Source organism: Arthrobacter sp. Soil_N43 (assembly GCF_057655195.1).
In genome coordinates this window covers 1-50,920 of record NZ_JBDGML010000099.1, presented here as the reverse complement: position 1 = coordinate 50,920, position 50,920 = coordinate 1, and the positions used below count along the sequence as shown (strand labels likewise).

The window sequence follows — 50,920 nt, the reverse complement described above, 5'->3', positions numbered from 1 at the left end:
CCGCGAAATCATCCGCGAGAACGAACCGGATCCGGACCGCAGGCCCGGCATCCACGTCGGCTGACCCAAACGCGCACGTGAAAAGGAACCAGTTGAGGTCGCGCAGCGGCAGTCCAGGCCCGGACCAGGGCAACGCCCTTGATCTCAAAGGCATTCCCTGGAACGGCGCACCCAAGGCACGGCGGCCGGAGAGCGCGGTCAGGCGGGCGCTGCTCCACCCGGTCCGCTCGGTGCCGCTGGCATTCTTGGCAGTCATCATGCTCGGCGCCGGGCTGCTGATGCTGCCGGTGTCGCGCACCGGAGCGGATGCCGACGTTCTGTTGCCGGCCCTGTTCACCTCCGTATCGGCTGTGTGCGTCACCGGACTCATCACCGTGGACACGGCCACGTTCTGGACGCCGTTCGGCCAGGCCGTCATTCTGATCCTCATCCAGGCCGGAGGGTTCGGGATCATGACCCTGGCAACCCTCCTGGCGTTGCTGGTCCGCAAGAGCATCGGCCTGCGCGGCCAGCTGGTCGCCCAAACGGAGACCCACACGCTGAACCTGGGCGACGTCCGGGCCGTGCTGTTCCGCGTCGCGAAGATCATGCTCCTGTTCGAAGCGGCCACGGCCGCGGTGCTGACGGGCCGCTTCTGGATCGCCTACGATCAGAACCCCGCCGCTGCGCTGTGGCACGGCACGTTCCACGCGGTCTCGGCGTTCAACAATGCGGGCTTTTCGCTCTACAGCGACAACCTCATCGGCCTTGCCGAGGACGGGTGGATCATCATTCCCATCTGCACCGCGATTATCGCCGGAGGACTGGGATTCCCGGTGATCATCCAGCTGATGCGCGGCGAGATCAGGGTAAAGGACTGGAGCGTGCACCTCCGCCTGACCGTCTACGGCACGCTGCTGCTCCTGGCTGTCGGCATCGGGCTCTTCGGAGCCTTCGAATGGAACAGGGACGAAACCCTCGGACCGATGTCCTTCCAGGGCAAACTGCTGGGCGCCCTCGCCGGCGGCGTCTTCCCGCGCACTGCAGGGTTCAACAGCATCGACTACGGGGCCGCGGCGCCCGAAACCCTCATGGTCACGAATGTCCTGATGTTCATCGGCGGCGGCAGCGCAGGCACGGCCGGCGGCATCAAGGTCACCACGTTCCTGGTGCTGGGCTTTGCCATCTGGAACGAAGTCCGCGGCCGCGACCACGTCACCATCGCCCACCGCTCCATCAGCTCTTCGTCACAGCGCCAAGCACTCTCCGTGGCGCTGCTCGGTGTTGCTGCCGTCATCAGCGGCACCATGCTCCTGCTCATGTTCACGGACTACAGCCTTGAAAAAGTACTCTTCGAGTCCATCTCAGCCTTCGCCACTGTCGGAATGAGCACCGGCATCACCTTCAACATTCCGCCCTCCGCACAGTGGGTCCTCATGGCCCTGATGTTCATCGGCCGTATCGGCACCATCACCGTCGCCTCGGCCCTCGCCCTGTCATCCCGGCCGCGCCTCTTCCAGCTCCCCGAGGAACGGCCCATCATCGGCTAGCCCCCGCCAAGCTTCGGCAGAGGGCGCGGAGCGCTGCGTGCAGCGCGGAAAGGAATGCTTCTTGCTCAACCGATGATGGGTCGTTCGTCGGGGTAGCGGTAGAGCTGATCGCGTTGGCGGAGGGCGAGGGCCGCTGCGAAGGTGATGGGTCCTAGTCGGCCGGCGAACATCAGGGCTGCAAGGATGTATTTGCCTTCCGGAGGCAGCTCCGGGCTGAGCCCGACGCTGAGTCCGCAGGTGGCAAAGCCCGCGATGACTTCAAAGAGGATGCGGTCCATGGGCGCGTCAGTGACGACCATGAGCATGCCAGTTCCGACGAGGACGATGGTCGCTCCGAGGAAGGTGACGCTGATGGCGACGCGCAGGGCGTCCTCGGGGATGGTGCGGGTGAAGACGCTGACGTTCTTCGTTCCCCTGGCTTCGGCCACAATGGCGAGGAACAGTATGGCCAGGGTGGTGACTTTGATTCCCCCCGCCGTGGAGGCTGACCCGCCTCCGGCGAACATCAGAGCATCTGTGCTCAAGAGCGTGACGGTGTTGGATGCAGCGGTGTCAACGAGGTTGAACCCGCCGGAGCGCATCATGACGGAGGCGAAGATGGCATTGAGTATTTTCTCGCCTGGGCTCATGGTCGCGATCGTGTTCTCATTGGACCATTCCATGGCCGCCCAGAGGATGGCGCCCAGGACAAGAAGGATCAGGGACACCGACACGGTAAGGCGGGTGTGCAGGTTCCACTCCCGGATGTTCCATCCAACGGCCCGGAACACCACGAAAACCGGGAAACCGAGACTGCCGATGAAAACCCCTGCCATCAGTGGGATCAGAATCCACAAATCAGTGGTGTAGGCGGCAAGCCCGTCCGCGTGGGACACGAATCCGGCGTTGTTAAAGGCCGATATAGCGTAGAAGACTCCATGCCACAGACCCTCGGTCCACGATTCCTCAACGATGATGAACCGGGGAATGAGGAACACGGCCAGGGCGAGTTCCAGCGTCAGGGTGGTCACGACCACGGTTCGTAGGAGGTTCCCCACTTCGCCAAGCCTCTGAGCGTCCACACCCAGACTCTGTTGAGCCAGAAGTTTGCTGCGCACACCCAGCTGCCGTGTCACCGCCTTCGTCAGCAGGGCAGCCAACGTCACGATGCCCAGCCCGCCGGTCTGGATTGCGGCCAGAATGACGGCCTCACCGAAAAAGGACCAATGTTCCGCAGTATTGACCGTGACCAGGCCTGTCACGGTCACCGCGGACACGGCGACGAACACCGCGTCGTGGAGTGGCGTCGTTTGACCCTGCGCCGTGGAAACCGGCAGCGTCAGAAAAAACGTAAAAAACAGGGTAACCAGAGCGTATGCGGTGAGAGCGAGCCGCGCAGGGGCATACTTTGCCATCCGGTCCAGTGCATTGCTCAACGCAATTCCCGGACGGCGGAGGTTCTTCCTTAGCTCCTCGGTCCATTGGCTGTCCGTGCTCGACATGTCGGTTTCCCTGTCGTGCGGTTTCAGTTCTGGTAAGTGTCAGTCAACCACACGGAAAGTGCTGCCAACACAGGGATTCGCTTGAACCCCTTGCGCGGCCACTACTCAGTGATACTATTTAGCGGTAGTCAGCAACACTAAGTAGTTGAGGGAGGGTTCCATGGGCAAACAGATGACCGAGATGCTCAAGGGCACGCTCGAGGGGATCGTCCTCGCGATCCTGGCCGCGCGGCCGGCATACGGCTACGAGATCACGGCCCGGCTGCGCGAACAGGGCTTCTCCGACATCGTCGAGGGCACCGTCTATGCGCTGCTTGTCAGGATCGAGCAGCGCGGCCTCGTGGACGTGGCGAAGGTCCCATCCGAGAAGGGGCCGCCGCGCAAGGTCTACACGCTGAACGCACTGGGCGGCGAGTACCTCGAAGAATTCTGGAAGACCTGGACGTTCCTCGCAGAACGGATCGAAAAGCTGCACCACCACATCGAAAACCCGCAGGAAGAAGGAGCGTAATCATGGCGGCAAAGTGGATCGAAGCCCTCACCGGGTCGCTCGAGCAGAAGAAGCAGTACAGGCAGTACAAGGCCCGCATCGCGGCCCTCCCCGAGCCCTACGGCACCGCCGCGAAGGCGTTCGAGCGGTACTTTATGTATTACGGCGGCGTCACTGACGGCGACACCCTCGTCAGGATGTTCGGCGACTTCGCCGACCTCTGGGAGCGCGCCGCCGTCGACGGAACGCCGGTGAGCGCGATCGTCGGCGACGACCCCGTCGAGTTCGCCGAGACGTTCACCCAGGCCTACGGCGGTACGCGCTGGATCGACAAGGAGCGCGCACGCCTGGTGAAGGCGATCGAGAATGCCCAGCAGGAGGAAACGAGATGACCGCGGAAGCAGCCATCCGCGTCCAGGGCATCGAGAAGTCGTTCAAGGACCTGCACGTGCTGCGGGGCGTCGACTTCGACGTGAGGGCGGGGAGCATCTTCGCACTGCTCGGCTCGAACGGTGCGGGCAAGACCACGCTGGTGCGGATCCTGTCGACGCTGCTGAAGGCCGACGCCGGCACCGCGACGGTTCGCGGCTTCGACGTCGCCGCACAGCCCGATGACGTGCGCGAGGCGATCAGCCTGACCGGACAGTTCGCCGCCGTCGATGAAGTGCTCACCGGCCGGGAGAACCTCGTGCTCGTCGCCAGGTTGCGCCACCTGGAGAACCCGGGGGCGATCGCCGACGACCTGTTGGCCCGCTTCTCGCTCACCGACGCAGGGAACCGCAAGGCGTCGACGTACTCGGGCGGCATGCGACGCCGGCTCGACATCGCGATGAGCCTGATCGGGAACCCGCCGATCATCTTCCTCGATGAACCGACGACGGGCCTCGACCCCCAGGCGCGCATCGAGGTGTGGCAGACCGTCAAGGACCTCGCCGGCCAGGGAACGACCGTGCTGCTCACGACGCAGTACCTCGACGAGGCCGAACAGCTTGCCGACCGCATCGCGATCCTGCACAAGGGCACGATCATCCAGAACGGGACCCTCAGCGAACTCAAGCGGCTTCTCCCGCCCGCCACGGTCGAATACGTCGAGAAGCAGCCCTCCCTCGAGGACGTCTTCCTCGCCCTCGTCGGTGACACCGGCGGGACCGACAACGACGACGGCGACCGCACCGCCGTCGACGACCGCACCGACGACGGCGGCCGCACCGCCGTCGACGACCGCACCGATGGTGCCGTCCCGGCACGAAAGGAAGCCCGATGACCGCGAACGTCCTCGGCGACACCGGCGTCCTGACGGGCCGCTCGCTGCGCCACATCCTCCGCAGCCCCGACACGATCATCACTACGGCGGTCACCCCGATCGCGCTGATGCTGCTGTTCGTGTATGTGTTCGGCGGCGCGATCAATACCGGATCCGGCGAGTCGTACGTCAACTACATGCTCCCCGGCATCCTGCTCATCACCATCGCGTCCGGCGTCGCGTATACCGCGTACCGGCTGTTCCTCGACATGCAGGGCGGCATCTTCGAACGCTTCCAGTCCATGCCGATCGCGAGGTCGAGTGTGCTCTGGGCGCACGTGCTCACCTCCCTGGCCGCGAATCTGGTCTCGGTCGCGCTCGTCACCGGCGTCGCGCTGATCATGGGGTTCCGCACCGGAGCATCCGGGGCCGCCTGGCTCGCCGTCGCCGGCATCCTGGTCCTGTTCACCCTCGCGCTGACCTGGATCGCCGTGATCGCCGGGCTCTCGGCCAAGACTGTCGACGGCGCGAGCGCGTTCAGCTACCCGCTGATCTTCCTGCCATTCATCAGCTCGGCGTTCGCGCCCACCGACTCGATGCCCGGCCCGGTCGCATGGTTTGCCGAGAACCAGCCCGTGACCTCCATCGTGAACTCCATCCGGGCCCTGTTCGCCCAGGAACCCGTCGGCAGTGACATCTGGATCGCCCTCGCCTGGCTGGTCGGCATTCTCGCCGTCGCCTACGCCTTCGCGAACGCCAGCTACCGCCGCAAGATCAGCTGATCTGATTCGCACCCGGCACAGCAGTCATCGTCTTTCTCAGCATGGCCGTCACCGGTGTGCGGGATGGCGCAGCAGGCCTCGCCCCGCCAGGCGTTGATGCCTTCCCGGACGGCAATACCGGCGATCACTAGGGCTGCACCGGCGTCCGCCCACCACCAGCCCAGGGCGCTGTTCAGAACCAGCCCGACCAGCAGGACAGCGGAGAGGTAGGTGCACAGCAGTGTCTGCTTGGAGTCGGCCACGGCTGTCCGGGAACCGAGTTCGCGCCCAGCCCGGCGCTGCGCCCAGGACAGCACAGGCATGCTCGCCAGGCTCAGCGCCGCGATCACGATGCCCGGGGTTGAATGCTGCGCCTCTTCCCCGCCTGACAGGGCCCGGACGGCGTCCACGGTCACGAACGCGGCGAGGGCGAAAAAGGAGACGGCGATGATCCGCAAAGTCAGGTGCTCACGCCGCTCCGGGTCTTTGGCGGAGAACTGCCAGGACAGCGCCAGGGCGGAAGTCACCTCAATGACCGAGTCCAGCCCGAAGCCGATCAGCGCCGAGGAGTCGGCGACGCCGCCGGCCCATAGCGCCACTACGGCCTCGACGAGGTTGTAGGTGATGGTCGCGGCAGCGAATATCCGGATCCTGAGGCTCAGCACGGCGCGGCGTTCCGGGCTTGGTGCGTGCAGCAGCGCCGTCATGCGAAGCACTCCCCGTCGGGGGCGCAGCAGGCCGGGTCCACCGCGAGGACAACACCAATCAGGTCCCTGATTGCATGGCCCAGCCGGGCGTCCGCGAGTTCATACCGGCTCCGCCGCCCGTCCGGAACGGCGACGACCAGGCCGCAGCCGCGCAGGCACGTCAGGTGGTTGGACATGCTCTGCCGGGACACCCCCAGGGAGTCGGCCAGGTCCGAGGGATAGGACGGGGCGTCGGAGAGTGCCAGCAGGATCCGGGCGCGGGTAGGGTCCGACACCGCGTAGCCGAACCTGGCCAGCACAGGAGCCTGAGTGAGCGTTTCCATGGCCCAAAAGTACATCTCCAGTGTATTCACGCAACGGTGTATCCAAGGCACCGACTTCCGAAGGTTCCCCCGCGGCTCCGACGCGGGGCCGCTGGCGGGTGGCCGCCCGGCCTCCGTGTAGACGTCCTATAGACAAGAGAGTGTCAAAAATTGTTATCAGAGGCCTGAAGGAGAAGATGGCTGAATGGACATTGCCGATCACTTCGCCCTCCAGTCAGGATCCGCACCCTTGGCATCAGGCCGGTTGGGTAAATTGACCGTTACCGATCTAGGCATGGTTCGAATTCCTTCTGGGAATCTAGGCGCAGGCGACCCGTTCGCTTATCTTGAGGATCCGGTCATCGTCCAGATTCCTCCCGGCGATTATCCGGTTTACGTAACTGTGGCTGATGTGTCGGACGAGCAAGATGGCTCCCATATGAGGGAGGCTTACCTTTCGCTGGTTATTTCCGACGCCACGGCAACGCAGGTCGAAGCAGCACCGAGCGTGGACGGCCCGCCTCCGACGGGGGAGTTCTTCGGTGTCACTGTTGACGCTGGAACGGTTGCTTTTGTTGATGCTGATTCGGTCAGTAGGTGCATGCCGGAGGACGGTAGCTCTTGGTACGACGATGTCTTCGATCCGGACGATGATCCGCGTTCCTGGTTTGCGGTCATGGATGCGGACAAACCGCTCCCATCAGGGCTGGCCAATCTGGTGATGCCGCGGGCAACCGCCGGAGAGAACGTCGTGCTCGCCCACTCCGGGTGGGGAGATGGCTTTTACCCGGTGCTTCAAACGAAGGACGCCGAGGGTCGAGTCACAGGCATCCATATCGATTTGGGAGTCGTGGGAAAATTTGAGGAGGAGCCTAGCGTGAAAACTGCTGGGACACCTGTTCCTTCCGGAAATTCCGATCAGTCATCTAGCAAGGGCTGGCTTTCCAAGCTGCTCGGTCGATGAGGCTCCGGCCTAGTGCCAACTGCCAGATCCCGTTTGGGGCTGTAGTAGATCTCGCGGGCTATGAAGCCTTTAAGGCAGCGGATGGCATCTGCTGACGAATGCCCTTGTGCCCTTTCCGGTCCCTCTAGGCCTGGGATCTCGAGTCATATCGGAGACGCCAGATCGCAATGAGGTAGATGACTCTGTTGGCTTGCCGGTTGCCTCCTCGGTGCAGTCTCATGCGATGAGATTTCCCAGACGAGACAGGGAGGGTGCGACGCCGCAGAGTCTGGCGAAAGCGGCTTCGTTCCGGAAACGCTCGAAGTTCTCGCCGGCGGTAATAAGCAGTTGAGCGACGCTGACGGGGCCGACTTGGGGCCGTGCCAGGGTGTTCGGTGCCACGGCTGAGACCAGCTGGATAGGATGCAGATCTCCTCCTAGACAGAAACACACAGCAACTGTGTCGATCGTCGCGATGCGGGTTAGTCAAGACCTGCTCCCCTGCCACCCTCTCATTCTCCTCAGGTGCATGCGGGGGATGTGTCAACGAACGGGGCGTACGGGAAAGTAGGTCATCGCGAAATGATGCCCCCGAAACGTCGGCGCAACATGCGGGCCGCATCCTGAAAGTGCGTCGTTTGGCGATGCACCGGCCGGCGCAGGCGCCGGCCGGTGCACCAAACGCCTGCCTGCATGGGTCACGGCGCCTGGAGCGCCACGGGGGACGGAGCCCGCATTGAAGGAATCACCTGCGCCACGGATCACCAGCTGCCGCGACCTCGCTGCCGGCGACGTCATCGAGGCCCGCTACAACGGCCTCCTGTACTACGCCGGGAAAGTCACCGAGACAGTGCCTGTCCTGGGCATGTTTTGGATCCTCGACTTCCGCACCGGAACCCGGAGACTCGTGGACCCGCTGGCGTTTGAAGTGGTCCGTGTGCCCCAGCCAGCCCCGGACGTACTGCCGTAGCACCCCCCGCCGGAAACGCCCGGGCGCGGTGATTGCCACCGGTCCGTTTGCTCTGTACTTTTAGCTCACAGCGATCTTTCGGGCGGTATCCAGATAACTCTGGGGTCTCGCCGCCTTGCACCGGATGATCAGCAGTATGAGCGTCTCACCTGCTTGGACAGTCCGGTCCCACGGAGGAAACCACAAGGGGCCCGTTCTACCGCGCGCTGAACTCCGTGGGGGCGGTCCCTGCGGCCGCTTCGTTTCAGGAGACGCATAACCTATGACCTCTGTATCAAAATGGGTCGCCGCCGGGTCGTCAGCAGCAGTCTTTGCCGGGGGGCTTCTGATCGCTGCGCCGATGGCCGCTGCGGCCCCGGGTGACGCCGCCTGCCTTGAGGCGTCGGTCCAGTTCGAGGCGGCCCTCGGGGCCGCAGGGATCACCGAGACCAGCGTTGCCGACATTGAGGCAGCCTCCGAAGCCGCTGCGGCCGCCGAAGCAACGTACGTTGCGCTTGTTAGCGCAGCCGGTGCCGGTCCCAGGGCAGCCCTCGAGGACGCCATGGCTGACCTTGCGACCGCCCGCGCCGCCGCGGTGGCAGCGGACGCGGCGAAAGACCAGGCCGAGGCCTCCGGCAACGCGGCGGCGATCGAGGCCGCCAAAGATGCCCACGACGCAGCGGAGGCCGCGGAAGAGGCTGCCGAGGTAGCAGTACGGGACCTCGAGGAGGCGTACACCGCGGCCATCAGCACCCCGGAAATCCTGGAGGCCCAGGGAGCGCTCGACCTCGCCGTCGAGGCTGTCCAAGATGCACTGGCCGCAGTCTCCCTGGACGAAGCCTCGGCCGAGAATCTGATGGGCCTCTTCCAGGCCTTCCTGGCAGCCTGCAATCCGGATGCCATCGGCGTTGACCCGGTAGGCACCCCGGTTGTCACTCCCCCGGTCGGCGCCCCGGTCAACGCTTCGGAAAGCACGACGCCGGCAGTCGCCAACCCGGTCGGCGCACCTCCCGCCGGCACAGGTACCGCCAAGACTGCGGCGGTGGCCACGAACAAGGGCCTGAACATCCAGACGGCCGCGGTGGCCGAGCCCGGCGTCCACCCAGGCCTGGCGTTGCTGGCCGGCCTGCTCGCAGCCGGCATTGCCGTGCCGGCCGCCGTGGCGCTGAGGATGCGCCGCCTGGAGCGCAGCCGCAACTAGTGGAATCGAGAACGGAAACACGTCCGGCCGCCCGCCGCCGCGTCGGCAGGCGCTGGCTTGCCGCGTCCGCAGTGGCCGCCGCGGGGCTGGCGGCTGCCCTGTTCCTGTTCCCGCCCGATGCCGGCGGCAGCTCCGCCGTCGTCCCTTCCGGCGCTGCATCGTCCGCGAGCGCGGCGGCCGCCCCAACCCCTCGCGCTTCTGCTGCCCCGCCCGCGGCGAAAGTGGCCGTGCCGGCCGCCGCGGCGCCAACCGGGCTCTCGATCAAAGCGGCGGGCATCGACGTCAAGATTCTTCCCCTGACGCCCAGCACCGACGAACTGTCCTCGCAGTCCCTCGTTCCGCCGCTGACGCTGGACGCCTACTGGCTGACCGGCTACGGCACGCCGGGCGCCGGCTCAACGAACACGACGTACATCGCAGGGCACAGCTGGGACGGCAAGGATGCGCCGTTCAACCGGCTCAGCGAGGAGTCCCTCGTGGGCAAGGCCGTCACGGTAACCACGGCAAAGGGGACGCTGGACTACACGGTGGATTCGGTGGCCACGTACGGCAAGAACACGCTCAAGGACAGCGACATCTGGAACGTGGTGCCCAACAGGATTGTCCTGATCAGCTGCTACACCGAGGACCCCTGGGGCAAGAACGTGGTGGTCACGGCCTCCCCAGCGCCCCGCTGAGCACCAAGCCCCGACGCTCCCTCACATCCCGCCGCCCAAACCCCAACCCTCCCTCACATCCCGCCACCCAAACCCCAACCCTCCCTCACATCCCGCCACCCAAAACCCGACCCTCCCTCACATCCCGCCGGCCTAACCGGCCAGTTCAGCTCTTCTGAACCGCAGTTCACGCTGGCTGCCGCGCAGGACGGAGCCGCTGAAGGGGAGGACATCGAGGTCAATGGCGGCGGCGGCCGCCAGGGCGATGGCGTTGGCCGACGCGGCGGCGCGAACGGGCAGGCCGATGCTGTCCGCGAACTCGGCCCAGTGCCGCGACCGGAGGTTCTTGGTCTTTCCGGCGAGGGGCAGTGCCATCGTGTCGTCCCCGTACAAAAGGGTGCACGGGACGTCGTAGATTGGGGCGGCTGAAAACCCCTTGGTGCGGCCGCCTAGGACGGCAACATTCTTGGCGTGGAGGTCGCCGTTGCCTGTGAGCCAGGCGAAGAGGAACTGCAGATAGAGATTGCGCACGGCCACGAGCGGCGCCTTGCAGTGTCCCGCTAGGGCCAGGACCACTTCTTCCGAATTGATCGCATACTTGGAGGCCGGCGGCAGGCCCAGAACCTGGGTCCCGTCTTCCAGCGGCAGGCGCAGCCAGGTGCCGTCCGGGGCCTGGGCGCGATCGAATCGCTCCACGAGCAGGCCGGGCAGGCCGTTCCTGTCGGAAATGACAGAGCTTGCTGCCACCGGAATCTTCAGCGCCTTGGCCGCACCCAGGTGGACGGCTTCGTTCTCCACCAGGTGTGGGTGCTCTGGCGGATCAAGCTTCAGCAAGTACCTGCGTCCCCGCATGGTGAGGGGCGTGGTCATCATCGAAGCGCTGGCTTTTGTCTGCACGCCGGGAAGGCTGTGCTGGTCGACGGCGTTGGCCAATGCGGAAAAGTCCAGCTCACCGGGCTGCGAGGGATCGGCCAGCGCAGGGGTATCTTCCGGAAATTGGCCTGCGGGAACCACCTGGACGTCCCCAGGCACGTCCGAGCCGACCGCCAGCAGCAACGTCATTTCATCGCTGAAGCTCGTCTTGATGGCGTTCTTCAGCACAGTCAGCCGGTGGCCTTCAGGGAGCAGGCCAGCGAAAAAGGCCGGGACCGCACCCGCAGGCGTCTCGACGGCGTCCCCGGACAAGGGCAGGGAAAACGCCACCGCAGCGTAGCCGCCTGCCAGGTACTCCGGCGTGTACTGAAAGGCCACACCTCCCCTGTCCGTGCGCGTCAGGTGCCCGGCCAGGACACCGTCCTTGTACACATCCGCTGCCTTGATGAACTTGAGCTGCTGCAGGTCATCGGGCATCAGCGCACCGCCACGTGCAGTCCCAGGACGTTCGCCGCTGCCACCACTGCCTTCAGTGAGGGGTTGCCGGTGCCCGTTTCAATCGCCCGGATAGTGCGCTGGGATGTTCCGGCCAGGTGCGCCAGATCTTCCTGGGATAGTCCTGCGTCTTTTCGGGCACTCCGGATGCCGGCACCTATTAAGGCAAAGTCGTCCACCAGTCTCCTTCCGGCAATATCCTGCCGATACAGGCTCACCTATTCCCAAGGATCCCCGAAAAGAGCACGTTAGGCAATATCTTGCCGCTTTCCGAAGTTTTCCCTTGCCAAGGCAGGGCTGGAGGGCTGGATCGGCAGCATATCGCCGGTTCGGCCTGCGGTGCCGTCGGCTTTACTGTCCGCGAGCGCCGAGGAACGCGTCCAGTGCCGCGAGGTCATCGGTGTTGATGTGGTCCACTCCTGCGTTGTGCAGCTCGGTCCAGACGGCGTCCCGCGCGGATCCTGCCTGGTCCGGGGTTGCCCAGAAGCGCACCCGGTAGCCCTTGGCGTGGGCCGCCTCGACGTAGGCATGCAGCTTGGCCCGCTCTGTTTCCGGCATCGGACCCACGCCCTGCCACGTGAACAGCTTGGTCCAGTTGTCGCTGACCAGCGGCATCAGTTCGGCGGCCGGGCCGGAGGCGAGGTCTGCGGAGCGGCCGTCGTAGAATCCGAAACGCTTCTCCGCCGCCTGCATCGTGGCCAGCGGACGGTTCCCGCTGATGACGGCGGTGACCGGACCTTCCGTGACATTGCCCTTGGCGAACCGGGTCATGAGCCGAGGGTGTTCGGCCAGTTCCTTCTCGATGGCCGCGTAGGTGGACTCGCCGTCGCTCTTGATGTCGATCAGCAGCTGGAGGCTCCCATCCCATCCGGGGTAAATGCTGTTGCCTTGCTGGCGGACCAGTTCGTCCAGCGGATCCAGGTAGAGGCTTTCGAGCGTGACGCCGGCACGCGTGTCCACCAGGTCGTGGGCCACACGGAGCTCGCCGTCCACGAGCCAGACGTCGGCCTCCACGCTGGTGAAGCCGTGTTTCAGCGCGTCGAGCAGCGGGCGGTCGTGCTCGTAGTCGTTGTGCGCGTGGGCCGCGGCGTGCGGTTCCCCAAGGACAACCTCGGGCGCCGAGGTTGCCGACGACGGGGCGGCGGCTCCGGTCAGTGCCGTGAGGGCGATGAGTGCGGTGACGGTGCTTTTGAACAGCACAGGGTTCTCCTTCAGTGCGGGATGGGGACGCCGTCCCGGTGCTCCCGGATAGGAAGGCACGACGGCGCGCCCACCACAGTGCCCGTCGGCAGCTAACGTCTGCCGAGCGGAGACTAACGCCCCGGTGAACGCCAGATGTCATGCCACCCCAACCCGCACCCTCCCTCACCTCCCGCCACCCCAACCCACACCCTCCCTCACATCCCGCCACCCCAATAAGAAATAAGGTGAGCGTCTAGTTGGAAGCGACCAAATCTGCAGGAGCGTCCGGCAACACGCGGCAGGACCTGCAGCAGCGTCCGGCACCAGGCAGCAGGAACTGCAGGAGCGTCCGGGAAGCAGCGGCAGGAACTGCGGGAGCGTCCGGGAAGCAGCGGCAGGAAGTGCGGGAGGGTTAGGAAAAAAGGTAGCGAAAAGTGCGGGGGCGTTGGGATTCACCGGTGGTAGCGTGACGCGTATGCAGGACGTTCCCGGCCGCAACGCCCGGCCCGCCGCCTCCGGCGGAGCCGGCGGAGCCGGGAACGCCCGCGTAGTGGTCGGGCGCAGGCGCCGGGGGAAGAGCTCGAAAGTCTTCCCCCGCATCCTCAATGTCTTCGCACCGCAGCACCCGGCCCAGATCATCGTCCTCGGTTTCGCGGCCGTGATTGCCGTGGGGACCGGGCTGCTGATGCTGCCGGTCTCCCGGAACGGTCCCGGGTCCGCGCCGTTCGTGGATGCCCTGTTCACGTCGACGTCGTCGGTCTGCGTCGCGGGGCTCGTCACCGTTGACACGCCGGTGTACTGGAGCGGCTTCGGGAAGGTGGTGATCCTGGCCCTGATCCAGATCGGCGGGTTCGGGATCATGTCCTTCGGCACCCTGCTGGGTGTGCTGCTGGCCCGCAGGCTGGGCCTCCGTTCCCGGCTCGCGGCGGCCGCCGAGTCGCAGGCGACCGGCCTGGGTGCCGTCCGCCAGGTCATCCTGGGCGTCCTTGCCATCAGCCTCACCGTGGAGGTGATCCTCGCCGGGTTGCTGGCCGCGAGGTACGTCGCCGGCTACGGCTACTCCCCCGACCGCGCCCTCTGGCACGGCATCTTCCACTCGGTGTCCGCCTTCAACAACGCCGGGTTCGCCCTGCATTCGGACAGCCTGATGGGCTTCGCGGGCGACCCCTGGATCTGCCTGCCGATCGCCGCTGCGGCGATCATCGGCGGCCTCGGTTTTCCGGTGCTGTTCGAACTGCACCGGCAGTACCACCGGCCCATCCACTGGAGCATGAACACCAAGCTGGTCCTGCTCGGCACCGCCGCGCTCCTGGTGGGAGGCGCCGGGTTCCTGACCGCCGTCGAATGGTCCAACCCGGCCACGCTGGGAGGGCTCAGGCCCGGCGAACGCGTCCTGGCCGGCTTCTTCCAGTCGGTCACCGCCCGCACGGCAGGCTTCAACAGCATCGACATCGGACAGATGCATCCGGTGTCCTGGCTCGGGATGGACATCCTGATGTTCATCGGCGGCGGCCCCGCAGGCACAGCCGGCGGCCTGAAAATCACCACCTTCGGGGTGCTGTTCTTTATCCTCCTCACCGAGCTGCGGGGCGGAACGGGTGTGAACATCTTCGGCAAGCAGCTGCCCCGCGCCGTGCAGCGCCAGGCCATCACCGTGGTGCTGCTGTCCATCGCCCTGGTGGTCGGATCCACCGTTTTCCTGATGCTCATTACGGACTTCGGCCAGGAACGGATCCTGTTTGAGGTGGTGTCGGCCTTTGCGACGACGGGACTATCCACCGGGATCACCGCGGCTTTGCCGCCGGCCGGGCAGCTGGTCCTGGTCCTGCTGATGTTCGTCGGGCGCCTCGGCCCGGCGACCCTGGGCGCAGCCCTGGCACTGCGGGAGCGCCCGGTTCTGTATGACTACCCGAAGGAAAGGCCCCTCATTGGCTAAGAACGTCTTCTCCCGCAACGGATACCGGCCCGCGTTGGCGGACTCCGTCGTCGTCATCGGCCTGGGCCGCTTCGGCGGCGCCCTCGCGCTGGAACTCGAGGCCCAGGGCACCGAGGTGCTCGGCATCGACGCCAGCGAGGAAATCGTGCAGTCCTACAACGGCCGGCTCACCCATGTGGTGCGGGCGGACTCCACACGGGAGGAGGTGCTGCGCCAGCTCTCCGTGCACGAGTTCGACCGGGCCGTGGTGGGCATCGGCAGCGACATCGAGGCGAGCATCCTGACCACCTCGCGCCTCCTCACGTTCCGCAAACCGCAGATCTGGGCCAAGGCCATCAGCGATCCCCATGCCGAGATCCTGGAGCAGCTCGGCGTGAACCACGTGATCCGCCCGGAGCACGACATGGGCAAGCGCGTCGCCCACCTGGTCCGGGGCTCCCTGCTCGACTACGTGGAGTTCGAGGACGACTTCGTGATGATCCGCACCAGCCCTCCCGCCGAGGCGCAGGACCGCCCCCTCGGCGTGCTGGGCATGCGGGACAAGTACGGCATCACGATCGTCGCGGTCAAGCGCCCCGGCGGCACGTGGGGCCACACCACTGCCCAGACGGTGCTGTATGAGGAGGACCAGATCATCGTCCAGGGCAGCAAGACCCAAGCCGAATTCTTCAGCAACCTCCCCTGACGGTCACCCCGCCTCGACGAAGGTCACCTGCCGCCACGCGCCGGGGCCCGGCTTCGGCGCGGGCTGCTTCCGCGCGGGCTGCTTGGGCACGGGCTGCTTGGGTACTACGGGATTCAGCACCGCCGGGTCGAGCACCGACGCGGCCGGCACGGCGGGTGCCGGTTTCTGCACGACGTCAGGACCGGATTTCCCGACGGCGGGATTCCCGACGGCGGCGGCTGGCCTTCCGGCCGGCACCCGCCGGACGCTGAGCTGCTCAAGGTCCAGGAGCCTGCGAGCGCCGGTCCGGGCGTCGATGATCCAGAACAGGTCAATGTCCGGCAACGTGCTGACCACCCTTCCCTGGTGGGCGAGGCGCCCACGGTGCCACGCCTCGATCTCGTCCCCTGCGGCAAGCTCCGCCAATGACCGCACTTGGAGGTCCCCATCCTCGCCCATCACCGGGCTCCTTTCACGAAACCGTTTCAACAAGGCCAGCCTGCACCATGAAGTTTTCTGCAGCGTTTCGGGGTGGTGTGTTCCAGGTGTCTACGCTGTTTCCGGTTCCGCAGAAAACAGCACCGCCGGCGCGTCCGTCGCAGCGCTAGTTCCCAAGGCGCGGTCGAGTCCGCGGCGAAAATGCTGGGCCTTCCGAAGCGTGGTTGCTGGGGGCCGGCGGGTAGAGGACGTCTTCACGGCTGTAGTGCCCCACAACATCGAAAATTCGCTTCGCGGTCATGGAGCGCCCCAGGTCGACGTCTGCGGCAACGATCCCTTCCTGATCATAGAGAGGACCTGCTATGGCACTGCCGTTAAGTGGCTCGAAGATCGCCGCTCCACCTCGTCCGAGCGCCCTGCCACCGTCTGGCAACTGCACCGGGAAGTCATCCGGAAAAGCAGAGCGGGGAATATATTGAGGAGCCGAGACCACGAACGCACCGGATTCGATCGCGATGTGACTCACCGTGGAGATCCAACCGTCAGAGTCATCGGCCGTCGGGGCCGCCCAGATCTGCACGCCCTGACGATACATCTCATATCGGGCGAGAGGCATGCGGTTCTCCCAACAAATGAGGCCGCCAACCCTCCCGACTGGAGTCTCGGTAACATTCAGGTCCTGTCCGTGACCGACGCCGTGGAAAAGGCGTTCGTGCATCGTGGGCATCAACTTGCGATGTTTCCAGAGCAAACCCTCAGGACCCAGCAAGAGCATGGTGTTGTAGAGACTTCCCGGCCTGGCGGATTCCCGTTCGTTCACTCCAAGCACGCAGTAGATGCCATGCTCGGCACATGCCTTGATGAAACGGTCGATGTGGGGGCCGGGGACGTCGACAGAGTTGTCCCAGAGACGGATCCACATCTCATCGAATCCGTCGAACCGGGCCGCTTGGTAGGCCCATGCCCCTGACGGGTAGAGCGGGATAAACGTTTCAGGAAAAACCGCGAGTTTCACGCCCTGGCCTGCTGCCTCGCCCAGGAGATGGAGCGCCATTGACACCGAGGCCTCCGCATCGAGGATTACCGGGGTGGCCTGAATTGCAGCGATGCGCACAGTTCCTGTGGACATGACGAAACGTTGGCATGCATGCAGCGCTTCGTCAAGACTTCAGATTTCATTGGTCAGCAAGCCCATTAGGGGCTCTTGCTCACCTCCAGGCCGTTGGCGCGTAAAAGCTCATCCTGAAGGAGCTCGCAGGCTAGCTGGGGTTGGACCAGCTTTGCAGCTCGACGAGGTTGCCCTCCGGATCGCTCACGTAGCACCACGTGACCCGCCGTCCGTCGGCCGTCTGCAGCGTCACAATGTCGCCGGCGTCCGCCCCGCCGTTGTCACGGACGGATTCCCGGGCAGCGGTGACGTCGTCGACCACGAAGGCGATGTGGCCCCAGCCGGTGCGATTGGCAGCCGGCGTACCGCCCGCCACGTTCTCGCCGTACGTGTAGATCTCGAGCGTCGGGCCGGTGTCACCGTGGCCGGGCAGTCGCATGTGGACGCCGCGCAGGGTCGCCCCGGGCACGGCCGTTCCCCGCTCCAGATCGGAACCGCCGTAATCGCGCTCGGGCGGGACGACCACGCAGCCGAAGACACGCCCGTAGAAGTCGGCGAGTCGTCGCCAATCGGTGGCAATCACGTTGACGTGGCCGAACCGGGCGCCGTGGGGAACCTGTGTCATGACCTCGATGCTAGTACCTTGGGCAGCGCCGGTAGTTCATATGTCTATCGCGTTGCCCAATGCAATCAAATGAGTGTTCATAGCAGACCATCTCGCAAAGAGCTCGGCCAAGGGCCTGTCATGCTGCTGCTCGACGCGAATGTGTCGACCTGGTTCCAGAAGGAGTGGGAGCACCAGACGAACTGCACCTACAGGAAGGCGGAGCGAAGCTGCCAAGGAGTAAGCAGTCCACACCTGGTCGGGATCGGCACGGCAACCGGCATCGCGGAGGCCGCTAAGATACCCAGCCAAGACGGCTGACTCCAACTCCCGGATTTGCTCCACTGGGACGTCCCCGAACGCGATGGTGGCGCTGACCAGCGTCGCCAGGTCCTCTCCCACAGCGGCAGTGCCTACGAACGCCCAATCAATCAGGACCGTCTGCTGGTTGGCGTCTCGGCCCCTGGAGAACATGTTTCGCCGGTGGACGTCCAGGTGGCAAAGAGTTTGCGGGAGGCTTTCAAGCAACTCGAGTTTTTGCTCTCGCTCACTCCAGAACCGAAGGATGGCGTCCACATCCTGATAAACCGGCTTGATAACGGGATCGTTCTGAAGCAAGCCCAACCGGGCAACGGCTGAACCGGCTTCCTCCAGCCAACCCCTTAGCCAGCGGCGACTCAACCAGAACTTTGACGGATCTGCCCCTGCTTCTACGAAGCGTCCGTTGAACCTCCCCAGATGGTAGGCCGCCAGACGGTAGCGGGACAATGGCCAGACCTCGTGGTCCACGATGTCTTCCAACCACAGCCACGCCGTGCCATCCGGGCGTCGCATCCGGCCAAGGCAGCGAGGCATAGTAAGAGACTCGGTCGTCGGGAGCAGTCCCGAACCATACGCATGGTATTCGCGCTGGGTGTAGTTCCAGAAAGTGGCGTCGTGTGAATCAGGCGGGAGAATCTTCAGGATATCGGACCAAGGAATGTCACCTTCTGGACCGTGCATCGTGCCGTTCAAGCGATACACCCCATACGCTTCACCCCCTCCCGCATGGAAAGGGGTGATTTTCCACGACGCCACTTCTGCTTTGGTTGCTCCAGGGCCGCGTACCACCCAAGACAGCATTTCCCCGTCTATGGCAGGCAAATGCTCAAGCTCATTCACTGCAGGACCATCCCAGGAACTAGCGGTCGTCCACTCGCGGGGACTTCCCCTGATTCTGCGCTTGGAGCAACCAGTTTTGCAATGAAATCGCTGCCCATCTGGCGGGCTCTGCGCACTAGTCAGCCTCGCAGTTTCCCGATGAGATTCGCTCAGGATGTAAAGGGTCTTGAGGGTCTGCGGCAGTTCCCCGACGAATTTCTTCAGAGAGTGACGGCGATCTTCCCGCGGGCATTGCCGGCGTCGAAGTAGCGCATGGCGTCCGGAACCTGGTGCAGCGGGTAGGTGCGGTCGATGGCGGGGGTGAGGGTTCCGGCGTCGAGGAGTCCGGACAGGTACTCCAGGTCCTCGCTGCCCTCGCGAACGGCGAGCATGGTGAGCCGCTGGCGGATGACCAGGGACAGGGCCAGTGCCCGGAACTGCCGGCCGATGCCGCCGGTCCAGGGGCCGCCCTCCTCCCCTCCGGCGACGACGGCCGTGCCGGAGGGCGTGAGGGCGCGGCGCAGGCGTGCGAGCGTGGGGTTTCCGGCGAGATCCAGGATGACGTCGTACTTCCGGGTGCCGTCGGCGAAGTCCTCGCGGGTGTAGTCGATGACATGGTCGGCGCCGAGGGCGCGCACCAGGTCCATCTTCGACGTGCTGCACACGCCCGTGACCTCCATCCCGGAGGCCTTGGCGAGCTGCACCGCATAGCTGCCGACGCCGCCGGAGGCCCCCAGGATGAGCACCTTCTGCCCGGCCGTGATCCCACCGGCGCGGAGCCCCTGCAGGGCGGTGCTGGCGGACACCGGGACCACTGCCGCCTGCTCGAAGGAGAGGTTTCCGGGCTTGAGGGCGAGCTTGTCCTCAAGCGCCACGGTGTACTGCGCGTACGAACCATGGCCGAAGCCGAACACCTCGTCACCGGGACGGAACCGGGTGACGGCCGATCCCACGGCCACGACGGTCCCGGACACGTCCAGCCCCGGAACCGGATTCGTCGGTTTCCGGAGGCCGAACACGAGGCGGAGCAGGTACGGCTTCCCCGTGGTCAGGTGCCAGGTGCCGCGGTCCATTCCTGCAGCGTGGACCCGGATTAGCGCTTCGTTGGCCTTCGGCTCGGGCTTCGGGATGCTCGCCAAACGCAGAACGTCGGCCGAGCCGTAGGCGTCCTGCACGATGGCCCGCATTGACCCGCCCCCGGATTGCGCATCCTCCATCGAGGGTGCCTCTGTGACGCGCTGGCCGTCAGAATCCATGACCGTTTCCTTTTCGAGTAGGGCGAACTTTTTCGTACGCTGTACGAAAAAGATTAGCGTACAGTGTACGAAAGAGCTAGAGCCCGGGAGGACCAATGTCGACAGCAGCCCAGGAGCGTACGACGAAGCGCGTTTCGCTCAGCCGGGAAAGGGTGCTCCGCTGCGCGGTGGAGCTGGCGGACGAGTCGGGACTTGCCGCGCTGACCATCCGCTCGCTCGCGCAAAGCATGGGAACAAAGGCCATGTCGCTGTACCACTACGTCGCCAACAAGGAGGAGATCCTGGACGGCATCGTGGACCTGGTCTTCAGCGAAATCGGCCCCCCGTCGGCGGAAGGCGACTGGCGCGATGAGATGCACCGCCGGGCACATGACGTGCGGGGCGCGCTGCAGCGCCACCCCTGGGCCGTGGGTCTGCTGGAATCCCGGAGCTCCCCCGGCCCGGCAACGCTGCACCACCACGAGGCGACCCTGGCCACGCTGCGTGCCGCGGGGTTCTCCGTGCGGATGACGGCGCACGCGTACGCCCTGCTGGACAGCTACATCTACGGCTTCGCGCTGCAGGAAGCCGCCCTGCCGTTCAAAGGCCGGGACACCGCCGCCGAGGTCACGGCGCCGATTGTGGAGATGTTCTCCACCGGCCAGTACCCGCGCATGGTGGAGATCGCCACCGAGCACGTCCTCAAGCCGGGCTATGACTTCGGTGACGAATTCGACTTCGGGCTGAACCTCATCCTGGACGGCCTGGGCCGCCTGCTCGACGCGCCCCAGTTTTAACCGGTTGACACTGCCACTCTGCACCCAGATAATGCGAATCAGGCCCCATTGTGAGTGCCTATTCGATATTATTCAGAATTTCACTGGCGTCGTTTGACGCGCTGCTGCACAGATCGCTCAACGTCTGCTGATCGTCGCCTCCGAGACGGCTATGGCTGGGACGGCCGATTCACCCTCAACGCGGGCCTCCACCACTACGGCCCCCTCAGGAATGCGCCATGCCCACTCATTTCCGCCTTTTCCTAGCGCCCTTGCTCGCCTTGGCGACAATAGGCGCTTTCGCTTTGCCCAGCGACGCGCCCAAAACGGCCCTCGCCGCCCCCACGACAGTCACCCTCAACCCCGTGGCGGACACCTATGTTTCCACCGCCTCGCCAAACAGCAACTTTGGCCGGGCGACTTCCTTGGCGGTGTCCCAGAACACCTACCGCGTATTGCTAAGGTTCGATGTTTCACTGCCAGCGGGCAGCAGCATCACCAATGTGAGCTTCAGGATCTATTCGAGAACCTCGGTAAACGCGAGCCTGATCGTGCACCCCGCCAGTAACGCCTGGGAAGAAACGACCGTGACTTCCGCCAACCAGCCTGCCTGGCAAACGGCGGAACTTGCCCGGACGGGAGTGCTGCGCTCGAGCCAATACGCGAGTGCAGCTTTGCCAACGAGTGCCGTCGCGCCATCCGGCAGCGTTAGTTTCGGGCTCAATACGTCCGGGTCGCAGGGCAGCCTGGCTTCCCGCGAGGCCTCGCAGCGGCCCCAACTCGTCATTACCTACGATCCAACCCCGCCGCCAGCCATCCCCATTGTGCTACCAGTGGTCGAGACCGTTGGCTTTTCAGGCTCGGGAGACATTTCAGATGACTCTGCCATTTGGGTCGATCAAGCAAACCCGTCCAATAGCGTGGTGATCGCCGACAAGAAGGCGACCTCCGGCGGTGGAATCGGAGTGTTCGGCATGGACGGCAAGCTGATCCAGTTCCGCGGCGACGGGATGATCGGCAACGTCGACGTGAGGACCAGTTTCCCCCTGGCGGGGCAATCGGTAGTGCTGGTCGGGGCCAATAACCGGACGAACAACACGCTGGCCCTATATTCCTTGGACACTGTGACCAGAACCCTTTCGCCCATCGCCGCCCGTAGCATCGCAACTTTTGCGCCCAACTACGGTTTCTGCCTGTATCGCAGCAGTGCTAGCGGTAAGTTTTATGCCTTTGTCACACCGTACGTTTCGGGTAGCATCCAGCAATTCGAACTGTTCGACAACGGTGCCGGCAAGGTCGACGCAACCCTTGTTAGGACGCTGCCAATCAACAGCATCTCTGAGGGCTGTGTCGCTGATGACGGCCTGGGCCATCTTTATGTTGGCCAGGAAGACGTGGCCCTCTGGAAATACGGGGCCGAACCCGACGCCGGTGACAGCCGCGTGGCAGTCGACACCGCCGGCGGAGGCCGGCTGGTGGCCGACATCGAGGGGATGAGCATCGAATACGGTCCGAACGGTACGGGGCGGCTCTTCGTCTCCAGTCAAGGCGATTCCACAATCGCGGTCTATGACCGTGCCGGCGGCAATGCCTTCCTCACGAAGTTCAGCATCGGCGCCAGCGGGACCATTGACGCCGTGACGGGCACCGACGGCGTCGACGTCACCCCACTGAACGCGGGGCCTCAATTCGAACAAGGGCTCCTCGTGGTCCACGACGACACCAACACCGGAGGGACTTCGTCCAACCTGAAGTACGTCCCGCTGAGCGCGATTATTGGGTGACGTCGGCATCCCCCATCGAAGGGACAGCACTAGTTCCAGCCACCGCCCATCCGGATCCGGCCCGGCACGCCCGCGGCGCCGTTGCCGGTGTACAGCCAGAGGACACCGGACGTGTCGACGGCCAGGAGGTCGTTGCGGACGTCGCCATTGAAGTCGCCGCGGCCGGCCATGGCGGACATGTAGTTCCACCCGCCGCCCATCCGCACTCTGGCAAGCCAGCCCGCGCGCCCGTTTCCGGGGTAGAGCCACAGCGTGCCGGCGGTGTCACGCGCCATCAGGTCGGCGCGGCGGTCGCCGTTCATGTCGCCGGCACCGACGAGGGCGGTCATCACGTTCCAGCCGCCGCCCACGCGGACGCGCGGCAGCCAGCCGCCACGCCCGTTGCCCGGGTACAACCACATTGTTCCGGCGGTGTCCCGCGCCAGCAGGTCCGATTTGCCGTCGGAGTTCATGTCGCCAAGGCCCACCATGGCCGTCATGATGTTCCAGCCGCCGCCCACGCGGACGCGCGGCAGCCAGCCGCCACGCCCGTTGCCCGGGTAGAGCCACAGTGTTCCGCCGGTGTCACGGGCGAGCACATCCGGCCGGCCGCCACCGTTCATGTCGCCGGTCCCGACGACGGCGGACATCACGTTCCAGCCGCCGCCCACGCGGATGCGGGGCAGCCAGCCGCCGCGTCCGTTGCCCGGGTACAGCCACAGAGTTCCGCCTGAGTCACGCGCCAGGACATCGGCCTTCCGGTCCGAGTTCAGGTCTCCGGCGGCAACGATCATGGTGATGTGAACACGGTCCGGCAGTACCGCGGCCGCGGCGTCCACCAGGCCGGCGCCGCAGCCCAGCGGGCATCCTGCGGGCATGGGCCGTGCGGTGGCTTTGAGCCGTTCCTCCACAGCGGCGGGGGTTGCGCCCGCGCCGAGCCTGGCCATCAGCAGTGCGGCCGCACCGGCAACATGCGGAGCGGCCGACGACGTTCCCTGGGACGGGTGGTACGAGTCCGCTGCTTCCGTTGTATCGCCGTCGTTCGACGCCGAAAAGATGCCGTCATAACCGCTGACGGTCATATCTCCCCCCGGCGCGGTGACGTCCACGGCAGGTCCGAAGTTGGAGTAATAGGCCCGGGCGCCGGTGCGGCCGCTGGCCGCGACGGCAATGACGTTCTGGCAGTTGGCGGGTTCAGACTCGGAAGCGGGGATGTTCTCGTTTCCGGCCGCTACCACGACGACCGCTCCCTTCCGGTGAGCGGTGTTGATCGCCTCCTGAAAGGTTACGGAACATGGAAAACGGCCACCCAAACTCAGATTGATGACGCGGGCGGGATTAGGGTTGAGAGGCAGATCGTCTACTTGCTCCCCGACTGCCCAGAGAACGCCTGCGACAATGTCCGTGAGTTGCCCCTCACCGCACGCGCCGAGCGCACGTACCGGAAGGATTTTGGCATGGGGAGCTACCCCTGCGACGCCTACCCCGTTCCCGGCAAACGCAGCGATGATCCCTGCCACATGGGTGCCGTGCCAGGACGACGGCGAGTCCAGACTGCAGAGCGCAGGTTCCCCCCAGTCGCCTTCGTCGGTGGGATCTGGATCGCGGCCGTCCTCATCACGGGCAAACTCCGGCTTCAAGATCATGTCATAGCCCGGCAGCACGTTCGCTTCCAGGTCGGGGTGATTGATGATGCCGGTGTCCACCACGGCCACGACCTCGCCCGCGCCGCGGGTGACATCCCAGGCTCCGGCGGCACGAACACCTGCGGGTTCCTGGAACAGGTTCCACTGATAAGGCACACCGGGATCATTCGGCAAGGCAGCCTTCGCCTGCAGGATGGTGTCCGGTTCGGCATAGGCGACGGCGGGATCGGCCCGCAGCGTTGACAGGAGCGTCTCTGCTTCAGCGGCGCCGAGCTTCTTGCCGGTGCGCAGAACGCGTGCGCCGCCAACTGTGGCCCGGACATCCTTGGCCTGTGTGCCGAGCTTGGCCGCCGCGTGGCCGAACACCTTAGCCCGGTCCGCGGGAGCTGCTGCTGCGCCGTTCTTGTACTTGACGATGAACTGGTCGGTCGGGACGGCACCGCGGGCCGGGGCAAGTTCGGCCGGAGCCGTCTTCGGCGCGGCACGGAACGGTGCGGGCTCATCCTCAGCCGCTGACGCGGGCGGCGCGATCAGGACCGCGGCTACCAGCGCGGCGACGCCTGACAGTGTCAGGGATGCACGGAAGAGAGATTGGCGCTGGTGGGGCATTAAGACCATCCTGTGCGGCGTATGTCCTGCCCTGAAGGCTCGGACATGATTGAGGCGCGACCCCCCGCCGCGTCCGGGACCAGTCTACCGGCGGGTGTGACATCCGTCGCTCGGCAGGTGCAGGGCCGATATTCAGTTGATCCAATCTTGAGCAAGTGCTGATCGAGGATTGATTGGAAGCAGACGTTTTCCTGAGCGGCGCCGTGCATCGTAGCGGTGTCAGAAGAAAAAGGTCTCTAGAAACGGATCAGTCCCCATGGACACGTCAGCCAGTTCAGATACAGCCTCCGGCTCAGTGGCAGGAATACCTCTTGCCGCCGCCCGGCGCATTCTGGGCATGGTCGTCGGCACCGTCATCACGGTCGTTTTCCTGGCTGTCTGTGTGGCGGCACCCCTGCTCCACATCGGCTTCTCACCGGTACTGACCGGCAGTATGCGTCCGGCTTTCGCCCCCGGCGACCTGCTGATCACCGCGCCGCAGGCTGTGGCCGGCCTGCAAACCGGCCAAGTGGCCGTCTTTACCCCGCCGGGCGAAACCGTCCCCTATGCCCACCGCATCACGGCCCTGGGCGGCAACAACCCGGACCGCCCGGTGCTCACCACCAAGGGCGACGCCAACCCGGCTCCGGACCACTGGCGGGCCACGCTGAACCAGGACCAGGTACCCGTGGTGGTCGCCACCGTCCCGATGGTTGGCAACGCGCTGCTCTGGGCACAGAACCCAGTCCAGCGGGCCATCTTTACCGCGTTGTTCGGGCTGTCTGTAACGGCCGCCAGCGTGGTCTGGATCCTCCGCGCACCCCCCACAGTTTCCGGGCAGCCCAGCCCGGCTCCCGCCCTCTAACTCAATACCCAACACCGAAGTAAGGATCTCCAATGTCCGGTCTCTCAGCCCGCCCTGCCCGTCGTCCAAACCCCCGCCTGCTGGCTGCCTTCGCAGTCGGCGCCGCCGGGCTTGCCATCACCGGCGGTGGCGTCTACGCCGCACTGAACGCCACGGCGTCCAGCAGTGCCCAGGCCGCCACCAGCGGCGTCCTGAGCCTGACCATGGCCGACAACGGCACCGGCTTTAGCCAGGGTGTCTCCAACCTCGCCCCCGGCGATGTCGTGAACCGCTACGTCACGCTGACCCAGGGCGCCGGCCTCGCCGGCAAGGACCTGACGCTGGCTGTCGCTGACGCCACTCCGACCGTGCTCACAACGCACGAAACCAAGGGACTCCGCGTCACGGTCACCGAGTGCTCCGGCGCCTGGACCCCAGGAGCGGGTACCTGCAGCGGAACCCCAACGGTCCTCCTCACCAGCGCGGCACTGAGCGCCCTCGGCGCACCGGTCTCGGTCAAGACCGGCAACATCGCGGCCAACAGCACAATGAACCTGCAGATTGCCCTGACGCTACCCGACCAGGATGAAACCACCGTCAACGGCACAGCACCCGTCGGCACGGTCCAGGGCCTGTCCTCTGCCCTGACCTGGACCTTCGGCGAAACCCAGCGCACCGCCAGCACCACCGGAAGCTAAGTGAAGTGAGTGTGCACTCCCTAAGCGGCAGAGCGGGGGCCGCTGCAGCGGCCACCGCTTTGCTGCTGTGCACCTCACTGGCAACGGCGGACGCTGCTGGCAGCGCGCAGGCCCGGTCGGTTCCGGCGGCAGTGACCAGCGCCAGTTGGGGGGCCATCGCCGCCATAAGGGAAACCGCGCCGTACGCCCTCGCGCCGCTCGTGATCAGCTTCCCGCACGGCGGGACCGCGGGGCAAGGAAACGTGAAAAGCCAATCGGAACTGTTCGCCGTCGTGAACGTTGGAAACCTCAGCCTGACGGCCGCCGAATATACGGTGACCGCGTCCAACGCCGCGCCGTTCAGCGTTGAGGCCTGCAGCGGCGCATGGGTCCAGAGAGATCACAGCTGTTCCGGGCAGCTGACAGTGCTGACGACTGCATCGACCGCCACGATGTCGTCGATCGTCCCCTCCGCGCCAGGCGCAGCCATTTCGCTGCGTGCACGCCTCACCGGCCAGGCTCCCAACCACACCACTGTGACAATCAACGTGAGGGTCACCCGCGCCCAAGTCCGGCCGGGCACCATGTCCGGAAGCTGATCATGTCCCAGGGTGACCAACCCACACCCACCGCTGCACGAGGAAAGGAGCCGCCATGGCCCCGGAAGGCACTGACGCCGTCTTCTCCTCCACGCCCTTGCTTCGCCTCGCCGAGGACATCCAAAGCAGCACGGCCGCGGCAAGCTACGCGGGCGATTTTCTGCACCTGTTGCCGGCCAGGGTGAAACGCATCCGCAACGCCCTGCGGGACCAGGACACTGCGGCGGCTTTGGATGCCGTCCTCAGCCTGAAAGTGAATGCCCACATGGTCGGCGGGCTGGCGGTGGAACGGGACTGCTGCGCGCTGGAACAGTGCCTGCACGACGGCGACGCCTCCGCCGCGGTCGGCGTCGCCGAAAATGTTGCCAGGGACAGCCTCGCGCTCCAGTTGGCCCTGAAGGAGTTCCTCCGGAAGGCCGGGGACAAAAACCTGGGTCAGTAGTGCCCCGCCGAGATCGCTGCGAGTGACACATGCCGCTGATACGTTCGACGCATGACGCAACTGCCCCCTGACCCGTTGCCGCTGATGGCAAACGATCTTTCAAAGCGTGACGGCTTTGACCACGAGTTCCTGGGACAGCAGGTACCCCTACCCTCGTTGAAGGGCATGGACACTGTCCTGCTGCCGTACACACATTTTTCGGTCCTCATGCGCACCGACAGGCGCCTGGCCGCCATCACGGGCCTCGGCATCGATGGTGAGAAATTGATGGACCTCAGCCGCTCCGGAATCACCTGGAAGTTGGATCCACGGCTGCCCGCGGACCAGCAAACAGGCGAACGGGTCTACGCGAACAACGACATCGACCGGGGCCACCTCGTGCGGCGCGCCTCAGCCGTTTGGGGGGATACACGCGCCGAAGCAGCCCAAGCCAACGAAGACACCTTCCACTACACGAACGCAGCACCGCAGGCGGCCCGGTTCAACCAGAGCATGGAGCTCTGGCTGGGTCTGGAAACGTACCTGTTGGACAACGCAGCCGATTTCCGTCGCCGGCTCATCGTCTTCACCGGCCCCGTCTTCAGCGACCACGACCCCATGTACCGGGCTGTGCAGATCCCGCTGCGGTTCTTCAAGGTCGCTGCGTTCATTCACAACACCGCCCTAGCAGCAACCGGGTACGTCGTAGACCAGACACCGGAGCTGCCTGACCTGTCACGGCCCGGAGTTCAGGGAGGGCCTCCCCCGCTTGGCCCGTTCCGGACCTTTCAAGTGCCGATCCGGGACATCGCCGCCCTCACCGGACTGGACCTCACACAGCTGATAGCGGCCGACCGCATGCCAATCGCTGCCGCACAGCCAACGGCCCCGCCAACCTCCACCTGGCGGCGCCTCCGCACACCGGAGGACCTCAAGCTGAACCTTTGAATTGGACGAAGTGCGTGGGGATCGATTCAGCTGGGGATCGATTCAGTAGAAGGAGATGAGTTCGACGAGCTCACCGACCCTGTCCTCGGGGTAGTTCCGGGCGATGTCTGCCTGGCTGAGGATGCCAACCAGGTCATGGCCGTCGATGACCGGCAGCCGGCGGACCTGGTGCTCCGCCATGACCCTGATCGCCTCTTCGATGGAATCGTCCGCACCGACGGTCACCGGCTTGCCCTGGCCAAAATCCCCGGCTTTTGCCTTCCGCGGGTCACCGCCCTCCGCGAAGCACTTGATGACAATGTCGCGGTCCGTGATCATGCCCTTGAGCCGGTTGTCCTCCCCGCAAATCGGCAGGGCGCCGACGTCCAGCTCTTTCATCTTCCGAGCGGCTGCTTCCAGCGTTTCGTTCTCACCGATGCATTCAACGCCGCCGGTCATGATTTCGCGTGCTGTTGTCATGGCATTCTCCTCAGATGATCTGAATGGGGCTTCTGGAGCTGCCCGGTCGGGCCGCTGCCCTCGGTTTCACCGAGCCCGGCGCCGGTTTCGGTACCGCATGATTCGATGAAGTTCGTTGAATTTTGCACTCATCGCCTTGCCATTAGCCGCGGCGTGCTCGTTGTTCTCCGTCATCCGGGATCCTTCCTGGAAGCAGTGCGCCCGAGTAGCGTGTGTGGAATTTTATCCATGATCATGGTCTGGCGACAGTGCTCTTTGGTTGGGGATGGAGGCGCCTGGAGCGGTTCAGTTCGGGTCGTCCGCAGTGTTCCACCTCCGGTTCCGTACGGTGGCCCTGGAAAGTCCGACGGCGGCGGATGCAGTCCCGCCCGAACGGGACCACCGATGAGGGAACCGGAGTGGAGGCAACAGGGAACGACCCCCGATTACCGGTTCTCGCTCGCCAACGAGCGAACGTTCCTCGCCTGGATCCGGACGTCTCTCTGATGAAGCCGGCCTCCGGAGTCCTGCTCGTACTGGCCGCCGCAGTCATCGGAGCAATAGTCTTCTCGGCGTTGCCCGCCGTCGGCTGATCTTCGCGTTCCAGGCGTCGCCCCACGCCGCGCCGCGACACGCCCGGTACTCTTCCCCCGGAGCCCGTCATGCCCCACACTATGGTCAGGAGTCGTTCCCATCGCGGAAGGCAGGTCAACCATGGTCCCTCTCATCTCCCTTGCAGCTCTCATCAGCCCGCAGGAACACAGGCCCGGAGCAAGCCTCCCCGGCCCGTGGAATCCACCGATCTGACAGAGCTGACGGACCTGTATCTCAGGTCCTACCATCCCGAAGCGGACCGTCTGGACGCCGAAAAGGCAGCCAGCAGGATCAGCAGGATCTTCGCCGGCGCGCACGGAACCCCCATCCCCCAGGCGTCCCTGGCGATAGTCAATGCGGTCGGCCAGATCACCGCAGCCATCCTGGTCACCGACCGCCATGTCGGCGCGTCCAACCCGGGAACGCCCTACATCGCCGAGCTTTTCACCCACCCTGACCACCGCAGGCAGGGGCTGGCCGAAGACCTCCTGCGCCGTGCCATGGATGTCCTGCACACGCTGGGACACAGGACCGTTGCCGTCACCGTGCACAGCAGCAACGCCCCCGCCATGGCCCTGTACCTCTCCAGAGATTTCCGCCGCCTCACGCGGCGGGGCGGGGACGACTAACCAGTTCCTGCAGCGTCAGCCGGTGGCGGCCGCACCGAGCGCGATGGCCGCTGTCTGTTCCTGCCCGCCCCGCTCGAGGGTGATCTTGACGGTGGCCCCGGCGGTGAACTCGGAGGACGTTCCGGACATCTTGTCCTGTACCGATAGGCCCAGCTGGCCGTGCGTCGCCGAGCCCGTGGTGATGATCTCTCGCGCCACCCGCTTGGCTGCGTTGATCGGGATGGAGATACCCAAGCCGATGTTGTCGGCTTGGGCGGAGGATGAATCGGCGGAGGCGATGGCAACGTTTACGCCGATGATCTCGCCCTGTGTGTTGGTCAGCTCACCGCCTGAATTTCCGGGTTGATGGCCGCGTCCGTTTGGATGACTTTAATGCTGGTGGAGGCCTGCCCCGCGCTCGAGGAGTCGTTCTGTGAGCCAGGAACGGCCGATGCCTTCCATCTAGTGGTGCACTGAAGCTTCCCGTCTTAGCGTGGCATTGGCAGAGGGTCGCGAGGGAATTGCTCACGATTAGGGCACGGCGCGACAAACCGGTTAAGTGCCCTTACCCTCAGACGAGGCTGCGGCGATTTGTAGCGGTAAAGGAATCCGCGGGAGTCCCTTCTTGGGGCGGGGCCTCCACCCGGCTTTCTTGGACGCGCGACGCATTCGTCGCGGGAGGCGTGTGGCTGAGTCCGTCTTTGGGAAACGAGTCCGCGTAACGTTCGTCCTTCCCCAAGTGAGGCGATGACGGCCTAATCCATGGCGGCGTGGACGAACATTGGCGGCCATTGCATCGTTAACTGACTGACGTCATCACATTCCAGCCGGCGCCGATCCTCGTCCTGGGGCCAAAGTCCCCTCGGCCGTCTCCGGGGTAGAACCACAACACGCCGCTGCTGTCCCTGGCCACCATGTCCGCAGTGCCGTCGCCAACCCAACCGCTGTTTTGCCGCCTTTGGCTGTTGAGATCCCCTGTGCCGACAATCGCCGTCATGTCATTCCAGCCCGCGCCAACCCGCAACGGGTGACGCAACCCGCCTGTGCCGTCCCCCGGGTAAAACCACAGAACGCCGTTCCGGTCGCGGGCGAGCAGGTCACCTCTGCCGTCCCGCATCCGATCCTCCGCCGGCGTGATCGCCGTCATGGGGTTCCAGCCGCTGCTAACCATCGCCCGAGTGGGAAAGGCCCCCTTGCCGTTGCCCCGGTATGACCACAGCACACCGCCCTTGTCCCGTGCCAGCAGGTCGGCTTTGCCGTCGTCGTCAAAGTCTTCTGTGGCGGCGAGGGCGGTCATGACATTCCAGCCGCCGCCGACCCTCGTACGCGTCAGGAAGGCGCCATTGCCATTGCCATTGCCATTGCCCGGATAGAACCACAACACGCCGCTGCTGTCCCTCGCCAAGGCATCAGCCTTGCCGTCGGTGTTAAGGTCGGCGGCGCCGGCGATTGCCGTCATAACATTCCAGCCGCCGCCCACCCTCGTACGCGTCAGGAAGGCGCCCTGGCCGTTTCCCGGGTAGAGCCAGAGCACACCGCCGCGGTCCCTAGCCAAGACATCAGTCCGGCCGTCGCCGTTGAAGTCGTTCCGCTGCGCGGGGTATCCGAATGCCGGTCCTCGGCCCAGGTCATAACGGGTCCAGCCGTATGGTCCTGACGGCTCTGGCTTGAGCGGGTCCATGCCGAACGAATTGATCCAGCCGGTCGCAACCAGGTCCCCATCTGGTGCCAGCGCCGCGTCAGCCATGTATGCGTCTCCCTGCGGGAAGCCTGACATCACCGCGCCCTCCGTGCCGAAGGTACCGTCTACTGTCCTGTCAGCACGCAGTCGGAAAATTGCGAAAGCGGTGGCTCCCTGCAGCGTCCTATTTCCTGCTGCCAGGAGTCTGTTGGTGCCGTCAATCTGGAGACTGACTATGTGCAGGTCTCCTGGTGATGCCAGATCTGCCAGGAACGTCCCATCGGCGTCATAGGCGCTCAGCCGTTGATGGAATACAGCGACAGTCCCGTCCGAGTACGCGGCAACCTCTAGGCCCGTGGAGGGAAGGTGAACTGAACCGCCCACTCCGAAAGAGGTGTCTAAGCCGCCCTCCGGCAGGAAACGAAGCAGACGTCCCCCGCCTCTTGTCGATCCCGCAATGATTACCCTGCCCGCGCCATCTATGGTCACGCTTTGCGCTGCCCAGCCGTCGTAGGGGTCTTCAGGATTCATCGGCACCTGGTCGAAACTGGACACCAACGATCCGTCGGCGGTATACCGCCATGCCGTTGCCTTGCGCCAAAAGATGGACCCGTTCCAGGTCAGCGCAGTCCCGGCCGCCACTATGGTTCCGTCGACAGCCACGTCAAAACAACTGAAAATGTTGTCGCTGCTGCCTCCGGGAACGGCAGTTCCTGCCGTTCCGAAGGCCTCGTCCACAGCACCGCGCTCGTCCAATCGCATCAGTTGCGTGCTGCTGAGCACGAGTATTCTGCCGTCATCTTGGACTTCCACGTCCGAGACGTCCGGGACTGAAGGAAACGTCGCCACTCCGCCTTCACCGAATGCTGGATCAAGTTCCCCGGCAGGAAGAAGGCGGATCACCCGCAGGACAGAAAGCGTGCTCGGATTGTGGAGCAGTCCAACGGTCACAGTGCGCCCCTGCAGATCAACGTCGACAGCAACTGCCCCCATGCCCTGCCCACCGCCAAGATCGACCACAGCTCTCCCGCGCACACCAAAGGAATCATCCAGGTATGGCGTATCTGCGGCTACAGCCACGGGCGGAGCAATAAGGCCCGCCACCGCAAGCGCTCCCGCGCACAGCAGGGCGAGAATGCCTTTCCTCAGCGTCTGAACCGACGTCGGTGAGTTAGTAGCGAACATGCTGTCCCCCCAAAGCATCCGCGGGTTGTTTCTCTACCGATACCCGTCCACGATCGCCGCAGCAATCTCTTTATACGCCCGCCGGGTCTCCGGCTTCAACACATCCAGGATCACCAGATCCCCGTCGGCGACTCCCCTGTCGTGCGGCACAGCGATCAGCTCGCGGCACATCCCGGCGAGGTGCTCCTCGATGGCGTCCTTGTCCACACGGGACGAGACTTCATCCTTGTCCGTGATCACCACGATCGCATTGCGGGCCAGCTCCTCGTAGCCGTGGCTCGCGAGCCACTGCAGCGTGCTACGGGCGCGCTTGGCGCCGCTCACCGCGTAGCCAGCGGCGATGATCAGGTTGTCCGCCGACTGCAGGATGCCGCTCATCGCATTGTGGGTCACACCGGTGCCGCAGTCGGTCAGCGCCACCGAGTAGTAGCTGGCGATGACCTTCCGGATCCGCAGGTACTCTTCCGCGGTGAGGGAGTCGGAGACCTCCGGGTCCTGTTCCCCTGCGATGAGATGCAGACGGCCGGAGTGGTGCATGTAGCGGGACAGCCCGGTCAGCGAATCGATGGAGTCGATGTTCTTGAGCAGGTCCGTGATGGTCCGCGGCGTGGTCTGCTGGTAGATGCCCTCGCCCAGGGCGCGCTCCACGAGGTCGCCGGAGTCCGAATTCGCGTCGATGAACGCCCATCCCGCAGGCGTCCCTGGCGATAGTCAATGCGGTCGGCCAGATCACCGCAGCAATTCTGGTAACAGGCCGCCATGTCGGCAGCGCCAACCCGGGAACGCCCACCATGGCCCTGTACCTCTCCAGAGATTTCCGCCGCCTCACGCAGCGCGGCGGGGACGACTGACTTACCGGAGATCCAACGACATGGCGGCGGTTCACCACCGCCGCGCAGTCATTCGGGGCCGGCGCCTGTTCCACTTTCACGGGAGAGGGGGAGGTCCATGAACTCGTACAGCTCACGCCACGCGTTATCCAGCCGCAGTTCCGCTAAGACGAGCTCCTCTTTGCCCTGGTTACCTCCACCTTTGGCGCCCTCCCGCAGCGCAACGACTTCGTGATACAGCGCATCAACGCGGTTTAACATCGTCTTGAATTGGTCGTCAGCCGTGGCAAGAGACTACGCCGGCAGGCGGGCATATACACACGGTTGGTGGCGATCGACCAGCTCACGCCGAAGATCACGCCGGCGCCGATGCGCTGCAGCTCAGAACGTCGGTCCGGGCACCGCCCGCCATCCTCATGAAGGCCGCCTCCGGAGCCCTGCTTGCACTCGCCGCCGTGGGCATCGGGGCCATCATTCTCGTGGGGGTGCCGGAATAGAATAAATACCGTCTAAGTTCAAAAGCTCCGCGTATTTATCAAAACTGCGCTAATCTTGATCTTTCCTTGCGGCATTCTTGACCCGATAGGCATATAGGCCAAATCGAGTGCAAATTGAAGGGCTAAGGGTTCGCCAGCGCATCAGCACGCTGCATTGCAGCAAAAGCTTCCTGACTATTGCCCAAGCGCTGGTGAATATTGGCCAAAACCCGCCATGGCGTATCCAGCGAGGGGTCCAACGATGCGGCATGCTCAAGATCAGTAATTGCCTCCGCTGGATACCCCAGGCCGAACTGCGCCACGCCGCGGTGGACGTAGAGAGCCGTCGAGTAGGGGAAGTCGGTCACCAGCGCATCCAATAAATCCTTCGCTTTCGGAACGTCACCGCTGTAGAGGTACCCAAGAGCCAGGGCCGTTCCTGCCTCCTGGGAGTGCGGTGTCCGTTCCCGTGCGAGAGTCCCCCACTCGACGGCGTAACGCGCCGCCTGCTGCTCCCCCTCTGTGGCCGGGCCGGCGAAGGCCTGCGCTGCAAGCAGTGCCGTGTCGCTATCCCAGGCCCTGAGGTGCCAGGCCTGCTTGAACGCCTGCTCGGCCAGGTCATGATTTCCTGCAGCGGCGGACCGGGCTCCGGCCGCCATCGGCCACTCGGCCAAGGCAGCAGGAACAGTAACCCCCAGTCCGGCGATGACCAGCAGCGTCCCCACGAGACGGGGAACTGACCGCAGTTTCCCGGTGGCGAACTTCCGGACGGCGCCGTTCCTGATGGGAGCGGCCCTGCTGGCCTCGCTTCCCAGCAGCCCGCCGCACAGGAAGGCCACGAGCCCCGTGGTGCCGATGGACGTGAAGTGCGTGAGCAGTGCCAGTGAATACGCCGCCACAGTGACCAGCACCACGGCCAGGTACTTGCGGTCGGCAGCTGACCGGGACTTCCTCATCCGACGGATCACCGCTGCCACGGACACCGCAATCAGCACCACCACAAGCAGCAACAGGGGAAAGCCGCCTGCGGCCAGCGTCTGCAGCGGCCAGCTATGGGGCGAATCCGCCGGGAAGCTGTCTCCCACTGTCCGCGCCCATTCGGCCCCGAGATACCCCGGCAGCGCATCAACGAAGCCGTTCGGGCCGACGCCAAACAGCGGATGGTCGGCGAGCAGCCCAAGGGTCTGGTCCCACAACAGCCACCGCCCGTCAACAGTCGCCGTCGACAGCAGCCGTTCGCGGGATGCGGGGGCCAGCAGGACCCCGACGGCGATGCCCGCCGCTGTGAGCCCGGCGCCGGCGGCGATCTTCGGCCCTGTCCAGGACCGGCTTCTCATCCACGTGTAGGCACCGAATACGGCCACGGCCAGCAGCGCGGCCAGGGCCGCACGGGAGCCGGATAGGACGGCCATCCCGGCGCCGGCAATCAGTCCGGCGCGGCGCAGCCACACCTGCCAGGGCCGGTCCGGCTCGCCTTGGGCGGCCAGGACGCCGGTGATGATGACGCCGATGAGCCCCTGGTCGGTGGCGTTGCCCAGCGTCGCCCCGGGGCGCACATCGGCAGCCCCGCCCAGCGGCCGCAGGCCAGCGCTTTCCAGCACCGCGAGGGCGAACACCACCGTGCCTGCACCTGCCAGGGACATGCCAAGAAGGGTGCGCCGGTGGCCGCCGGGGGCGCCGCCCAGGACCTTGGCGCCCACCGCGAAGACGGCCACGTAGACGCCGAGCATCAGCACGCCCTCATACCGCGGCCAGCGTCCGGCCATGCTGGCCCAGGGTGTGTCGGAGAGCAGCATCGCGACGGCGATCCACGATGCGCAGGCGGCAAGCGCAGCCTTGACTGCCGGCGGAAGCCGGGAGCCTGGCGGCGAGAACAGGCCGGCGAGGACGGCAATCAGCACCACCAGGACCTTGATCCAGACAAACCGGAACAGCCCGCCGGGCTGCACGGCCAGGAGGGAACCCGCCATCAGGATGATGCAGAGCCCCGGTAGCCGGGACATAGCTCGTTCCATGCGCATGCTGCAGCCCTCTCCCCCAACGTACTTCGACCAACAATAGCCGCTGGCTGGCAGGTGGCTTTCAACCGAGGCAATAAAGCGCTCTATGCATGTCCAGTAACTTTACAAAATCATTTGGGAAATTCGAATTCGCAGTTAGACTGAGGCGTTCTTTGACAATTTAAAGTGGCGGCCGGTCCGTTTGCTGACCCATGGGGGGTAAAAATGCTCGCTAAGAGCAGGAGATTCCATTTAAGGATCGCGTTATTGTTTTCGGTTCTTTCGGCGCTCATAGTTTCGGGTCTGGCGCCTGCCAACGCCGCAGACCTGTCGGACGCGTCAATCAGCGGCAAGCTCACTGCGCCAGCGGGCGTTAACCTCGCCTCTACGCAGGTGTACGCGTACACCGCCGACAGCTACTCCTGGGCCGGCTCTGGCCAGGTCACCGATGACGGCACGTACTCCGTGAGCGGCCTGCCGGCAGGGGCTTACAAGATCCAGTTCAGCGGAAGCAACGGATCTGGCGGCATTGACCAGTGGTATTCGGGGGCAACATCGCACGAAACAGCTACCCCTGTGACACTCGCGGCAGGCCAGAGCCTGACCGGAATCAACGCCACGCTCGTCAAGGGGGCCTCGATCGGCGGCCTCGTCACCGCACCCGAAGGCGTTGACCTCACCCGCGTGTACGTCTCCGTGGAGAGCGCCGGGACCGACTGGTATTCAGCATCCGGGTCTGTCAACCCGGATGGCAGCTACGCGCTCCGCGGCCTGCCGTCAGGGAGCTACAGGGTTCAGTTCAACGGCGGAGGCTCCGGCGCCGTCACCCAATGGCATGCGGGAGCAGCATCGCGCGACACAGCCACGCCGGTGACGGTCACGGCGGGCCAGGACCTCACGGGCATCAACGCAACACTCGTGCGCGGAGCCTCCATCAGCGGCACCGTTTCCGTGCCGGCCGGGTTCGATCCCAGCACCATTCAGGTCGAGGCTGCCCCGGACGGCGGCAGCACCATAAATTACGGCTATGTCGGTGCAGGGGGTGCTTACACGGTCAGCGGCCTTCCTGCGGGCAGCTACAAGCTCAAGTATTCCGGCTACAACAGCGGACTGCTGCAGCAGTGGTACTCCGGAGCGGCAACCGCCGAGAACGCCACGCCCGTGGCCGTCACGGCAGGCCAGGACCGCACCGGGATCAATGTCACCCTCGCCGCGGGCGGTTCGATCAGCGGAACAGTCACAGTGCCCGCCGGAACCGATGTCTCGACCCTGCAGGCCACCGTGTACGAGGCCGCCGGAACACGTCCGAACTACGTAACGTCCGCCTCGGTGAACGCCGATGGAACGTACAAGGTGAACGGTCTCCGGTCAGGCAGTTACAAAATTCAGTTCCTCGGACCTGACAGCGGGCTGCTGGAACAGTGGTACAGCACCGCTTCCTCCTATGAAGCCGCCACACCGGTTGCCGTTACGGAGGGCCAGGACCAGGGCGGCGTGAACGCTTCGCTCGTCAAGGGGGCGTCCATCGGCGGCAAGGTCACTTCCGCCGCCGGAGTGGACCTGAGCAGGGTGCAGGCCAGCCTCTACCGCGCAGACGCCGTCTCCTACGTAACCTCCCGCCAAGTCGGCGCAGACGGTTCATTCTCGTTTGGCGGACTGCCCGCCGGCTCGTACAAGATCCAGTTCAGCGCCGGCAGTTCAGGGGCCCTGAGCCAGTGGTACGGGGGCACCGCGTCGTCGGTTGAGGCCACTGCTGTTGTCGTGACAAGCAGCCAGGAACTGGCCCTGACCGACACCGTGCTCGTCAAAGGCGGGTCCATCGGCGGTACGGTGACCGCGCCCGCGGGCGTGACGCTTACCGGTGTCCGGGTCTACGCGTACAACGTAGATAACTTCAGGGCCTATCCTGCCTCCGCGACCGTTCAGGCGGACGGAACCTACAAGCTCGCCGGACTCGCTCCGGGCAACTACGTCGTCCAGTTCTCCGGGTACGGCACCGGAGCACTGGAGCAATGGCATGCGAACGGTACGTCCCGGGAAACGGCAACCGTTCTGGCGCTCACTGCCGGCCGGGACGTGTTGGACATCAACGCCACGCTGGTCAAGGGTGCAAGCATCAGCGGGAAGGTGACTGTACCGGCAGGAGTGGATGTATCCAGCGTGTACGTATCCGCCACCGGTGAGGGTAGCCAGTACGGCACGTCTGCCAACGTCAACACTGACGGCACGTACAAGGTCATCGGCCTCGTGGCGGGTAGCTACAAGGTCAAGTTCGGCAACTACAACTCCGGCGCGCTGGACGAGTGGTACAACAACGTCCAGACGCAGGCGGCGGCCACCCCGGTTGTCCTGGCTGCGGGCCAGGACAAGACGGCCGTCGATGCAACCTTGGCCAAGGGTGCAGCGATCAGCGGCAAGGTCACACTGCCGGAGGGCGTGAGCTCCTACAGCGTCCAGGTAAGCGTCTTCAAGGCCGCAGACAATACTCCGGTGAACTCGGTGCAGCTCAGCACAGACGGAACGTACGCCCTCCGCGGGCTCCCGGCCGGCAGTTACAAGCTGCAGTTCGGCGGGTACGGTTCGGGCGCACTCACCCAGTGGTACAACAAGGCCACGTCCCTGGCCACCGCCACCCCGCTGAACCTCACAGAGGGACAGAGCGTCACGGCCATCAACGCCACCCTTGTCAAGGGCGGCGTGATCAGCGGCAAGATCACGGCGCCGGCAGGCACAAGCCTGTACGCCTCCCAGATCATCGCCACGAAGACCGGAGCGGTGGATGCGCAGTCTGTCTACGGCAGCATCGGCTGGGACGGAACCTACAGCATCGTCGGGCTGGAAACGGGCACCTACAAGGTCCGCTTCCTCGGCGGCCAGAGCGGCGCCGAAGACCGCTGGTACGGAGGGGCAACGGTCGAGACAGCCAAGGCAGTAGCAGTCTCGGCCGGGCAGACCGTTACCGGCGCGGACATCGAGTCAGTCACCGGTGCCACCATCAGCGGCAAGGTTACCGGCAGCGGAACCTCCGGCTACTACCCGCTCAGCATCCTGGACGGCAGCGGCAAGCTGGTCAAGAGCGGCTCCACCGACGGGACCGGCAACTACAGCGTCGTCGGCCTGGCAGCGGGCTCCTACAAGGTGGCGTTCAACCGCTCCAGCGGGTTCACGCAGGACGAGGCGCAGTACTACCAGAACCAGCCGGAATCCGCCGGGCCAGGGCAGGCCAAGGCCATCCCGGTAACCACAGGACAGGCGGTGCCGAACATCGACGCCAACCTGACGGCGGGCGGTTCGGTGACTGGAACAGTGTTGGACAAGGCCGGGAAGCCGGCGGCCAATGCCTTCATCCAGGCGTACACCCCGGACGGTTCGCTGGTCACTCGCAGCGCATCCACCGATACAACCGGCAAGTACACCCTTAAGGGCCTCACCACCGGCAGTTATACCATCAGGGTTAACAGCGGCCTCTCCGGACGCGGGGACCTTTACTCCGGCAACGTGACCACCGAGGCCAAGGCAACTAAGGTCAGCGTGGTCAGGGGCAGCGCCACAACGCACAACCTGTCCTACGCGGCGGTGGTGCAGACGCTGACCGCGCCCACACCGACGGTCAAGGGAACGGCCAAGGTCGGCTACGCGCTGACGGCGACCGTGGGCACCTGGGGACCCGCCCCGGTGGCGCTGAAGTACCAGTGGAAGGCCAACGGCGTCGCCATCACCGGCGCCACCGCCACGACCTTCAAACCGACGGCGGCCCAGGTGGGCAAGACTCTTACGTTCACCGTCACGGGCACCAAAACGGGCTACACCACGGCAGCCAAGACCTCAGCCGCCACCGGAACGGTCATGGCGCTCAACCCTGTCCTGACTGCGCCGACTCCCAAGATCACCGGAACGGCCAAGGTCGGCTACACACTGACCGCGGTCCCCGGAACCTGGGGTCCGGCACCGGTCGTCTTGAAGTACCAGTGGAAGGCCAACGGCATCGCCATCACCGGCGCCACCGCCGCCACGTTCAAATCCACGGCGGCGCAGTTGGGCAAGACCCTCAGCGTCACCGTCACCGGCTCCAAGGCCGGTTACAACACGGCAGCCAAGACGTCGGCACTAACCGCAAGGGTCGCCGTCGGTACTCTCGCCGTGGCGGTCCCAAAGATCATGGGGACTGCGAAGGTGGGCTACACCCTGACGGCGGTTCCGGGCGCCTGGGGGCCGGCCCCGGTCACCCTGAAGTACCAGTGGAAGGCGAACGGGATTGCCATCACCGGCGCCACGGCCAGTACCTACAAGCCGGCGGCGGCAGTAATAGGCAAGACCTTGAGCGTCACGGTAACCGGATCGAAGGCGGGTTACACGACGGCGGCTAGGACGTCGGCAATCACGGCTAAGGTCGCCGTCGGAACCCTCAGCGCTCCGGTCCCCGTGATCAGCGGCGCCGTCAGGGTGGGCTCCGTCCTCACGGCCGCGGGTGTGTGGGGGCCGGCTCCGGTCACGCTCAAGTACCAGTGGAAGGCGAACGGGGTTGCCATCACCGGTGCCACGGTAGGCACCTACACGCCAACCACCGCAATGCTGGGCAAGACCCTGACAGTCACCGTGACGGGATCCAAGTCCGGCTTCACCACAGTGACCAAGACCAGCGGGGTATCGGTCAAGGTCGCGGTCGGGGTACTGACAGCACCCGTGCCCACCATCTCGGGTACTCCAACAGCGGGATCGGTTCTCACCGCTGTGCCCGGGACGTGGGGGCCGGCGCCGGTCACGCTGACGTACCAGTGGTACGCCAATGGCATGCCCATCAGCGGGGAAGTCAACAGCGCCTATACGCCGATGCTCCCCGGATACGCGATCAGCGTCACCGTGACGGGCACCAAGTCCGGCTTCACGACGGCGGCCAAGACCTCGGCAGCCACGGCACCGGTGACCTAACCGGCGGCCGCCCTCGTGGCGGGGCCTTTAACGAGTCACGGCCGCTGCAGCTCCAGGAGTTGCAGCGGCCGTGGCTGTGTTTACGAGCTGTGTTCGGCATCGCCGGTGGCCGCCGCCCTTGAGCGCAGCGGCCGTCCATCATTTAGGAATGGCATGTCAGTTCCACCCGGCGCCCATCGATGACCGGCCCAGCCAGGTGCCTGCCCCGTTGCCCTTGTACAGCCAAAGAACACCGGCGGCGTCGACGGCCAGCACATCGTTCCTGCCGTCGCCGTTGAAATCTCCACGGCCCGTGATGGTACGCATTGAGTTCCAGCCGCCGCCCACCCACTTCCGTGCCAGCCAACCACCGCGGCCGTTGCCGGGGTAGAGCCACAGCGTTCCGCTGCTGTCGCGGACCAGGCCATCGGCCTTCCGGTCACCGTTCACGTCACCGGGACCGACGACGGCGGTCATCACGTTCCAGCCACCGCCCACCCGGATCCGATTCAGCCACCCGCTCCGTCCGTTGCCGGGGTAGGTCCAGAGGGTTCCGCTGCTGTCGCGGGCGAGCACGTCAGACTTCCCGTCACCGGTGAGGTCTCCCGGCCCAACGATCGAGGTCATCGCGTTCCAGCCGCCGCCCACCCGGATCCGGTTCATCCACCCGCTCCGTCCGTTGCCCGGATACAGCCACAGCGTTCCGGCGGTATCGCGGGCCAGCATGTCGGCCTTCAAGTCACCATTAAGGTCACCGGGGGCAACGAGGGAGTTCATCTCGTTCCAGCCGCCGCCGAGCTTGACCCGCGCCAGCCACCCGCCGCGCCCATTGCCGGGGTAAAGCCACAGCGTTCCACCGCTGTCCCGGGCGAGCACATCCGCTCTTCCATCACCGCTCAGATCTCCGGCGGCAACGACCATGGTCATGCGGAACACCGCCTTGAACGTCATGGACCAGGTAGTAACCGAACCAGCCTTGAGCACGTAGTCTGGCTGCGCCTTGGCGGCAACACTCACCGTCCCTGCGCCGGGGTAAGTGCCGGCCGCAACAGTCTTTCCGGCAACGAGGTAATCGATGCCTCCGGTGGCTGGAATCATGTACGTATCCTGCGCGGTGCCGTCCTTGTCCGTGAACACCACCGCCGCCGGCGTCACCTCGTACGGCGTCGCCTTGAACGTCGCACTCCACTCACTGACAGCCCCTGCCGTGAACACGAAATCCGTCTTCGCCCGCGCGGTGACCGTCACCGTACCCGTGCCCGGGTAAGTGCCGACCTCTACGACCTTCTCACCGAACAGGTACTCCACACCCTCAACAGCCGGAACCGTGTAGGTATCCTGCACGGTGCCGTCCTTGTCCGTGAACACCACCGCCACCGGCGTCGCCTCGTACGGCGTCGCCTTGAACGTCGCGCTCCACTCACAGACAGCCCCTGCCTTGAACACGAAATCCGTCTTCGCCCGGGCGGTCACCGTCACGGTCCCGGTGCCCGGGTACGTTCCGGCCTCGGTGACTTTTTCACCGACAAGATACTCCACACCATCAACGACGGGAACCGTGTAGGTATCCTGCGCGGTGCCGTCCCTGTCCGTGAACACCACAGCAGCCGGCACGGTCTCCTTGACTGCGGCCGCCACTACAAACCGAGGGAATTCGCTCTTGACTGCTGCGTTGCCGACAAGTGACGCCGAAGCACCGACTTCGCCCGCCGTGTCCGTAGCCGTCACGGCAGGAGACGCTACCAACCCCTCGTTGTTGCTAGTGCCAACGGCGGTGCGCGTTTCGCCAAAGACAGCCGGCCCGTCAAGGACGAACTCGACGTCAGCTCCGGAAACAGGGTTGCCGTGCCGGTCCACAACACGGGCAGACAGGGAACCGAGGTCCGAGCCCGGGGTGGCCGTTGCACCGCCCCCGCCGACTATGTGAATGACTGCGGCTGTCCCCGCTCGCACGTCACCGAGGTTCAGGACCAAGGGTGAAAGACCAGGGGCTGCCTTCGCGGTCACCGTTAGCGTGACGGCACCCACTTCCGTCCCGGCCTTGGGCCCCGGGACGATGACGTCTCCATTTTCATCCGCCGTGAGTTCTTGTTCCTGAGCACCACCGGCGAAGGCGGCCGGACCGCTCAGCCTGACGGCCAGAACAGCTCCTACCGCGGAGGTTCCGTCTGCTCGGTCGGCGTGAACCTTGACGTCGGCGAAGCTTCCTTCGACAGTCACCGCCTGCCTCGACGTCTCCGGGGCCGAAATTAGGGCTGGAACTGTGGAGGAGAGCGTCTGGCAGGATTCTTGCAAGCACCAGGGCACGGCGTTTACGGTTCCGAAGTAGGGCTCAAGACCGGCCGTTCCGGTGGAGGGCCCGTTCTCGTTGCCCCACCAGTTGCCGCCGGCGTCTACAGCAGTGCCGGTGTAGTTCAGGATTTGGTAGCCGTCGGCGAGGAGCGCGGATCCCCTGATGACCGGTTTGGCTGAGCCGCCAACTTCGATTCCATGACCTGCACCCTGGACCGTGACGCGCTCAAGAAGCGGCTGCCCGCCGTGCATAACAAGCGCCGCGCCGTACCCTGCGCTCCTGAATTGGGAATCAGCTACGACCGCATTCGTTGCCCCAAGGTCCCTGATGATGCCGTAGCCCTGCCCATCGGAGTTGCTTACGGATGTGCCGGTGAGACTGAACGAGGAGCCGTGCTGAGCCTCCAGGAGCGTACGTGCGTGGGTAGCCTGCACATGCTTCAGGCTGACGGAGGATCCGAAGTGCGCGTTGATACCCGACCAGTCATAGTTGCTAGGGGCGGGCGTGCCGACGTCCTCCGAAGGTCCACCGATGTCAGCGTTCCGGGAGGAGGTCCAGCGCACGGGCTGGCTCTCTGTCCCATTGACAGTCAGGCTTCCGAACACCTGAATAGGCCGATAACTTGCCGACCAGGAACCATGCCAGACCGCGGACTTCAAAGTGACCCCCGCCCCGATGCTCAGCGACGAGGATGCTGGAACCGTCAACTGGTCCAAAAGGACATAGGGAAGGTCCGCAGTCCACTCATTGGCGCCTTCCGGGAGCTGGCCCCCGGACACCACGATCCGGCCCATGCCCCCTTCCACATGGGTCCCGGCCAGTTTGACGCCGCTGGTGGCGGGCTGGACGAGAACGGAACTTCGGATATTCCTGAAGGTGGCGCCGCTGAGGCTGGCCCGGACGCTGCCCTGCAGATCCACGGCGGTGTTTGCATCGGCGAAGGTGCTGTTGCTGATCACGGCCTCACCGGCGCTGCCGGAAACGCGCACCAACGGCTGGCCGCTGCCGGCTCCATCGATACTGATCCCGCTCAGTGTGAAGTGCGCGGGATCGTAGGCGCGGATGACTGATTCGTAGCGCATTCGGTCCGCGTTTGACTGCTCAATCCTGCTGTCTCGAACTGTCACAACAGAGCCTGCGTCAGCACCTACAACCTGCGCGGCGAACTTCGCATGCAGTCCGGATATATGAACAGCGGATCCATCCTGCGCGATGATGCCTGCCCAGTCGCCGGGTGCCGGGGCGGCCGGACCGGAATAGCTCGGGCCGCGCACTGAGCTGTCATGAATCGAGGTCCACTCGACAGGCTGAGCCGCCGTGCCATCAACGAAGAGTGTTCCAGCCACCCTCAATGGGTTGTAAATGACTCCATTCCAGGAATTCCCGGACTGGCCCTTCACTGCGGTGCCTGCGGCCAGTCGCAGACTGGAGCCCTTGGGAACTGTTATGTCTCCGCCGAGAATGTAAGGCAACGAACTTGACCAGGACGTGGCACCGGGCATGAGCTGCCCTGCCTGCACGGTGATCCGGGCGAAACCGTCGATCACGGAGATACCCCGCGCTGTAAAGCCGGAAGCAGCGGCGGTGGTCCGGATTGGCTCGCTGAAACCGATGAAGGTGGAATTTGTGATGGAGGGACCGGCCTCACCCCTTACCACCAGTCCGGCACCCGAGCCACGGAGGGTCAGGCCTGCAGCGCGCAAATTAGGGGCATTCCGCGCCTCGATGGCGTAGCCATTGCCGGCAGAGTTTTCGATGTCGCTGGCGGAAATCTTGAGCGAACCCGTTCCGGTAGCGCTGATGACGCCCGTTTCGTAGCTTCCGTTCAGTGCCCCATAGACGTAGCCGCTGGCATTCCGAACCTTCAGGTTGCTCACGGTGACGTTGGCACCGTCCTGCACGTCCAGGAAGTTCGCAGAGTATTTGACCGATACATTGGTCATCGAAACTGTGGAGCCAGCCGCGGCCACTACGCCGAGGTAGTCCCCCGGCTCGGGCTTCGTGAAGTCACCGTCCATGTTGGCGTCGCCGCCGAGCGCGTCATCACGCCAGGACGTCCACTCCACCGGGGCACTCACTGCTCCCCGGACTTCCAGCTCTCCATTCACGACGAGTGGATTGTGGTAGCGGCCCCACGCATCCGGGTCGTAAGTGCCTTTGATGCGCACTCCGGGCGGAATAGTCAGCTTGGCACCGGCTGCGACGGTGGTTCCATGCGGTGATCCGTACCAAAACCTCTGCGGAATTATGTAGCCGGCCACCTTGGATGTGAGGACCATGTCTTCATCGATGGTGTTGGGAAGCGTGATCCACTCATCGGTCCGTGCAACCTGCATTTTGTGCGATTTTGTGTAGGCCGGGCAGCCGCTGGCCAGGTCTGTGATGGCAAGTGTGGCCAGCCGTGTGCCTTTGGTGGGAAAGGCGTGCTCGACCTCGAACCCCTCTGCGGTCCCGCCGTCCTCGAAGGTCCACGTGGCCTGCAGTCCGGCATCACGGGGGATGGAGGGGTGCGCAAACAGCTTAACGGGGACGCCGGTCGCTGCAGCGTACTCGCCATCCTCAGTCGACCAGTCCACGGTCCACGGGGCGCCGACGGTGATACCGGATTCACGGGTCATGGACTGAGATCCGTGCGTGGCCTTGGCCTGGACTTTGTATGTGCCGTAGCACTTGAAAACATGCGTTGTTTCAGGACCAGCGGCCTGCGCTCCGTCGCCCAAATCCCAGGCGACGTCCGTGGTGCCACTGAAATGCTCCACCGTATTGGCTCGGAACCGCCGCTCCGCGGGCTGCGAACCGGCTGACGTGCCGATCCCATCCAGCCACACGGCTCGGCGGACCTCTGCTGCTGGCCTCGTGATGCCGTCCACTGACGCTACTTTGAACGTAAACTTGGTGCCCGTCGTGTAAAGAGATGCCCAGTCGCTGTCTGGAACGGTGGCTCGGCCGTATTTCCCAATTCCGGCGTGGGATGCGAGTACCTTGCCGTCGCCAGCCGTGAGCTTAATCTCCGACAGGGTGGCAGGGCCGTTGTTGATCATGGTGATGCTTTTTTCGCCCGTCTGCACAGCGATCAGTCCGAAGTCACCGTGCTGCGACGAGTAACCGTCGATCAACCCGCTGAGGTTCGTGACAAAAGTCTTCACGCCTTCTTTGACGCTTGGGCTCTCTGCCAAAAGGATCGCATGATAGGCGAATTCGAGGTCCTGTTTGAGCTTTTCCCTGGACTTCGGAAGATGCGCGTCAATATCTCCCGAAAGGCACGGGAACACAATCCAGGTGGTGCACGGATACCTCATCGTGGCCACGTTATTGATGTACTCGTCGGTCAGGAACTCTTCGACAGCGGCAAAGGCGGCGTCTGCCGCCGCACCTTGGTTGCGTTGTTCCTTGTAATCGGACAGGATCTGCCTGTACTTGTTGTCGCTGAAAGCCGTCAGGCCCATTTTGACCAAGGAAGATACCTGATCCACTGACCCGTATAGCTGCTTGGCTATTTTCACGGCCTCCACGCTGCCCTTGAGCGCACTGGCCACCGGGGCGCTGAGACTTCCTTCCTTGAGGATGGCGATGTCCCAGCTGATGATGTCCAGCATGACGGCGTCCGGGTCAGGATCTGAGGCTCCGAAGAGACTGGGGATGTAGTCGGCGAGCTTCTTGAGCGCTTCCTTGGAGACCTCGGTAGGAGCCTCCGCTGTCTTTCCGAATTCAGCGTCCAGTACGTAGGAGCGAAGCACCGGCCCGAAACTAGTGCCCAGCAAATACTGGATCCGTTCGGTGGACAGTTCGACGCCGAAGTGCGTACGGAATTGCCCGGCAATCCATTCGTCGGAACTCATGTCCACCGCGGCGCTCACCACCGCCGGCCGCGCCGCTGGCATCGGCGCAGCCACAGCAGATACCGCGGTTCCAGCCAGAAGCCCCAGCGATACGAACACTGCGACGGCGGCCCGGACGGACGCGAAAAGTCTCCGCATGTTTAACTCCCCCAGCAATTAATTCAAATGCGGACACGCCCCGCGCTGGGAGAAGCATATAGGCGCAACTCCACAAAATTGCAGTTGTGCAAAAGATTACTCAGCGAAGCGGGAGCGCTACCAGCATCGGTCCGCAATCGCAGCTACAATCTCCTCCTTTTACGCCCGCCGCGTTTTCGGGCTACGTGTCAATACTTGAACGCCGGACTATCGTGCGCCGGTTGTGCTGCGGTGAGCGTTTCAAAGATGGGAGACGACGACGGCGGGCCGGGAGGCGGGACGCTTTCAGTCGCCCGTGCTAGGCCTAACCATCTCAACAGCATGGTCCGAGACGAGGGCATGGAGCCGAAGGTGGCATCAGTGGTTGGCAATAACGTATGGGCTCCAGCCACTGTTTCCCAGCGTCTTCGGGGCAGCCCACGCGGCCTTGTTTGCCTGGTAGTAGACCAGGCCTCCCGCCTTGATGCGTGCCAAGAGGCCGTGGGTTCCCGTTCCGCCCAGGCCGCGGATCACGGTCAGCGAATTGAAGCTGTGCCAGCCGCTGCCCAGGACGGGCCGCTTTTCGTTGAGGAAGGAGCCGCTGCCGTTGGTTCGGTAGAGAAGCATCTGTCCGGCGGCCGTCCTGGCAACAATGTCCGTGGCGCCGTCGCGGTTCCAGTCCAGGAGGTGGATGTCGAGGTTCTGCCAGCCGGCGCTGATCTGGACGCCGGCGCTGGGAGCTGATCCGGACTTGTTGGCGTAGACGTACAGCTTTCCGGTGGTCTTGTGCTTGGCCACGATCGAAGGATATCTGTCTGTCTTCTTCCAGAAGCCAACGTCCACGCTGTAGTTCTGCCAGCCTCCGGCGCCGATGACCTCGCGGACAAACCCGCCAGTGCGCAGGCCCTTGTACACGTAGAGCTGGCCTGCCTTGGTCATGGCGACGATGTCGAAGGTGCCGTCGGTGTTCCAGTCGGAAACGAAGATATCGCTGAAGATGCCCCAGCCGGATCCGATTTTCACCCGTGGTGATTTCAGGTTCCCGTAGTTCCACAGGTTGCCGCTAGCATCAATGCTGACAACGCTGCCCTGTGTCTTGATAGTAGGGTTTGCAGCCGGCGCCGTGGGATAGGGAAACACCTTGGTCCAAACGACAGTCCCGACGACGTTGTACCCTGGCAGCCCCCCGGCAATGACCGTGACCTCGCCCGCAGCGGGATAGGTGCCCGGAGGCCGGACCACTCCCTCCACCCAATATTGGACACCGGTCTTGGATGGAATGGTGTAGGTGGAGTTGCCGAAGATCGGCGGGGTTGCTTCCACATCAGTCCAGGGGACCGGCCGGAAATCCTTAAACCAGGAGGCCGTTCCGGACAGCTCATAGCCATAGCGCGCCACGGCCGTGACGGTGATCGCGTTCGAGGCCGGGTAGTACCCAGCGACTTTCTCCGTCCCCTCCGAAAAGTAGCGCACACCCGGCGTCGACGGAATTGTGAAGCCCGACTCGCCGAAGACCGGCGGGGCCGGAGTGACAACGATGTTTTCACGGACCTGCGGCGGGGTTGGGTCCGGGGTGCTGGTCCCTTCCACATTGCCGTCAATCAGCTTCACCGTGTACGTGTGTTCCAGGGGAACACCATCCCTGACCATGCCGGTGACCTTGACGGTGTAGTTTACTTCCGTTGAGCCTTGGGGAGTCTGCAGGCTAGGAACGCCGAAGACCACGGTGTTCGGTCCGTAGCCCTTGAACGCGGGGTACGACGTCGCCTGCATGTCTGTTCCTGCCGCATCCGTCACAGCGACTTTGGCCTGCGAAAAGTCAACGTCATGAGGCGACGAGAATGACCACCGGCCTGGGGGCAGCAGCTGCATGGGAAAATAGCCGGCGTTCGGGTAAGCAATAAAGTCCGGGGTAGCTCGCGTGGCACTCGTGGCTCCGCCCAGTACGACGATGGCGTTCGCCCAGCTGGTGGTCCCGATGCCCATGGTCGTCGTCGGCGCGTGGAGCAGCCAGCGGCGGTGGCCCACGTCTGCGTTGTTGTAGCCGTCGTCGTCCATGTAGCCCCTTATGGGCTGCGACATTGACCGCAGGACTGGATCCGAATAGTGCAGATTGGACGTTCCGGCCCCGGCCTTGCCGGACTCCGAGTAACACCTCCAGGCACTGGTCGGGTAGTGGTCCAGATGGCGTTCCGCGTGCATCATGAGCGCCGCAGCCTGCGCTTTTGTGTTCTGCTCAGTTGTCAGGGAAATGCTGTCCAGACCCGATAACCCACGGAAGAAGTTGATGGCCTTCTCGCCGTTGGCCAATGAACTGGCAGACTGCGTTCCCGGGTCGCACGTGTCAACTGATCCTGTCCAATTGATGTCCTCTGCCAAAGAAGGCAGATATCGCGTCTTGTACGCGTTGACGACGTTATTTCGCGAATTGGTATCGATGGCATTGTTTGTCTCTGCTGCCACGGCAGGAGTGGCTAACCCGCAGGTCGCCAGCGCTAACGCCAGAAGCACCGTGCCCAGCCGGGACACCGCCAAACTATTCATTTATTCCCCCAATGTCCCACGATGCAGGGTAAAACTGATCTGCGCAGTTCAATCCTGACTCGCCTGAAATGACATCAGAATCTAACACCTGATTTCATTCCGACTTCGAGAACTGCGCGAATCCTTCTCAAACATTGAGGTTCTCAAGACATCCGCGATGCCGTCACGTCGAAAGGCCTCGGCCAAGGACGGTCCTTTAACCGCAGACGGCCGCGACGCCCATTGGCGTAGCGGCCGTCCGATCATTCGAAGCGGGGCCTGTCAGTTCCAGCCGCCGCCCATCGAGACCCGGCCCAGCCAGTTTCCCGCGCCGTTGCCCTTGTACAGCCACATCACACCGGCGGCATCCACGGCCAGTGCATCAGTCCTGCCGTCGCCGCTAAAATCCCCGCGGCCAGCGATAGTGGTCATGGCGTTCCAGCCGCCTCCTACCCGCACCCGCGCCAGCCAGCCGCCGCGGCCGTTGCCCGGGTAAATCCACAGCGTCCCGCCGCTGTCGCGCGCCAGAATATCGGCTCTCCGGTCGCCGGTCAGGTCGCCGGGACCGACGACGGCGGTCATCGCGTTCCAGCCGCCGCCCACCCGAATACGAGTGAGCCAACCGCCGCGCCCGTTACCGGGGTAGATCCATAACGTCCCGCCGCTATCCCGTGCCAACACATCGGCCCTGCCGTCGCCGCTAAGATCCCCCGAACCGACGATCGAGTTCATCGCAGTCCAGCCGCCGCCCACCCGAATCCGGGTAAGCCAACCGCCACGCCCGTTTCCGGGGTAGATCCACAACGTCCCGGCGGTATCCCGGGCCAGCACATCAGCCTTCCCGTCGCCAGTCAGATCCCCGGCCCCCACGATCGAGTTCATCGCATTCCATCCGCCGCCCAAGCGAAGCCGCGTCAGCCAGCCTCCCTGACCGTTCCCCAGCGACAACCACAACGTCCCGGCGCTGTCTCGGGCAAGCACGTCGGCCTTTCCGTCACTGTTCAGATCACCGGCGGCAACGATCAACGTCATACGGAAAACTGCTTTGAAGGTTGCGGACCAGGTGGTCACCGAACCAGCTTTGAGCACATAGTCTGCTTTGGCCTTGGCAACGACGCTCACCGTGCCGGCACCGGGGTAAGTGCCTGCTGCAACGGTCTTGCCTCCGACCAGGTACTCCACGCCCTCAACGGCGGGAATCACATACGTGTCCTCGGCCGTGCCGTCCG

General features: G+C 64.6%; 42 protein-coding genes and 2 pseudogenes. 21 read left to right on the top strand and 23 right to left on the bottom strand.

Annotated elements, in window-relative coordinates; genetic code table 11:
• The coding region (locus AC3A3W_RS13025) for a hypothetical protein (protein ID WP_487443399.1) at positions 1 to 256 on the bottom strand (256 nt) is incomplete at its 3' end.
• On the opposite strand from AC3A3W_RS13025, the gene AC3A3W_RS13020 reads away from it, so the two are divergent.
• Entirely contained in the window at positions 231 to 1,529 is a 1,299-nt protein-coding gene (locus tag AC3A3W_RS13020) for a TrkH family potassium uptake protein (protein ID WP_487443398.1), read from the top strand. The two genes, AC3A3W_RS13025 and AC3A3W_RS13020, sit on opposite strands and share 26 nt — an antisense overlap.
• A gap of 65 nt (positions 1,530 to 1,594) precedes the next feature.
• Here the strand turns inward: AC3A3W_RS13020 and AC3A3W_RS13015 are convergent, their stop codons facing one another.
• A complete protein-coding gene (locus AC3A3W_RS13015; RefSeq protein ID WP_487443396.1) occupies positions 1,595 to 3,010 on the bottom strand; it encodes a TrkH family potassium uptake protein in 1,416 nt (471 codons plus the stop codon).
• Positions 3,011 to 3,170: 160 nt separating this feature from the next.
• On the opposite strand from AC3A3W_RS13015, the gene AC3A3W_RS13010 reads away from it, so the two are divergent.
• Genes AC3A3W_RS13010 through AC3A3W_RS12995 form a run of 4 tightly spaced genes read left to right on the top strand, consistent with a single transcriptional unit; the run spans position 3,171 to position 5,525 of the window.
• Positions 3,171 to 3,521, top strand: a complete 351-nt coding sequence (locus AC3A3W_RS13010; protein WP_487443394.1) for a PadR family transcriptional regulator — start codon at positions 3,171 to 3,173, stop codon at positions 3,519 to 3,521.
• A 2-nt stretch (positions 3,522 to 3,523) separates the two neighbouring features.
• The gene (locus AC3A3W_RS13005) at positions 3,524 to 3,892 is read left to right on the top strand and encodes a DUF1048 domain-containing protein (RefSeq protein WP_487443393.1); all 369 of its coding nucleotides are present in this window, start codon (positions 3,524 to 3,526) and stop codon (positions 3,890 to 3,892) included.
• Positions 3,889 to 4,764: an ABC transporter ATP-binding protein gene (locus tag AC3A3W_RS13000; protein ID WP_487443391.1), complete on the top strand. Its 876-nt coding sequence runs from the start codon at positions 3,889 to 3,891 to the stop codon at positions 4,762 to 4,764. The genes AC3A3W_RS13005 and AC3A3W_RS13000 overlap by 4 nt, the downstream gene beginning before the upstream one ends.
• A complete protein-coding gene (locus AC3A3W_RS12995) occupies positions 4,761 to 5,525 on the top strand; it encodes an ABC transporter permease (protein ID WP_487443389.1) in 765 nt (254 codons plus the stop codon). The genes AC3A3W_RS13000 and AC3A3W_RS12995 overlap by 4 nt, the downstream gene beginning before the upstream one ends.
• Here AC3A3W_RS12995 and AC3A3W_RS12990 read toward each other — a convergent pair.
• The gene (locus AC3A3W_RS12990; protein WP_487443387.1) at positions 5,504 to 6,211 is read right to left on the bottom strand and encodes a cation diffusion facilitator family transporter; all 708 of its coding nucleotides are present in this window, start codon (positions 6,209 to 6,211) and stop codon (positions 5,504 to 5,506) included. The two genes, AC3A3W_RS12995 and AC3A3W_RS12990, sit on opposite strands and share 22 nt — an antisense overlap.
• A complete protein-coding gene (locus AC3A3W_RS12985; RefSeq protein WP_487443385.1) occupies positions 6,208 to 6,534 on the bottom strand; it encodes an ArsR/SmtB family transcription factor in 327 nt (108 codons plus the stop codon). Before AC3A3W_RS12985 ends, AC3A3W_RS12990 begins: the two co-directional genes overlap by 4 nt.
• Before the next feature lie 184 nt (positions 6,535 to 6,718).
• On the opposite strand from AC3A3W_RS12985, the gene AC3A3W_RS12980 reads away from it, so the two are divergent.
• A complete protein-coding gene (locus tag AC3A3W_RS12980) occupies positions 6,719 to 7,477 on the top strand; it encodes a DUF4241 domain-containing protein (RefSeq protein ID WP_487443384.1) in 759 nt (252 codons plus the stop codon).
• Between the two features lie 216 nt (positions 7,478 to 7,693).
• Here the strand turns inward: AC3A3W_RS12980 and AC3A3W_RS12975 are convergent, their stop codons facing one another.
• Positions 7,694 to 7,858: a transposase gene (locus AC3A3W_RS12975; protein ID WP_487443382.1), complete on the bottom strand. Its 165-nt coding sequence runs from the start codon at positions 7,856 to 7,858 to the stop codon at positions 7,694 to 7,696.
• 334 nt (positions 7,859 to 8,192) lie between these two features.
• On the opposite strand from AC3A3W_RS12975, the gene AC3A3W_RS12970 reads away from it, so the two are divergent.
• From AC3A3W_RS12970 to AC3A3W_RS12960, 3 genes are all read left to right on the top strand, one after another.
• The gene (locus tag AC3A3W_RS12970; protein ID WP_487443380.1) at positions 8,193 to 8,426 is read left to right on the top strand and encodes a hypothetical protein; all 234 of its coding nucleotides are present in this window, start codon (positions 8,193 to 8,195) and stop codon (positions 8,424 to 8,426) included.
• Positions 8,427 to 8,688: 262 nt separating this feature from the next.
• A complete protein-coding gene (locus tag AC3A3W_RS12965; protein ID WP_487443378.1) occupies positions 8,689 to 9,606 on the top strand; it encodes a hypothetical protein in 918 nt (305 codons plus the stop codon).
• Positions 9,606 to 10,283, top strand: a complete 678-nt coding sequence (locus AC3A3W_RS12960) for a class F sortase (protein ID WP_487443376.1) — start codon at positions 9,606 to 9,608, stop codon at positions 10,281 to 10,283. The genes AC3A3W_RS12965 and AC3A3W_RS12960 overlap by 1 nt, the downstream gene beginning before the upstream one ends.
• A 132-nt stretch (positions 10,284 to 10,415) precedes the next feature.
• On the opposite strand, the gene AC3A3W_RS12955 is transcribed toward AC3A3W_RS12960, so the two are convergent.
• The 3 genes from AC3A3W_RS12955 to AC3A3W_RS12945 form a co-directional block, all read right to left on the bottom strand.
• Entirely contained in the window at positions 10,416 to 11,612 is a 1,197-nt protein-coding gene (locus AC3A3W_RS12955) for a type II toxin-antitoxin system HipA family toxin (RefSeq protein WP_487443374.1), read from the bottom strand.
• Positions 11,612 to 11,809 carry a helix-turn-helix transcriptional regulator gene (locus tag AC3A3W_RS12950; protein WP_487443372.1) on the bottom strand — a complete coding sequence of 66 codons (198 nt, stop codon included), beginning with the start codon at positions 11,807 to 11,809 and terminating at the stop codon, positions 11,612 to 11,614. Before AC3A3W_RS12950 ends, AC3A3W_RS12955 begins: the two co-directional genes overlap by 1 nt.
• Before the next feature lie 172 nt (positions 11,810 to 11,981).
• The gene (locus AC3A3W_RS12945) at positions 11,982 to 12,830 is read right to left on the bottom strand and encodes a phosphatidylinositol-specific phospholipase C/glycerophosphodiester phosphodiesterase family protein (RefSeq protein ID WP_487443370.1); all 849 of its coding nucleotides are present in this window, start codon (positions 12,828 to 12,830) and stop codon (positions 11,982 to 11,984) included.
• Positions 12,831 to 13,287: 457 nt separating this feature from the next.
• Here AC3A3W_RS12945 and AC3A3W_RS12940 point away from each other — a divergent pair, with 457 nt between their 5' ends.
• Both AC3A3W_RS12940 and AC3A3W_RS12935 read left to right on the top strand, forming a co-directional pair.
• Entirely contained in the window at positions 13,288 to 14,748 is a 1,461-nt protein-coding gene (locus AC3A3W_RS12940) for a TrkH family potassium uptake protein (protein ID WP_487443368.1), read from the top strand.
• Positions 14,741 to 15,433: a potassium channel family protein gene (locus AC3A3W_RS12935; protein WP_487443366.1), complete on the top strand. Its 693-nt coding sequence runs from the start codon at positions 14,741 to 14,743 to the stop codon at positions 15,431 to 15,433. The genes AC3A3W_RS12940 and AC3A3W_RS12935 overlap by 8 nt, the downstream gene beginning before the upstream one ends.
• Positions 15,434 to 15,436: 3 nt before the next feature.
• On the opposite strand, the gene AC3A3W_RS12930 is transcribed toward AC3A3W_RS12935, so the two are convergent.
• The 5 genes from AC3A3W_RS12930 to AC3A3W_RS12910 all read right to left on the bottom strand — a co-directional run bounded on the left by AC3A3W_RS12930 (position 15,437) and on the right by AC3A3W_RS12910 (position 19,958).
• Complete coding sequence (locus tag AC3A3W_RS12930; protein WP_487443365.1) at positions 15,437 to 15,871, bottom strand: hypothetical protein; 435 nt, start codon at positions 15,869 to 15,871, stop codon at positions 15,437 to 15,439.
• 145 nt (positions 15,872 to 16,016) lie between these two features.
• Complete coding sequence (locus AC3A3W_RS12925) at positions 16,017 to 16,979, bottom strand: carbon-nitrogen hydrolase family protein (RefSeq protein ID WP_487443363.1); 963 nt, start codon at positions 16,977 to 16,979, stop codon at positions 16,017 to 16,019.
• Between the two features lie 130 nt (positions 16,980 to 17,109).
• Positions 17,110 to 17,583: a VOC family protein gene (locus AC3A3W_RS12920; protein WP_487443361.1), complete on the bottom strand. Its 474-nt coding sequence runs from the start codon at positions 17,581 to 17,583 to the stop codon at positions 17,110 to 17,112.
• Positions 17,584 to 17,619: 36 nt separating this feature from the next.
• Positions 17,620 to 18,723 (bottom strand): phosphotransferase, encoded by a 1,104-nt coding sequence (locus AC3A3W_RS12915; RefSeq protein WP_487443359.1) that lies wholly within the window; start codon positions 18,721 to 18,723, stop codon positions 17,620 to 17,622.
• 200 nt (positions 18,724 to 18,923) lie between these two features.
• Positions 18,924 to 19,958, bottom strand: coding sequence for an NAD(P)-dependent alcohol dehydrogenase (locus AC3A3W_RS12910; protein ID WP_487443358.1), 1,035 nt, complete (start codon positions 19,956 to 19,958; stop codon positions 18,924 to 18,926).
• A 95-nt stretch (positions 19,959 to 20,053) separates the two neighbouring features.
• On the opposite strand from AC3A3W_RS12910, the gene AC3A3W_RS12905 reads away from it, so the two are divergent.
• Positions 20,054 to 20,734: a TetR/AcrR family transcriptional regulator gene (locus tag AC3A3W_RS12905; protein WP_487443356.1), complete on the top strand. Its 681-nt coding sequence runs from the start codon at positions 20,054 to 20,056 to the stop codon at positions 20,732 to 20,734.
• Positions 20,735 to 20,952: 218 nt separating this feature from the next.
• Positions 20,953 to 22,497, top strand: coding sequence for a phytase (locus AC3A3W_RS12900; RefSeq protein ID WP_487443354.1), 1,545 nt, complete (start codon positions 20,953 to 20,955; stop codon positions 22,495 to 22,497).
• A 29-nt stretch (positions 22,498 to 22,526) separates the two neighbouring features.
• On the opposite strand, the gene AC3A3W_RS12895 is transcribed toward AC3A3W_RS12900, so the two are convergent.
• A complete protein-coding gene (locus AC3A3W_RS12895; RefSeq protein ID WP_487443352.1) occupies positions 22,527 to 24,731 on the bottom strand; it encodes a S8 family serine peptidase in 2,205 nt (734 codons plus the stop codon).
• Between the two features lie 256 nt (positions 24,732 to 24,987).
• Here AC3A3W_RS12895 and AC3A3W_RS12890 point away from each other — a divergent pair, with 256 nt between their 5' ends.
• The 5 genes from AC3A3W_RS12890 (at position 24,988) to AC3A3W_RS12870 (ending at position 28,199) form a co-directional block, all read left to right on the top strand.
• Positions 24,988 to 25,575, top strand: a complete 588-nt coding sequence (locus AC3A3W_RS12890) for a signal peptidase I (RefSeq protein ID WP_487443350.1) — start codon at positions 24,988 to 24,990, stop codon at positions 25,573 to 25,575.
• Positions 25,576 to 25,607: 32 nt separating this feature from the next.
• Positions 25,608 to 26,252 (top strand): TasA family protein, encoded by a 645-nt coding sequence (locus AC3A3W_RS12885; RefSeq protein ID WP_487443348.1) that lies wholly within the window; start codon positions 25,608 to 25,610, stop codon positions 26,250 to 26,252.
• 242 nt (positions 26,253 to 26,494) lie between these two features.
• Complete coding sequence (locus tag AC3A3W_RS12880) at positions 26,495 to 26,830, top strand: hypothetical protein (protein WP_487443347.1); 336 nt, start codon at positions 26,495 to 26,497, stop codon at positions 26,828 to 26,830.
• A 55-nt stretch (positions 26,831 to 26,885) separates the two neighbouring features.
• A complete protein-coding gene (locus AC3A3W_RS12875; RefSeq protein ID WP_487443345.1) occupies positions 26,886 to 27,272 on the top strand; it encodes a hypothetical protein in 387 nt (128 codons plus the stop codon).
• A 51-nt stretch (positions 27,273 to 27,323) separates the two neighbouring features.
• Positions 27,324 to 28,199 carry a DNA/RNA non-specific endonuclease gene (locus AC3A3W_RS12870; protein ID WP_487443343.1) on the top strand — a complete coding sequence of 292 codons (876 nt, stop codon included), beginning with the start codon at positions 27,324 to 27,326 and terminating at the stop codon, positions 28,197 to 28,199.
• Positions 28,200 to 28,241: 42 nt separating this feature from the next.
• On the opposite strand, the gene AC3A3W_RS12865 is transcribed toward AC3A3W_RS12870, so the two are convergent.
• Entirely contained in the window at positions 28,242 to 28,658 is a 417-nt protein-coding gene (locus AC3A3W_RS12865; protein WP_487443341.1) for a CBS domain-containing protein, read from the bottom strand.
• Between the two features lie 384 nt (positions 28,659 to 29,042).
• Between AC3A3W_RS12865 and AC3A3W_RS12860 the strand changes: the two are divergent.
• Together AC3A3W_RS12860 and AC3A3W_RS12855 are read left to right on the top strand one after the other, a co-directional pair.
• A pseudogene (locus AC3A3W_RS12860) lies at positions 29,043 to 29,141 on the top strand (YidH family protein); the annotation flags it as partial.
• Positions 29,142 to 29,425: 284 nt separating this feature from the next.
• Entirely contained in the window at positions 29,426 to 29,860 is a 435-nt protein-coding gene (locus tag AC3A3W_RS12855; RefSeq protein ID WP_487443339.1) for a GNAT family N-acetyltransferase, read from the top strand.
• 15 nt (positions 29,861 to 29,875) lie between these two features.
• On the opposite strand, the gene AC3A3W_RS12850 is transcribed toward AC3A3W_RS12855, so the two are convergent.
• The 5 genes and pseudogenes from AC3A3W_RS12850 to AC3A3W_RS12830 all read right to left on the bottom strand — a co-directional run bounded on the left by AC3A3W_RS12850 (position 29,876) and on the right by AC3A3W_RS12830 (position 36,014).
• The gene (locus tag AC3A3W_RS12850; RefSeq protein WP_487443338.1) at positions 29,876 to 30,094 is read right to left on the bottom strand and encodes a hypothetical protein; all 219 of its coding nucleotides are present in this window, start codon (positions 30,092 to 30,094) and stop codon (positions 29,876 to 29,878) included.
• Positions 30,095 to 30,638: 544 nt separating this feature from the next.
• The gene (locus AC3A3W_RS12845; RefSeq protein WP_487443336.1) at positions 30,639 to 32,705 is read right to left on the bottom strand and encodes an FG-GAP-like repeat-containing protein; all 2,067 of its coding nucleotides are present in this window, start codon (positions 32,703 to 32,705) and stop codon (positions 30,639 to 30,641) included.
• Between the two features lie 33 nt (positions 32,706 to 32,738).
• Positions 32,739 to 33,383: pseudogene (locus AC3A3W_RS12840) on the bottom strand (MinD/ParA family ATP-binding protein); the annotation flags it as partial.
• Positions 33,384 to 33,604: 221 nt separating this feature from the next.
• A complete protein-coding gene (locus tag AC3A3W_RS12835) occupies positions 33,605 to 33,796 on the bottom strand; it encodes a hypothetical protein (protein WP_487443334.1) in 192 nt (63 codons plus the stop codon).
• A 358-nt stretch (positions 33,797 to 34,154) separates the two neighbouring features.
• Entirely contained in the window at positions 34,155 to 36,014 is a 1,860-nt protein-coding gene (locus tag AC3A3W_RS12830) for an O-antigen ligase family protein (RefSeq protein ID WP_487443332.1), read from the bottom strand.
• A 264-nt stretch (positions 36,015 to 36,278) separates the two neighbouring features.
• Here AC3A3W_RS12830 and AC3A3W_RS12825 point away from each other — a divergent pair, with 264 nt between their 5' ends.
• Positions 36,279 to 40,940, top strand: a complete 4,662-nt coding sequence (locus AC3A3W_RS12825) for a beta strand repeat-containing protein (RefSeq protein WP_487443330.1) — start codon at positions 36,279 to 36,281, stop codon at positions 40,938 to 40,940.
• 156 nt (positions 40,941 to 41,096) lie between these two features.
• Here the strand turns inward: AC3A3W_RS12825 and AC3A3W_RS12820 are convergent, their stop codons facing one another.
• From AC3A3W_RS12820 to AC3A3W_RS12810, 3 genes are all read right to left on the bottom strand, one after another.
• Positions 41,097 to 47,189 carry an FG-GAP-like repeat-containing protein gene (locus tag AC3A3W_RS12820; RefSeq protein WP_487443328.1) on the bottom strand — a complete coding sequence of 2,031 codons (6,093 nt, stop codon included), beginning with the start codon at positions 47,187 to 47,189 and terminating at the stop codon, positions 41,097 to 41,099.
• Positions 47,190 to 47,546: 357 nt separating this feature from the next.
• Positions 47,547 to 49,631, bottom strand: coding sequence for a CAP domain-containing protein (locus AC3A3W_RS12815; protein WP_487443326.1), 2,085 nt, complete (start codon positions 49,629 to 49,631; stop codon positions 47,547 to 47,549).
• Positions 49,632 to 49,973: 342 nt separating this feature from the next.
• The coding region (locus tag AC3A3W_RS12810; protein ID WP_487443325.1) for an FG-GAP-like repeat-containing protein at positions 49,974 to 50,920 on the bottom strand (947 nt) is incomplete at its 5' end.

Coding starts and splice junctions, on each gene's coding strand:
- AC3A3W_RS12955 (WP_487443374.1), bottom strand. CDS start 11,612: ATGCCCGATGACCTGCAGCAGCTCAAGTTCATCAAGGCAGCGGATGTG.
- AC3A3W_RS12940 (WP_487443368.1), top strand. CDS start 13,288: ATGCAGGACGTTCCCGGCCGCAACGCCCGGCCCGCCGCCTCCGGCGGA.
- AC3A3W_RS12990 (WP_487443387.1), bottom strand. CDS start 6,211: ATGACGGCGCTGCTGCACGCACCAAGCCCGGAACGCCGCGCCGTGCTG.
- AC3A3W_RS12820 (WP_487443328.1), bottom strand. CDS start 47,189: ATGCGGAGACTTTTCGCGTCCGTCCGGGCCGCCGTCGCAGTGTTCGTA.
- AC3A3W_RS12870 (WP_487443343.1), top strand. CDS start 27,324: ATGACGCAACTGCCCCCTGACCCGTTGCCGCTGATGGCAAACGATCTT.
- AC3A3W_RS12875 (WP_487443345.1), top strand. CDS start 26,886: ATGGCCCCGGAAGGCACTGACGCCGTCTTCTCCTCCACGCCCTTGCTT.
- AC3A3W_RS12980 (WP_487443384.1), top strand. CDS start 6,719: ATGGACATTGCCGATCACTTCGCCCTCCAGTCAGGATCCGCACCCTTG.
- AC3A3W_RS12845 (WP_487443336.1), bottom strand. CDS start 32,705: ATGTTCGCTACTAACTCACCGACGTCGGTTCAGACGCTGAGGAAAGGC.
- AC3A3W_RS12920 (WP_487443361.1), bottom strand. CDS start 17,583: ATGACACAGGTTCCCCACGGCGCCCGGTTCGGCCACGTCAACGTGATT.
- AC3A3W_RS13005 (WP_487443393.1), top strand. CDS start 3,524: ATGGCGGCAAAGTGGATCGAAGCCCTCACCGGGTCGCTCGAGCAGAAG.
- AC3A3W_RS12985 (WP_487443385.1), bottom strand. CDS start 6,534: ATGGAAACGCTCACTCAGGCTCCTGTGCTGGCCAGGTTCGGCTACGCG.
- AC3A3W_RS12905 (WP_487443356.1), top strand. CDS start 20,054: ATGTCGACAGCAGCCCAGGAGCGTACGACGAAGCGCGTTTCGCTCAGC.
- AC3A3W_RS12895 (WP_487443352.1), bottom strand. CDS start 24,731: ATGCCCCACCAGCGCCAATCTCTCTTCCGTGCATCCCTGACACTGTCA.
- AC3A3W_RS12965 (WP_487443378.1), top strand. CDS start 8,689: ATGACCTCTGTATCAAAATGGGTCGCCGCCGGGTCGTCAGCAGCAGTC.
- AC3A3W_RS13015 (WP_487443396.1), bottom strand. CDS start 3,010: ATGTCGAGCACGGACAGCCAATGGACCGAGGAGCTAAGGAAGAACCTC.
- AC3A3W_RS13000 (WP_487443391.1), top strand. CDS start 3,889: ATGACCGCGGAAGCAGCCATCCGCGTCCAGGGCATCGAGAAGTCGTTC.
- AC3A3W_RS12925 (WP_487443363.1), bottom strand. CDS start 16,979: ATGTCCACAGGAACTGTGCGCATCGCTGCAATTCAGGCCACCCCGGTA.
- AC3A3W_RS12890 (WP_487443350.1), top strand. CDS start 24,988: ATGGACACGTCAGCCAGTTCAGATACAGCCTCCGGCTCAGTGGCAGGA.
- AC3A3W_RS12900 (WP_487443354.1), top strand. CDS start 20,953: ATGCCCACTCATTTCCGCCTTTTCCTAGCGCCCTTGCTCGCCTTGGCG.
- AC3A3W_RS12830 (WP_487443332.1), bottom strand. CDS start 36,014: ATGTCCCGGCTACCGGGGCTCTGCATCATCCTGATGGCGGGTTCCCTC.
- AC3A3W_RS12865 (WP_487443341.1), bottom strand. CDS start 28,658: ATGACAACAGCACGCGAAATCATGACCGGCGGCGTTGAATGCATCGGT.
- AC3A3W_RS12910 (WP_487443358.1), bottom strand. CDS start 19,958: ATGGATTCTGACGGCCAGCGCGTCACAGAGGCACCCTCGATGGAGGAT.
- AC3A3W_RS12835 (WP_487443334.1), bottom strand. CDS start 33,796: ATGTTAAACCGCGTTGATGCGCTGTATCACGAAGTCGTTGCGCTGCGG.
- AC3A3W_RS12930 (WP_487443365.1), bottom strand. CDS start 15,871: ATGGGCGAGGATGGGGACCTCCAAGTGCGGTCATTGGCGGAGCTTGCC.
- AC3A3W_RS12885 (WP_487443348.1), top strand. CDS start 25,608: ATGTCCGGTCTCTCAGCCCGCCCTGCCCGTCGTCCAAACCCCCGCCTG.
- AC3A3W_RS12995 (WP_487443389.1), top strand. CDS start 4,761: ATGACCGCGAACGTCCTCGGCGACACCGGCGTCCTGACGGGCCGCTCG.
- AC3A3W_RS13010 (WP_487443394.1), top strand. CDS start 3,171: ATGGGCAAACAGATGACCGAGATGCTCAAGGGCACGCTCGAGGGGATC.